This is a genomic window from Rhizobium azibense, assembly GCF_004342325.1.
Taxonomy (GTDB): Bacteria; Pseudomonadota; Alphaproteobacteria; order Rhizobiales; family Rhizobiaceae; genus Rhizobium; species Rhizobium etli_B.
In genome coordinates, this window is record NZ_SMBJ01000008.1 from 1 (window position 1) to 55,821 (window position 55,821).

At 60.5% G+C, this 55,821-nt stretch carries 56 protein-coding genes, 1 tRNA gene and 2 pseudogenes (1 of these 59 only partly in view); 29 read left to right on the forward strand and 30 right to left on the reverse strand.

All coding sequences use genetic code 11. The annotated features are described in order from the left end of the window. A partial coding sequence (locus tag EV130_RS19940) for a 4Fe-4S dicluster domain-containing protein (RefSeq protein ID WP_207900891.1) occupies window positions 1-564 on the forward strand: 564 nt, incomplete at its 5' end. A 74-nt stretch (window positions 565-638) separates the two neighbouring features. Here EV130_RS19940 and EV130_RS19945 read toward each other — a convergent pair. After that, window positions 639-1,541 carry a DMT family transporter gene (locus EV130_RS19945; RefSeq protein WP_132552073.1) on the reverse strand — a complete coding sequence of 301 codons (903 nt, stop codon included), beginning with the start codon at window positions 1,539-1,541 and terminating at the stop codon, window positions 639-641. Window positions 1,542-1,635: 94 nt separating this feature from the next. Between EV130_RS19945 and EV130_RS19950 the strand changes: the two genes are divergently transcribed. Further along, complete coding sequence (locus tag EV130_RS19950; RefSeq protein ID WP_420493368.1) at window positions 1,636-2,157, forward strand: Lrp/AsnC family transcriptional regulator; 522 nt, start codon at window positions 1,636-1,638, stop codon at window positions 2,155-2,157. 300 nt (window positions 2,158-2,457) lie between these two features. On the opposite strand, the gene mgtE is transcribed toward EV130_RS19950, so the two are convergent. Next, the gene (gene mgtE / locus EV130_RS19955; RefSeq protein WP_132552074.1) at window positions 2,458-3,834 is read right to left on the reverse strand and encodes a magnesium transporter; all 1,377 of its coding nucleotides are present in this window, start codon (window positions 3,832-3,834) and stop codon (window positions 2,458-2,460) included. A 269-nt stretch (window positions 3,835-4,103) separates the two neighbouring features. Beyond that, the gene (locus EV130_RS19960) at window positions 4,104-5,117 is read right to left on the reverse strand and encodes a zinc-binding alcohol dehydrogenase family protein (RefSeq protein ID WP_132661129.1); all 1,014 of its coding nucleotides are present in this window, start codon (window positions 5,115-5,117) and stop codon (window positions 4,104-4,106) included. A 104-nt stretch (window positions 5,118-5,221) separates the two neighbouring features. On the opposite strand from EV130_RS19960, the gene EV130_RS19965 reads away from it, so the two are divergent. After that, window positions 5,222-5,614, forward strand: coding sequence for a winged helix-turn-helix transcriptional regulator (locus EV130_RS19965; RefSeq protein WP_074060654.1), 393 nt, complete (start codon window positions 5,222-5,224; stop codon window positions 5,612-5,614). Here EV130_RS19965 and EV130_RS19970 read toward each other — a convergent pair. Then, window positions 5,585-6,802, reverse strand: coding sequence for an MFS transporter (locus tag EV130_RS19970; RefSeq protein ID WP_132661131.1), 1,218 nt, complete (start codon window positions 6,800-6,802; stop codon window positions 5,585-5,587). The genes EV130_RS19965 and EV130_RS19970 overlap by 30 nt on opposite strands. A 310-nt stretch (window positions 6,803-7,112) precedes the next feature. On the opposite strand from EV130_RS19970, the gene EV130_RS19975 reads away from it, so the two are divergent. Beyond that, window positions 7,113-8,057, forward strand: a complete 945-nt coding sequence (locus EV130_RS19975; protein ID WP_074060657.1) for a diacylglycerol/lipid kinase family protein — start codon at window positions 7,113-7,115, stop codon at window positions 8,055-8,057. Here the strand turns inward: EV130_RS19975 and EV130_RS19980 are convergent. Both EV130_RS19980 and EV130_RS19985 read right to left on the reverse strand, forming a co-directional pair. Continuing rightward, window positions 8,023-8,889, reverse strand: coding sequence for a nickel-binding protein (locus tag EV130_RS19980; protein WP_132552077.1), 867 nt, complete (start codon window positions 8,887-8,889; stop codon window positions 8,023-8,025). The genes EV130_RS19975 and EV130_RS19980 overlap by 35 nt on opposite strands. A 95-nt stretch (window positions 8,890-8,984) precedes the next feature. Next, complete coding sequence (locus EV130_RS19985) at window positions 8,985-10,340, reverse strand: glutamine synthetase family protein (RefSeq protein ID WP_074063096.1); 1,356 nt, start codon at window positions 10,338-10,340, stop codon at window positions 8,985-8,987. Between the two features lie 80 nt (window positions 10,341-10,420). On the opposite strand from EV130_RS19985, the gene EV130_RS19990 reads away from it, so the two are divergent. Then, window positions 10,421-11,788 (forward strand): aspartate aminotransferase family protein, encoded by a 1,368-nt coding sequence (locus EV130_RS19990; RefSeq protein WP_132552078.1) that lies wholly within the window; start codon window positions 10,421-10,423, stop codon window positions 11,786-11,788. Here the strand turns inward: EV130_RS19990 and EV130_RS19995 are convergent. Continuing rightward, window positions 11,785-13,293, reverse strand: coding sequence for a glycosyltransferase family 39 protein (locus EV130_RS19995; protein ID WP_132661134.1), 1,509 nt, complete (start codon window positions 13,291-13,293; stop codon window positions 11,785-11,787). The two genes, EV130_RS19990 and EV130_RS19995, sit on opposite strands and share 4 nt — an antisense overlap. A 125-nt stretch (window positions 13,294-13,418) precedes the next feature. Next, window positions 13,419-14,432 (reverse strand): glycosyltransferase family 2 protein, encoded by a 1,014-nt coding sequence (locus tag EV130_RS20000; protein ID WP_074060661.1) that lies wholly within the window; start codon window positions 14,430-14,432, stop codon window positions 13,419-13,421. Between the two features lie 74 nt (window positions 14,433-14,506). On the opposite strand from EV130_RS20000, the gene EV130_RS20005 reads away from it, so the two are divergent. Then, the gene (locus tag EV130_RS20005) at window positions 14,507-15,469 is read left to right on the forward strand and encodes a lysylphosphatidylglycerol synthase domain-containing protein (protein WP_132552080.1); all 963 of its coding nucleotides are present in this window, start codon (window positions 14,507-14,509) and stop codon (window positions 15,467-15,469) included. Here EV130_RS20005 and EV130_RS20010 read toward each other — a convergent pair. The 3 genes from EV130_RS20010 to EV130_RS20020 all read right to left on the reverse strand — a co-directional run bounded on the left by EV130_RS20010 (window position 15,437) and on the right by EV130_RS20020 (window position 17,636). Then, the gene (locus EV130_RS20010; protein WP_132552081.1) at window positions 15,437-16,681 is read right to left on the reverse strand and encodes an RNA polymerase sigma factor; all 1,245 of its coding nucleotides are present in this window, start codon (window positions 16,679-16,681) and stop codon (window positions 15,437-15,439) included. The genes EV130_RS20005 and EV130_RS20010 overlap by 33 nt on opposite strands. A gap of 233 nt (window positions 16,682-16,914) precedes the next feature. Then, window positions 16,915-17,274 carry a YciI family protein gene (locus tag EV130_RS20015; RefSeq protein ID WP_132552082.1) on the reverse strand — a complete coding sequence of 120 codons (360 nt, stop codon included), beginning with the start codon at window positions 17,272-17,274 and terminating at the stop codon, window positions 16,915-16,917. An 11-nt stretch (window positions 17,275-17,285) separates the two neighbouring features. Next, on the reverse strand, window positions 17,286-17,636 hold the full coding sequence (locus EV130_RS20020) for a YciI family protein (protein WP_132552083.1): 351 nt from the start codon (window positions 17,634-17,636) through the stop codon (window positions 17,286-17,288). A 154-nt stretch (window positions 17,637-17,790) separates the two neighbouring features. Here EV130_RS20020 and EV130_RS20025 point away from each other — a divergent pair, with 154 nt between their 5' ends. Beyond that, entirely contained in the window at window positions 17,791-18,009 is a 219-nt protein-coding gene (locus tag EV130_RS20025) for a hypothetical protein (protein WP_132552084.1), read from the forward strand. 6 nt (window positions 18,010-18,015) lie between these two features. Here EV130_RS20025 and EV130_RS20030 read toward each other — a convergent pair whose 3' ends face one another. Both EV130_RS20030 and EV130_RS20035 read right to left on the reverse strand, forming a co-directional pair. Next, window positions 18,016-19,521: an AMP nucleosidase gene (locus EV130_RS20030; protein ID WP_074060668.1), complete on the reverse strand. Its 1,506-nt coding sequence runs from the start codon at window positions 19,519-19,521 to the stop codon at window positions 18,016-18,018. Between the two features lie 62 nt (window positions 19,522-19,583). Continuing rightward, the gene (locus EV130_RS20035) at window positions 19,584-19,754 is read right to left on the reverse strand and encodes a hypothetical protein (RefSeq protein WP_165918550.1); all 171 of its coding nucleotides are present in this window, start codon (window positions 19,752-19,754) and stop codon (window positions 19,584-19,586) included. 164 nt (window positions 19,755-19,918) lie between these two features. On the opposite strand from EV130_RS20035, the gene EV130_RS20040 reads away from it, so the two are divergent. Continuing rightward, entirely contained in the window at window positions 19,919-20,620 is a 702-nt protein-coding gene (locus EV130_RS20040) for a glutathione S-transferase family protein (RefSeq protein WP_074060669.1), read from the forward strand. A gap of 421 nt (window positions 20,621-21,041) precedes the next feature. Here the strand turns inward: EV130_RS20040 and EV130_RS20045 are convergent, their stop codons facing one another. Continuing rightward, window positions 21,042-21,380, reverse strand: a complete 339-nt coding sequence (locus EV130_RS20045; protein WP_165918555.1) for a DUF2147 domain-containing protein — start codon at window positions 21,378-21,380, stop codon at window positions 21,042-21,044. Between the two features lie 441 nt (window positions 21,381-21,821). Here EV130_RS20045 and EV130_RS20050 point away from each other — a divergent pair, with 441 nt between their 5' ends. Then, window positions 21,822-22,088, forward strand: coding sequence for a sel1 repeat family protein (locus tag EV130_RS20050; RefSeq protein WP_074060670.1), 267 nt, complete (start codon window positions 21,822-21,824; stop codon window positions 22,086-22,088). Window positions 22,089-22,227: 139 nt separating this feature from the next. Here the strand turns inward: EV130_RS20050 and EV130_RS20055 are convergent, their stop codons facing one another. Both EV130_RS20055 and EV130_RS20060 read right to left on the reverse strand, forming a co-directional pair. Continuing rightward, window positions 22,228-23,340, reverse strand: coding sequence for a pyridoxal phosphate-dependent aminotransferase (locus tag EV130_RS20055; protein ID WP_132661139.1), 1,113 nt, complete (start codon window positions 23,338-23,340; stop codon window positions 22,228-22,230). A gap of 92 nt (window positions 23,341-23,432) precedes the next feature. Continuing rightward, on the reverse strand, window positions 23,433-23,840 hold the full coding sequence (locus EV130_RS20060; protein ID WP_074060671.1) for a pilus assembly protein PilZ: 408 nt from the start codon (window positions 23,838-23,840) through the stop codon (window positions 23,433-23,435). Between the two features lie 257 nt (window positions 23,841-24,097). Between EV130_RS20060 and EV130_RS20065 the strand changes: the two genes are divergently transcribed. Continuing rightward, window positions 24,098-24,544, forward strand: a complete 447-nt coding sequence (locus EV130_RS20065) for a baeRF12 domain-containing protein (RefSeq protein WP_022714615.1) — start codon at window positions 24,098-24,100, stop codon at window positions 24,542-24,544. Between the two features lie 43 nt (window positions 24,545-24,587). Here the strand turns inward: EV130_RS20065 and EV130_RS20070 are convergent, their stop codons facing one another. Beyond that, window positions 24,588-25,454: a LysR family transcriptional regulator gene (locus EV130_RS20070; protein ID WP_074060672.1), complete on the reverse strand. Its 867-nt coding sequence runs from the start codon at window positions 25,452-25,454 to the stop codon at window positions 24,588-24,590. Window positions 25,455-25,730: 276 nt separating this feature from the next. Beyond that, window positions 25,731-26,081 (reverse strand): hypothetical protein, encoded by a 351-nt coding sequence (locus tag EV130_RS20080; protein ID WP_074060674.1) that lies wholly within the window; start codon window positions 26,079-26,081, stop codon window positions 25,731-25,733. A gap of 340 nt (window positions 26,082-26,421) precedes the next feature. Here EV130_RS20080 and EV130_RS20085 point away from each other — a divergent pair, with 340 nt between their 5' ends. Further along, window positions 26,422-26,874: a glyoxalase superfamily protein gene (locus EV130_RS20085; protein WP_074063099.1), complete on the forward strand. Its 453-nt coding sequence runs from the start codon at window positions 26,422-26,424 to the stop codon at window positions 26,872-26,874. On the opposite strand, the gene EV130_RS32615 is transcribed toward EV130_RS20085, so the two are convergent. The 6 genes from EV130_RS32615 to EV130_RS20110 form a co-directional block, all read right to left on the reverse strand. After that, window positions 26,853-27,017, reverse strand: coding sequence for a hypothetical protein (locus EV130_RS32615; RefSeq protein ID WP_155774415.1), 165 nt, complete (start codon window positions 27,015-27,017; stop codon window positions 26,853-26,855). The genes EV130_RS20085 and EV130_RS32615 overlap by 22 nt on opposite strands. A gap of 77 nt (window positions 27,018-27,094) precedes the next feature. Next, window positions 27,095-27,892 carry a 5-deoxy-glucuronate isomerase gene (iolB, locus tag EV130_RS20090; protein ID WP_132552090.1) on the reverse strand — a complete coding sequence of 266 codons (798 nt, stop codon included), beginning with the start codon at window positions 27,890-27,892 and terminating at the stop codon, window positions 27,095-27,097. Between the two features lie 164 nt (window positions 27,893-28,056). Then, window positions 28,057-28,956, reverse strand: coding sequence for a myo-inosose-2 dehydratase (gene iolE, locus EV130_RS20095; RefSeq protein ID WP_132552224.1), 900 nt, complete (start codon window positions 28,954-28,956; stop codon window positions 28,057-28,059). Window positions 28,957-28,978: 22 nt separating this feature from the next. Next, window positions 28,979-30,823, reverse strand: a complete 1,845-nt coding sequence (gene iolD, locus EV130_RS20100) for a 3D-(3,5/4)-trihydroxycyclohexane-1,2-dione acylhydrolase (decyclizing) (RefSeq protein WP_132661141.1) — start codon at window positions 30,821-30,823, stop codon at window positions 28,979-28,981. A gap of 24 nt (window positions 30,824-30,847) precedes the next feature. After that, on the reverse strand, window positions 30,848-32,782 hold the full coding sequence (locus EV130_RS20105) for a bifunctional 5-dehydro-2-deoxygluconokinase/5-dehydro-2-deoxyphosphogluconate aldolase (RefSeq protein WP_132661144.1): 1,935 nt from the start codon (window positions 32,780-32,782) through the stop codon (window positions 30,848-30,850). A gap of 92 nt (window positions 32,783-32,874) precedes the next feature. Next, entirely contained in the window at window positions 32,875-33,747 is an 873-nt protein-coding gene (locus EV130_RS20110; protein WP_074060679.1) for a MurR/RpiR family transcriptional regulator, read from the reverse strand. 209 nt (window positions 33,748-33,956) lie between these two features. Between EV130_RS20110 and EV130_RS20115 the strand changes: the two genes are divergently transcribed. From EV130_RS20115 to EV130_RS20125, 3 genes are all read left to right on the forward strand, one after another. Beyond that, window positions 33,957-35,072 (forward strand): Gfo/Idh/MocA family protein, encoded by a 1,116-nt coding sequence (locus EV130_RS20115; protein ID WP_132661147.1) that lies wholly within the window; start codon window positions 33,957-33,959, stop codon window positions 35,070-35,072. An 85-nt stretch (window positions 35,073-35,157) separates the two neighbouring features. Further along, window positions 35,158-36,375 carry an NAD(P)/FAD-dependent oxidoreductase gene (locus tag EV130_RS20120; protein ID WP_132552094.1) on the forward strand — a complete coding sequence of 406 codons (1,218 nt, stop codon included), beginning with the start codon at window positions 35,158-35,160 and terminating at the stop codon, window positions 36,373-36,375. Window positions 36,376-36,457: 82 nt separating this feature from the next. After that, a tRNA-Ser gene (locus EV130_RS20125) sits at window positions 36,458-36,548 on the forward strand. A gap of 45 nt (window positions 36,549-36,593) precedes the next feature. Here EV130_RS20125 and EV130_RS20130 read toward each other — a convergent pair. Then, window positions 36,594-37,146: pseudogene (locus EV130_RS20130) on the reverse strand (integrase core domain-containing protein); the annotation flags it as partial. An 874-nt stretch (window positions 37,147-38,020) separates the two neighbouring features. On the opposite strand from EV130_RS20130, the gene EV130_RS20135 reads away from it, so the two are divergent. After that, a complete protein-coding gene (locus EV130_RS20135; protein WP_132552095.1) occupies window positions 38,021-39,076 on the forward strand; it encodes a porin in 1,056 nt (351 codons plus the stop codon). A 98-nt stretch (window positions 39,077-39,174) separates the two neighbouring features. On the opposite strand, the gene EV130_RS20140 is transcribed toward EV130_RS20135, so the two are convergent. Both EV130_RS20140 and EV130_RS20145 read right to left on the reverse strand, forming a co-directional pair. Beyond that, on the reverse strand, window positions 39,175-40,068 hold the full coding sequence (locus EV130_RS20140) for an alpha/beta fold hydrolase (RefSeq protein WP_132552096.1): 894 nt from the start codon (window positions 40,066-40,068) through the stop codon (window positions 39,175-39,177). A gap of 58 nt (window positions 40,069-40,126) precedes the next feature. Further along, window positions 40,127-42,202, reverse strand: a complete 2,076-nt coding sequence (locus EV130_RS20145) for a lytic transglycosylase domain-containing protein (protein WP_132661150.1) — start codon at window positions 42,200-42,202, stop codon at window positions 40,127-40,129. A gap of 215 nt (window positions 42,203-42,417) precedes the next feature. On the opposite strand from EV130_RS20145, the gene dapA reads away from it, so the two are divergent. The 3 genes from dapA (at window position 42,418) to EV130_RS20160 (ending at window position 44,314) form a co-directional block, all read left to right on the forward strand. Beyond that, entirely contained in the window at window positions 42,418-43,302 is an 885-nt protein-coding gene (gene dapA, locus EV130_RS20150; RefSeq protein WP_132552098.1) for a 4-hydroxy-tetrahydrodipicolinate synthase, read from the forward strand. A 112-nt stretch (window positions 43,303-43,414) separates the two neighbouring features. Continuing rightward, complete coding sequence (gene smpB / locus EV130_RS20155; protein ID WP_022714633.1) at window positions 43,415-43,894, forward strand: SsrA-binding protein SmpB; 480 nt, start codon at window positions 43,415-43,417, stop codon at window positions 43,892-43,894. Between the two features lie 3 nt (window positions 43,895-43,897). Then, window positions 43,898-44,314, forward strand: coding sequence for a DUF3830 family protein (locus tag EV130_RS20160; RefSeq protein ID WP_074060687.1), 417 nt, complete (start codon window positions 43,898-43,900; stop codon window positions 44,312-44,314). A 3-nt stretch (window positions 44,315-44,317) separates the two neighbouring features. Here the strand turns inward: EV130_RS20160 and EV130_RS20165 are convergent, their stop codons facing one another. Continuing rightward, window positions 44,318-44,899 carry a LabA-like NYN domain-containing protein gene (locus EV130_RS20165; protein ID WP_022714635.1) on the reverse strand — a complete coding sequence of 194 codons (582 nt, stop codon included), beginning with the start codon at window positions 44,897-44,899 and terminating at the stop codon, window positions 44,318-44,320. Window positions 44,900-45,194: 295 nt separating this feature from the next. Between EV130_RS20165 and rpoZ the strand changes: the two genes are divergently transcribed. From rpoZ to EV130_RS20220, 11 genes and pseudogenes are all read left to right on the forward strand, one after another. Continuing rightward, entirely contained in the window at window positions 45,195-45,599 is a 405-nt protein-coding gene (gene rpoZ / locus EV130_RS20170) for a DNA-directed RNA polymerase subunit omega (protein ID WP_022714636.1), read from the forward strand. A 120-nt stretch (window positions 45,600-45,719) separates the two neighbouring features. After that, a complete protein-coding gene (locus tag EV130_RS20175) occupies window positions 45,720-47,927 on the forward strand; it encodes a RelA/SpoT family protein (RefSeq protein WP_074060688.1) in 2,208 nt (735 codons plus the stop codon). A gap of 164 nt (window positions 47,928-48,091) precedes the next feature. Beyond that, window positions 48,092-48,241 (forward strand): DUF3563 family protein, encoded by a 150-nt coding sequence (locus EV130_RS20180; RefSeq protein WP_074060689.1) that lies wholly within the window; start codon window positions 48,092-48,094, stop codon window positions 48,239-48,241. Between the two features lie 149 nt (window positions 48,242-48,390). Further along, on the forward strand, window positions 48,391-48,981 hold the full coding sequence (locus EV130_RS20185) for a DUF2062 domain-containing protein (protein WP_074060690.1): 591 nt from the start codon (window positions 48,391-48,393) through the stop codon (window positions 48,979-48,981). Between the two features lie 25 nt (window positions 48,982-49,006). After that, on the forward strand, window positions 49,007-49,411 hold the full coding sequence (gene acpS / locus EV130_RS20190) for a holo-ACP synthase (RefSeq protein ID WP_074060691.1): 405 nt from the start codon (window positions 49,007-49,009) through the stop codon (window positions 49,409-49,411). 114 nt (window positions 49,412-49,525) lie between these two features. After that, entirely contained in the window at window positions 49,526-50,269 is a 744-nt protein-coding gene (gene lepB, locus EV130_RS20195) for a signal peptidase I (protein WP_074060692.1), read from the forward strand. Further along, window positions 50,266-50,985 carry a ribonuclease III gene (rnc, locus tag EV130_RS20200; RefSeq protein WP_074060693.1) on the forward strand — a complete coding sequence of 240 codons (720 nt, stop codon included), beginning with the start codon at window positions 50,266-50,268 and terminating at the stop codon, window positions 50,983-50,985. The genes lepB and rnc overlap by 4 nt, the downstream gene beginning before the upstream one ends. Before the next feature lie 7 nt (window positions 50,986-50,992). Beyond that, a complete protein-coding gene (gene era / locus EV130_RS20205) occupies window positions 50,993-51,934 on the forward strand; it encodes a GTPase Era (RefSeq protein WP_074060694.1) in 942 nt (313 codons plus the stop codon). Window positions 51,935-52,176: 242 nt separating this feature from the next. Continuing rightward, a pseudogene (locus tag EV130_RS20210) lies at window positions 52,177-52,602 on the forward strand (response regulator); the annotation flags it as partial. 54 nt (window positions 52,603-52,656) lie between these two features. After that, window positions 52,657-53,436, forward strand: a complete 780-nt coding sequence (recO, locus tag EV130_RS20215; RefSeq protein WP_132552101.1) for a DNA repair protein RecO — start codon at window positions 52,657-52,659, stop codon at window positions 53,434-53,436. Window positions 53,437-53,534: 98 nt separating this feature from the next. Next, complete coding sequence (locus EV130_RS20220; RefSeq protein WP_132552102.1) at window positions 53,535-54,530, forward strand: aldo/keto reductase; 996 nt, start codon at window positions 53,535-53,537, stop codon at window positions 54,528-54,530. Here EV130_RS20220 and EV130_RS20225 read toward each other — a convergent pair. Beyond that, window positions 54,527-55,378 carry an MOSC domain-containing protein gene (locus tag EV130_RS20225; protein WP_074060697.1) on the reverse strand — a complete coding sequence of 284 codons (852 nt, stop codon included), beginning with the start codon at window positions 55,376-55,378 and terminating at the stop codon, window positions 54,527-54,529. The two genes, EV130_RS20220 and EV130_RS20225, sit on opposite strands and share 4 nt — an antisense overlap. Before the next feature lie 9 nt (window positions 55,379-55,387). Beyond that, window positions 55,388-55,821, reverse strand: the 3' portion of a protein-coding gene (locus EV130_RS20230; protein ID WP_132661153.1) for an HD domain-containing protein. 211 nt of this gene lie beyond the right edge of the window; 434 of the gene's 645 nt are visible here — the last part of the coding sequence; its start codon lies off the right edge, out of view; its stop codon occupies window positions 55,388-55,390.

The window sequence follows — 55,821 nt, forward strand, 5'->3', positions numbered from 1 at the left end:
GAAGTGATCGAGATCGAAAACGGCTGGCGCCGAAGCGATATCGGCAAGGACCTGAAGCGCGTCCGCAACGTCAAGCCGCTGTGGTCGAAGTTCGGCACGGCGCTCGGCGTGGCGCTTGGCGGCCTCGACATGTGGACGAACACGCTGTTCGGCTTTTCCGTCTTCGGCACGCTCGGCCACGGCAAGACGGATGCGCAGTCGCTGGAGCCGGCCGCAAAGCATAAGCCGATCGCCTATCCGAAGCCCGATGGAGTCCTGACCTTCGACCGGCTGTCCTCGGTGTTCCTGTCGAACACCAATCACGAGGAGGACCAGCCGGTGCATCTGCAGGTGAAAGACATGGCGCTGCAGAAGTCGTCCGAGCACGATATCTTTGCCGGACCGTCGGCGCGCTACTGTCCGGCCGGGGTCTATGAATGGGTAGAGAAGGACGGCAAGGACACCTTCGTCATCAACGCCCAGAACTGCGTCCACTGCAAGACCTGCGACATCAAGGACCCGAACCAGAACATCAACTGGGTGCCGCCGCAGGGCGGCGAGGGGCCGGTCTACCCGAATATGTGAGGTCGAGCAGGCTCGATTTTCAAAACACAGGGAGCCCCGGCAAGGCCGCCGGGCTCCGTGTGTCTGGGTCTTGTTCAGCGCCGGGCGGCGATCCCCGTCGACAACGCTACGCCCGTTCCCGTGATGACAGCGGCTGCGATTTCTGCCAGGCCGATTTCCTCGCCCAGCAAGATTGCCCCGCCAATCGTTGCCAACACCGGCGTGATCGCCGTAAAGGCAGCTGCCTGCGTGCTGCCCAGCGTTCTGACGGCAGTGCCGTAGGCAAGCATCGCGACAAGCCCGGACAGGATGCCCTGGCTCAGGACCTGCAGTCCCAGATCCTCGGCGCTTGCCCGGGCCAGCGAGGTGCCGAAGCCGGCGGCAAGGCCTGCAATGATCAGGAACGACCAGACGGCGATCAGGGCGCTCGCCTGAATGGCGGTGAGCCCGCTGCGGCGGAAGGCGTGCGTATAGCTTGCCCAAAGAACGGCGCCCGCCGGCAAAAGCACGAAGCTCGTCCACGGCAGCGATGCATCCCCCAGGCTTTGTACAAGCAGGACGAGCACGCCGCCGACGATCGCGGTGAGGCCGAGCGCGCGGGTAATGTCCGGCCGCTCCCCGAAGACGAATATGCCTATGAGTGCCGTCGCAAGCGGCATGGAGCCGCCGAGCAGGATGCCCGAGGAACCTGCCGGGGTCGCATGGATGGCAAGCGTGGTGACGAGAAAGAAGACTGCACCTGCGCCGGCCACCATCAATGCCAGCAGATGTAGCCGAACGCCCTTCGGCAGCAGGCCGGTCTTGAGCCAAACGGGCGAAAGGGCAAGCGCAGGAATTCCGTAGCGGATGAGTCCGATATCGATCGCGCCAAGCGGCGTTGCTGCGCTGTGGCGGGTCGCAAGAAGCCACGTCGCCCAGATGAGCACGGTGATGGTTGCGCCCGCATAACCGGTGAAGAGGGATGGGGACTTCTCGTTGGTGATGCCAAAGCTGGTCATCGGTCTGTCCTTTCTTGTCAGGGGTGGTGTCCGACCAAGAAAAGGATAGGCCCGATGGTCAGGGCATGTCCTTGCTATCTGTAGCGTCAAAAACATGCTACCAGCAATTATCTGCCAACAATCAAGGCTCAAGTTAGGAATTATGCCGAATCTCGATAAATTCGATCTGGCCATCCTCGAATGCCTGCAGGAGGATGCACGCGCCACCAACGTCGAAATCGCCGAAAGGGTGAATCTCTCGCCATCGCCTTGCCTGCGGCGGATCCGCAACCTCGAGAAGGCCGGTGTGATCCGAGGCTACCGCGCCGATATCGACCGGAAGGAGGTAGGGCTGGGGCTGACGGTGCTGGTCGAATTCAAGGTGGCCCATCACAGCCGTGAGAATTCTGAAGCCCAGCAGGCGGCTCTTCTTGCGATCCCTGAGATCGTATCCTGTTTCCTGATTTCTGGAAGCGCGGATTTTCTGGCAGAAGTCGTGGTGGAGGACCTTGCTGCCTACGAACGGCTTCTCACCGATACGTTTCTGAGGCTGCCGAACGTCAGCGACATCCGCTCGAACTTCGCCATCCGCAGCATGAAGACCAACGGGCCCTTGAAGCTGCCGAAGGGGAAGTAGATCTGCACGCCCGCCAGGTCAGCCGGTGAAGCAGATGGAGGCAAAATGCGAGCGAGCCTTGATTTTGGCGAAAGGCTCGTCCTCGATTTTCTCATTCCTGTCGTTGTCAGGACAATCCAGCCATGGCGCGTCCGACTGCCTCATCCCTGTGGCAACCACAGGGATGAGGGATCAACAGCACGGGACAAGGTAGTGCATGCCGACCGTAGCCTTGGTCGATTTCCTTCGGCGCTCGACCCTCATCGGCTCTGAGGACGAGCCACCGGCCATTCTGCGCCAGAAAAGAAGGGGATGGCCTGGCTAGAGCAACGTTCCGCTGAGGATGAGCAGGGCGACGGAGAAGTAGATCACCAGGCCGGTCACGTCGACCAGTGTCGCGACGAACGGTGCCGAGGCGCTGGCGGGGTCCAGGCGAAGCCTTTGCAGCAGGAACGGCAGCATCGAGCCGCAGAGCGAGCCGAACGTGACGATGCCGACCAGCGCGGCGAAGACGGTGGCGCCGACGAGCAGCCAATGTTCGCCGTAGTCGTAGAGGCCGATTTTCTGCCACAGGACGATGCGGCCGAAGCCGACGAGCCCGAGGATGGCGCCAAGCATGATACCGGTCGGCAGCTCGCGCAAGAGCACGCGCCACCAGTGCGAAAGCTTGAGCTCGCCGAGCGCCAGGGCACGGATGATGAGCGACGTCGCCTGCGACCCCGAATTGCCGCCCGAGCTCATGATGAGAGGGACGAAGAGCGTCAGCACGATCGCCTTCTCCAACTCCCCTTCGAAATACTGCATGGCGCTTGCCGTCAGCATCTCGCCGAGGAAAAGGGCCGAAAGCCAACCGGCCCGTTTACGGATCATGCCGGCAAAACCGATCTTCATGTAAGGCTTGCCGAGGGCTTCCATGCCGCCGAACTTCTGGGCGTCCTCGGTCGTGTCTGCGATCATCGTGTCGATGACGTCATCGACGGTGACGATGCCGAGCATGTGGCCGTCGTCGCTGACGACCGGCAGGGCCAAAAGATTGTGCTTGCGGATCAGCCGGGCGACGTCCTCCTGCGTCATCAGCGGATCGCAGCAAACGACGCCGCCCTTCTGGGCCACGGAAAGAACCGATGCCTGCGGTTCGCCGGTGATCAGGCGGCGCAGTGTCACGACATCGCTCAGCCGTTGCGTTGCCGTGTCGAGGATGTAGATCGCATAGACCGTCTCGCGCGAGCGTTCGACCTGGCGAACATGGTCGAGCGTCTCGGCAACGGTCCAGGCGTCCGGAACGCTCACGAACTCGGTCGTCATGATGCTGCCGGCCGTGCGCGGCGGATAGCCCATCAGGTGCTTGACGGCGAGCGCCGTCGCGCGATCGAGCTTTGCGAAAAGAGTGGCGCGGGAATCCTCGTCCAATTCATGGAAGAGATCGGCGACGCGATCGTTTGCCGTGGCATTGAGCAGCCGAGCGGCATGCTCGAGCGGCATCTCGGCAAGGATTGCGGCAGCGTTGTGCAGCTCCGGCCTGCCGAGAATGCGGACGGCCTTGTGCTGCGGAAGCGTGGCGAGGATGGCCGCTGCCTCCGGGATGTCGAGTATGTTGAGACGCTCGACGCGCTCTGCGGTGGTGACCACTGCGAGACGGTCGTTGGCAAAGAAGCGGGCAGCATGGTCTGTCCGCAGGGGGAAGCGATTGATGTTCACTGGCTCGCCTTTCCGTCGATCCGCCGCAGCGTCCGGCGGGCGAGCCCGACAGGGGTCGGTCAGCGCACGGCGGCCGCGTACGGCAAGGGCAATCGACTGCTACTGTCGCTTGACATCGGGTTGATGGCTCCGTTGATATCCGCGGAAAAAGCGCTGTCATCCGCGTGCCGTAAGACCTGCTCCTCCGATTGACAAAAGTCAAGCGGCGGTGGTTTGCGAGCACAATACCGCGTCCGAGTGCGGCAATATGCGCGGAATATCGGTGCCCCTCAGAAGCCGGCCAGCACGGCCTTGCCCTTCATCCTGCCGCTCTCGATCATCGAATGCGCCTTTCTCAAATTGGCAGCATTGATCGCGCCGACGGTCTGGCTGAGTGTCGTGCGGATTTTGCCGGCATCCACAAGCTCCGCCACCTTGTTGAGGAGGTTGTGCTGCTCGATCATATCGGGCGTCGAAAAGAGCGCCCGTGTGAACATCAGCTCCCAATGCACTGAAACGGCCTTGCGTTTGAAGGGCACGACGTCGAGGAACGTCGGATCGTCGATCAGCGCGAAACGGCCCTGCGGTGCGATTGCCTCGACGATGTCGGCGATATGGCTGTCGGTGTTGGTTGTCGAGAAGATGAAGCCCGGAGCTCCGATGCCGAGAGCTGCGACCTGCGGGGCGATCGGCTTGGAGTGATCGACGACGTGGTGCGCGCCAAGTTCCTTCACCCAGACCTGTGTCTCGGGACGGGAGGCGGTTGCGATGACCGTCAGATCGGTCAGCGCGCGGGCAATCTGGATGGCGATCGAGCCGACGCCGCCGGCACCGCCGATGACGAGGAGCGCGCGAGCAGCACCCGGGACCGCGTCGCGAACCTTCAATCGATCGAACAGTGCTTCATAGGCTGTGATCGAAGTCAGCGGCAGTGCGGCGGCGGCCGCGAAACCTAGGCTTTTCGGCTTGCGGCCAACGATGCGCTCGTCGACGAGATGGAATTCCGCGTTCGTGCCCGGGCGATTGATGGCACCGGCGTAATACACTTCGTCTCCGGGCCTAAAGAGCGTGACGTCCGGACCCACGGCCTTGACGATGCCAGCTGCATCCCAGCCAAGAACCTTCACTTCATCTGCCGGCGGTGCCGAATGTGCCCGCACTTTCACATCGACCGGATTGACGGAAACGGCCTTGACCTCGACGAGCAGGTCATGCCCGATCGCCTCCGGAACCGGCAGGTCGACATCGATCAGCGAGGTTTCGGCGGAAATAGGCTGCGGGATCTTGTAGGCGACGGCGCGCATTGGAAAACTCCCATGTTCGTTGCACGGAGGCTAGATGCGCCTTATGTCCAACGACTGCAAGAATGCACCAATTCTGTACGTAGTACCAAAAAGGATACTGTAAAATGTCGTTGCCCCGCGCGAAGCTGACCAAGAATTTCCCCGGCTGTCCGGTCGAGGCGACGCTGAGCCATCTTGATGGAAAATGGAAAGGTGTCATCCTGTTCCACCTCATGGACGGAACGTTGCGCTTCAACGAATTGCGCCGGAAGCTGCCAGCGGTGACGCAGCGCATGCTGACCAAGCAGCTGCGGGAACTGGAACAATCCGGCCTGGTTTCGCGCACGGTCTATCCAGTCGTGCCGCCGCGTGTGGAATATGCGCTGACGCCGCTTGGCGAAACGCTGAAGCCGATCATCCGCGCATTGGCGGCCTGGGGCGAAGAATATGTCTTCTGCCGTCCGCAAGGCCACGAACTGCGCGATCCTTCATGCGCGCCGGCTGCGCTCCAGGCGTAGCGAGGCGGCGTAGACGAGCAGGCCGAACAAGGACAGCACGGCGCCGACATAGCCCGTTGCCGCAAAGCCGTAGCCCCAGGCGATCACAAGGCCACCGAGCCAGGCGCCGAGTGCGTTTGCGATGTTGAAGGCAGAGTGGTTTGAGGCGGCGGCAAGCGTTTGCGCATCGGCGGCGACGTCCATCAGCCGCGTCTGCAGCGCAGGACCGGCCGCAAAGCCGCAGCCAACGAGGAACACGCAGATCGCCAGCATAAGGGGGCTTGATGCCGTCAGCGAAAACAGCGTCAGCACGACGATGTTGAAGACCAGCGAGCCGCCGATCGTCCCCATGATCGATTTGTCGGCAAGCCGTGAGCCGACGATGTTGCCGGCATTCATGCCGACGCCGAAGAGGACCATCATGACGGCAACCATGCTTTCCGGCAGCATTGCGACCTTCATGGTCGTACCGGCGATATAGCTGAACATCGCGAACATGCCGCCATAGCCGACGGCTGCGATGGCGAGCGTCAGGAGGACCTGCGGACGCTTGAAGGCGCCAAGCTCGCGCAGGAAGCCGGCACCGTCCGCGACCTGGTCGCGCGGCACGTAGTACCAGATGAGCGCCACGGCCACGAGGCCGATGACGCCGACGCAGGTGAAGGCGACGCGCCAGTCGAGCGACTGGCCGAAGACCGTCGCAAGTGGTGTGCCAAGGACGGTTGCGATCGTCAGACCCAGCATCACCCGGCCGACAGCTCGTGCCCGCTTGTGCACCGGCACCATCGAAGCAGCGACAATCGCGGCGACGCCGAAATAGGCACCGTGCGGCAGGCCGGTGATGAAGCGCATCACGGTGAAGCTCTCGAAGGTCGGGGCCAGTGCGCTCAAGATATTGCCGACTGCAAAAATGCCCATCAACAGCAGGAGCAGTGAGCGTCGTGTCGCCTTGGCGGCGAGGACTGCGATCACGGGTGCGCCGATGACGACGCCGAGCGCATAAGCGCTGATGACGTAACCCGCCTGCGGGGTGGTAACCGAAAACGTGTCCGCCACGTTCGGCAGCAGGCCCATGATGGCGAATTCTCCGGTGCCGATGCCGAAGCCGCCGCAGGCCAGCGCCAGCTGCACCAGGGCGATCGCCAGCGGGGAGGGGGCTTCGCCAGCCGGACTGGAATCGATGGAATGGTCTACGGCGATCTGGCTCACGCGAGCTCCTGAGGCATGTCAGTAGGGAGGCCATCCGGAGAGCGGGCGCTGAGGATGTCGGCCGTTTCTTTGGCGGGAGACGGAGAACAGGTTGTCTCCATCATTGAAATCATCGGGGATCGTGCCATCAGCGTCGAGTGCGTTTTTTGCAGTGCAGCGTCCTGCTATGTGCATACGTGCATTGCAATATTCAGGCCGGCCGGCTCGCTGCCAGGACGGTCGCCTGCATGGCGCGCTTGAAAACGAAGTGGGTCCAACCATCTTAAGGAGCACTGACTGAGACGCCACGACCCGAGGAACGGCACCCCTGATGAAGCTTGTAGGTTTTTTCAACAGAGACGGCGGTATTTTCCGTACCACCGATATGGAGGCCTACGAAAAGCGGGCAGAAGCGACCTTCCGGGAAGCGGGACATGATTTCGAGGCCATCGTCTTTTCCGGCAAGGAGATCGTTCCGGCGATGGAGCGGGCCGCCCGGCGCGACGATATCGACGGTATCGTGGCGGGCGGCGGTGACGGCACGATATCGGCAGCGGCCTCGATCGCCTGGAAGAACGGGGTCGCCCTCGGTGTCGTACCGGCCGGAACCATGAACCTGTTTGCCCGCTCGCTGAAAGTGCCGCTTGATATCTGGCAGGCGCTGGATGTGTTGGCTACCGGCGAGGTCGATCATGTCGACATTGCAAGCGCCAACGGCCGGCCCTTTATCCACCAGTTCTCGGCAGGACTTCATGCGCGCATGGTGCGATACCGCAACTCCTTCAGCTATCGCTCCCGTTTCGGCAAGATGCGCGCCAGCCTCCGCGCAGCCTTCGGCGTCGTGCTCAACCCGCCGGAATTCGAGGTCGAGTTCCAGGCGCTCGGCGTGCGCGAGACGCGCCGCGTATCGGCCGTTTCGGTTTCCAACAATCCCTTCGGCGAGAACGCGCTTCTTTATGCCGATGACCTGCGCAGCGGCGAGCTTGGCTTCTACACTGCAAAACCGCTGAAGCCGATCGGCGTCGCCCGTCTTGCCGTCGACATGCTGCGCGGCAAGGTCCGCGAAAATGCCGATGTGATGGTCATGCATCCGGCCGAAGTGCATCTGCATTTCCCGAAGCTGAGGGCAAAGGCCAATTGCGTCATGGACGGCGAGCTTCTGCCGCTCGAACGCGACATTGCCATCAAGCTGCATCCAGAAGAGCTGAAGGTGCTGGTCAAGCAGGGCCTTGCCGCGCAGGTCAATGAGGCCGAGCGGCGGGAGCCTGCTGCTTAGTCTGCCGCTTCACGCCAGCATCGGCCCATTCGCATCGGAATGCCAATACGGGCTTTGCAAATCCTTTCAAACGCCGGCGCGTTGCATGAGTAAAGAGATCAGCGGTGCCGTACTCCCGGAAAATATTCTCCGACACGAGGATATGGTCGGCGGAGGCGGCCGAGCACAAGCGCGCTGCAAGTTGCACGGTGGAGCCGAACAGGTCGTCGCTGTCCTCGACGGGCTCGCCGCAGTCCACTCCGATGCGAACATGGATCGGCTCAGGGTTTCCGCGGTTGTAACGTTTGAATTCCTGCTGGATCGTCCTTGCGCAATCGACGGCTGCCGCTGTCGAGGCGAATGTCGCCATGATGCCGTCGCCGGTGTGCTTCACCTCGCGGCCTGAACAGTGGCTGAGACATCTGTGCACGATCGAATCATGTGCCCTGACCAGTTCGGTCGCCATGCGGTCGCCAAGCCGCGATGTCATCGCGGTCGAGCCGACGATGTCGGTGAACAGGATGGCCCGGTGGCCGGAATCCATCTCGCCTGAGGCTTGTCCAGGCGCCGGCTCGGGATCGTGAATTCGGCCAAGAAACGCCTCGACCGCCGACAACGCGACCTCGACAACCTCGCCGGCGACGAAGCCATGCGCTTCGCGGTGCACGCATTGGGCTGTTTCCGCGTCGGGCGCGTCCATGAGGCAAAAGGCTGTCCCGCGCCGCTGGTCGAACCAGTAGGTGAGGAACTTAACGCCATACCGGTCCTGAATCTCCAGGTCTCTGCGATGCGCCTCGGCAACGTCGGCGGCCGTCGTTCCTGTAAGTTCATGCCGGTCCATGAAGATAGCCATTTGCGCGATCCTTTCGGAAACCTCCGCTTCTTGGAAGTTTCATTCTACGACTTGGATACCGCCGGGTCCACCTTTGACATGGCCGCCGGCAGGCCCTAGACGCGCGGCAGATATGTCCGATAGTCGAAGTCGGAGACCGTGCGCAGATAGGTGATGGCTTCCTTGTATTTGGTGTCGCCGTAGAGCTTCTGATAGCGCTCGCCGAAGATATCGGCGATGAAGGACGATGCGCGAAAGTTTTCCACGGCCGAAAGGAAATCATGCGTCAGCCGCGCCGAGTTTTTGGGCACATGCGACGGCGTTGTCTCCTCGCCGGGATCGAGATCGGCGTCGAGGCCAAGCAGCATGCCGCCGAGGATGGCGGCCAGAAGCAGGTAAGGATTGGCATCTGCACCGGCGACGCGATGCTCGATGCGCGCTGCCGGCCCGTTCTTGTCCGGGATGCGGATCGCCGTGCCGCGATGGCCGCTGCCCCAGGTGAGGTCGATGGGGGCAAAGGACCCAGGCTGGAAGCGGCGGTAGGAATTGGCGAAAGGCGCAAAGATCAGCTGCGCCTCGCGCATCGTGTTCAGCATTCCGGCGCACACGGATTTCAGCCGCTTCGGCTCGCCGCCCCCGGCATCGAGAATGTTGCGGCCCTGCCCGTCGATGACGCTCGCATGCACATGCAGGCCGGAACCGGCATGTTCGGAATAGGGCTTGGCCATGCAGGTCGATTTGAGGCCGTGCTTGCGGGCGGCCTGCTCGGCGATGCGCTTCAGGTAAATGCAGTCGTCGGCGGCGGCCAAGGCATCCGGCCGGTGCAGCAGGTTGATTTCGAACTGGCCGGGACCGAATTCGGCCGACGTCGCCTCAAGAGGCAGGTTCTGCGCCTTGGCATAGGCGCGCACCGTCTGCAGGTAAGCGCCTAGCGCATCGACGGCGCTCATGTCGTAAAGCTGGAAACCGTTCGGCTCTCCGCGATAGGTCAGGCTTTTGGGCGGCGAGGGACGGCCGGTATCGCGCCAGTCCTGTTCCATCACGTAAAATTCGAGTTCCGTGGCGACGACCGGCGTGAGGCCGCGCATTTCGTAGCGCCTCAGCACCGCCGCCAGGATCGCTCGCGGATCCATGAAGCTCGGGCTGCCGTCGAATTCGTGCATCGTCGCCAGCACCTGCATGGAGCCTTCCGGCGCCACCCAGGGCATCGGCGCCAGGCTGCGCATATCGGCGATGCACTTTCCGTCCGGATCGCCGATCGTCAGCGACAGGGCGGTGATGTCGTCATTGTCGTTGCCCCAGATATCGAGCGACTGCGTCGAGGAGGGGAGACGCACCTCGCCTTCCCAGATTTTCTTCTGGGCATCCAGCGGGATCTGCTTGCCCCGCAAATCCCCATTCATGCCGACCAGCAGGATCTCGATCCCCGGTTCGCCTGTCGCAGCTTTGCCGTTTGTGATGTCAGCCGTCATCTTGAAAATCCCCTCGGACAGGGCCAAGGTCGTAGCTCATTGAGACGGACCTTTCAATCTTCGCAGGTGTTTTGCAAATCATGTCCGATACTTACCAGCGCTCAAATCTCGCCGCCATCGATGCCGCCCATCATCTACATCCCTTCTCCGACATGAAGAAGCTGAATGCCGACGGCACGCGCATCATTCAGCGCGGCGAGGGTGTCTACATCTGGGATACGCACGGCAAGAAGTATCTGGACGGTTTTGCCGGGCTCTGGTGCGTCAATATCGGCTACGCCCGCAGGGAAATCACAGATGCCGTCGCGCGGCAGATGAACGAGCTGCCCTACTACAATACCTTCTTCGGCACCACGAGCACGCCGACGACGCTGCTTGCGGAAAAGGTGACTGCTCATGCCGGCCCGCGCTTCAACCATGTCTTCTTCACCAGCTCCGGCTCAGAGGCCAACGATACCTGGTTGCGCATGGCGCGCGTCTATTGGAGTGCAGTCGACAAGCCTTCGAAGAGGATCGTGATCGCCCGCAAGAACGGCTATCACGGTTCGACGGTTGCCGGTGCCAGCCTCGGCGGCATGAAATACATGCACGAGCAGGGCGACCTGCCGATCCCCGGAATCGTCCATATCGGCCAGCCCTACTGGTACGGCGAGGGCGGCAACCTCTCGCCTTGCGAATTCGGCCTTAAGGTGGCGCTCGAACTGGAGGCGAAGATCGACGAGCTCGGCGAGGAAAATGTCGCCGCTTTCGTCGCGGAGCCGGTGCAGGGTGCAGCGGGCGTTATCATCCCGCCCCAGACCTATTGGCCGGAGATAGACCGCATCTGCAAGGCGCGCAACATCCTGCTCGTTGCCGACGAAGTCATCTGCGGCTTTGGCCGTCTCGGCGAATGGTTCGGCCATCAGCATTTCGGCGTTGAGCCAGATCTGGCGCCGATCGCCAAGGGCCTCTCATCGGGCTACCTGCCGATCGGCGGCGTGTTGGTCAGCGGCCGCATCGCCGACGTGCTGATCAACGAGGTCGGCGACTTCAACCACGGCTTCACCTATTCCGGCCATCCCGTCTGCGCTGCGGCGGCTTTGGAGAACTTGCGCATCATCGAGGACGAAAAGCTGGTCGAGCGCGTCCGCAATGACATCGGGCCTTATTTTGGCAAAGCCTGGGGCGCTCTCGGCGACCATGATCTCGTCGGCGAAGCAGTGAGCATCGGCCTGATGGGTGGGCTGCAGCTCACTGCGGAAAAGAAGACCCGCACGCGCTTCGAAAAGCCCGACGCGGTCGGAGCACTCGTGCGCAACCATGCGCTCGGAAACGGCCTCGTGCTGCGGGCCACCGGCGACCGGATGCTGGCCTCCCCGCCACTTGTCATCAGCCATGATGAGGTGGACGAAATGGCTCGGATCGCAAAGATCGCTCTGGATGCGGCCTGGAAGGAACTGAAAAACTAGTCCGCAGGCGCGACCCACGCGTAGCCAAAACGATAGGAATCGCCATTGCGAGCGTAGTAATACGGAACCTCGATCGTCGAAACCTTAGGCGCGATGCTGCCGAGCTCCGGCATCGATTTCAGCCACTCGGCGGCTCTGGCGGGCAGGGCATTGCCTTGGGAAGTTGTAAGCGGCCAGACTACGAGCAGCGGGCGCTGCTTCGAGATCGAGACCACAGGCTTGAACCCCGGATAGTCGGTAGAAATCACGGTCGCCGGAAGAAGGTCCTTCCGCAAATTCCCCGCAAGCAGGCTGCCTTCCGCCAGTATGGCGGCAGGCTCGCCCTGTTGCCGGAGCGCTGCGGCGAGTTGAGCGTAGGGCACGTTCAATCGCTCGTAATCGCCGTTCAAAGTGGCAGCCGCGATGCGTCCGAAGAGAACGCTTGGAACGGTGATCATGATGATCGCGACGATCGGCATGAAGCGGCGCAAAGGATCTGAAACCGCAACTTTCGATGCCTCGACCTTGAGACAAAGATAAAGCGGGAAGATGAAGAAGAGCGGCACCAGCCAGCGATCCTTGATATGGGCTGCTCCGCCGAAGATGACGAGAAGCAGGATGCCAAGGGTGGAAAAAAGCATGATGCGCTCAAGGAGCTGCGTCCACTGGGACCTGCCGGAAAGGGCCGAGGCAAACGGCTTGCCGAAGGCGATCGCAAAGACGAGCAATGTGACCGCGCAAAAGCCGATCACTGCAAGAACGAGCATGCCTGAACCCGTGGCGACCTGAGAAACGTAGCTCGCATTGCCGCCGTCGGTCAGCTTTTTCAGTGTCCGGGCCGTTGCAAAGCCGAGATTGTCCTTCAGCCAAAAGAGATGCGGCAGTACGATGACGAGAGCGGTGATTATGGTCAGGGCCATGCGCCGGTCGAAGACGCGTTTGCGCATCTGCGGATCCATCAGCGCCGCCAAGAGCGCCGAAGCGGGCAGAAGGGCGAAATTGTATTTGGACAGCAGGCCGATGCCGATGCCGATGCCGGTCACGAGATATGAGAGCACATCCGGCTTCTTGAGCGATCGGACAAATCCATAGAGGAAGACGCAGCCCGAGAAGAACACCGCGACCGTATGCGTCAGGTCGCGCTGCATTTCGAATGCAACCTGCGGAAGCGTCAGGAGCCCGAGCGTTGCGATCATCGCCAGCACGCTGTCCTTCAGGATCATCCGTGCTGTCAGGCCGTAAATTACGTAGGATGTGAAAAGAAGCGCATTCTTGACGACGGCAAGCGAAAGCAGCGAGACACCGCTGATCGAAAAGGCGGCATATTGCAGCCAGTTGTAGAAAGGCGGCTGCGGGCCATAACCGGCGGCAAGCCATTGCGAGCGGAAGGCCTGCTCGGCTTCGTCGAGCCCGAGCGTCGGCGGCATCGCCACGCGAACGGCAATCTGTAGGAGAAAATATGCGGCGAGCACCGCGAAAATCCACCGCATGTCGACGTTGCGGGCCTTTTGCGTGTCCTCGTTCATTTCATTTCCGTTTAGGCCAGAGATAGCCGAGCGCAAAGGTGTTACCGCTCTTGCAAAAGTGGTGCGGGAGCGTCAGCGAGCCGTTGGCGTCCGGTTCGATGGCGCATCGAGTTGCCCTTCGCCTCTCAAGTGTCGCTTCCATCGAAGATCTGCCGCACGATGTAATTCGGAGAAGCGTCGTCGCGATAGTAGGTGCGGGCAATCATCTCCGCCAGAATGCCAGTCGTGATCAACTGCACGGACGACAGCAGCAGCACGACGCCGACCATGAGCATCGGGCGGGTGCCGATATCGTTGCCGAGAATGAACTTGTCGAAGAACAGGTAAAGCAGGATCAGCGTTGCGAGTGCTCCCAGTCCGAGGCCGAGCGATCCGAAGAAATGGCCGGGCCGGGCCTTGTAGCGCATGAAGAACATCACCGACAGCAGGTCGAGGATAACCCGGAAGGTCCGCGAGATGCCGTATTTCGACTGGCCATGCTGGCGGGCATGGTGCGTGACGGCCATTTCGCCGATACGTGAGCTCGGGACGACGCCGGCGACCCAGGCGGGGATGAAGCGGTGCATTTCGCCCATCAGCTTTACCTGCTTGATGATCGAGGCGCGATAGATCTTCAGGCTGCAGCCATAGTCGTGGAGCTTGACGCCGGTGATACGGCCGATCAGATAGTTGGCGCACCATGAGGGAATCTTGCGCAGCAGCAGGCCGTCCTTGCGGTTCTTGCGCCAGCCGACCAGGAGATCGAGTTCACGGCGCTCGAGTTCGGAAATCATCGAAGGAATGTCCTTCGGATCATTCTGCAGGTCGCCGTCCATCGTCGCAATCAGCCGGCCCTTTGCCGTATCGATGCCTGCCTGCATCGCAGCGGTTTGGCCGAAGTTGCGCTGCAACTCGACGATCCTGAGCGCCAGGCCCTCACGCCCTAGATACTTGCGGGCATTGACGAGGGTGGCATCCGTGCTGCCGTCATCGACCAGGATAAGCTCCCACCGGTAGGGATAGGCGACCATCGCGTCGCATATCCGTTCGACAAGCGTGCCGACGCTTTCTTCCTCGTTGAAGACCGGCACCACAAGCGAAAGTTCGAGCGACTGCGTTAGATCATTTGCGCTTTGCAGCGACTCTGACGTTGTCTGCAACTGTTATTGCTCCTAAAAGGCCGTGACGGCCAGTCGAGCGGCGTTTTGGCCACTGAAGTCAGGAAGCCTAGTACATGAACTCTCCGGCTGGCGCCAGTCGACAATCCTGGTTCGGGCGCAATCGAATGACACTGCTGACGATCGTCATCGTCGCAGCCTATGCGCTTTTCATCGAGTGGTTCTGGGGATGGTCGGCCATCATCGCCCAATGGGCGGCCGTCGGCGTTATGCCGATCCTCGTTGCTCTTGCATTGTTGACCAGTACCTATTTCCTGCGGACATGGCGCATTCTCGATTACTTCCCACGCGAGACGGCGGGCAGGTTCGGCACGCTTTTCCGCGTGACGCAGGTTCATAACCTGCTCAACATCATGCTGCCGTTGCGCACCGGAGAGACGAGTTTTCCGGTTCTCATGCGCGCGGAATTCGGCATTCCGCTGACGCGTGCAACCTCCGCTCTCCTTGTCATGCGTCTCCTCGATCTGCATGCGCTGCTTGCCGCAGCCGGCATCGGATTTGCGGCAGCCGCTCCGGATGCCGTTCTGGCCTGGCTTTTGTGGACCGCATTCCTGCTTTTGCCGATCACCGCTTTCCTGGTCCGCAAGCCTTTGCTTCGCTTCGGCTTGCGGATCTTTCCCGCTAAGGCGCAGGGCTTCCTGACGGAAATCGACAACGGCCTGCCCGCAGATGCCACAGCCTTCGGGCGAGCCTGGGCCATGACGGCGGTGAACTGGTTGGTGAAGGTCGTCGTGCTCGTCTGGGCGCTCAGCCTCATGGGCGTTTCGCCGCTCACGGCCAGTTTCGGCGGCGCGCTTGGAGGCGAGCTTTCGTCGGTTCTTCCGGTCCATGCGCCAGGCGGGGTCGGCACCTATCCCGCGGGCATCACCGCAGGCGCCGTTGCATTGGGTGCACCGGGCGGAAAGGCGGCGCTTGCGGCCCTGGCGCAGGCGAGCGTCAATGCACATCTGTTGATCATCGTCTCTGCCTTGACGGGAACCGCAATCTCACTGCCCTTCGGGCGGCGCCGTCAGCTGTGATATCCTCTTGCGCAGGAAAGCCAGCTCTGGCCCTTGCTGACAAAGGGACAGCGCGCGTTCATAGGCGGTGATCGCCTCTGCCTTGCGGTCGAGCTGGCGCAGGAAATCGGCGCGTGCGGCATGCGCAAGGTGATAGCTGCCGAGCTTGCCCGATGCCAGAATGCAGTCGATGATCTCGAGGCCCCTTTGTGGTCCTTCCGACATTGCGATCGCCACTGCGCGGTTGAGTTCGACGATCGGCGAGGGTTGGGCCGTCATCAGCAGGTCGTAATAGGCAGCGATGCGCGGCCAATCCGTTGCCTCCGGCGTTCTGGCCCTGGCATGTTCGGCGGCAATGGCGGCCTGGACAGTGTAGAGGCCCACCTCGCCAGGTTCCATCGCCCGCCGCAGCAGGTCCATACCTTCTTCTATCTTCCCGCGGTCCCAGGTCGATCGATCCTGTTCTGCAATGAGGACGAGGCTGCGGTCGTCTGCGCGCCGAGCCAGCCCGCGGGAATCCTGCAGCAGCATCAGCGCCAGCAGGCCCTCGACATCGGGATGTGGCAGCAAGTCGGCCACCAGCCGCGCCAGCCGGATCGCCTCGGCAGTCAGGTCGGCCCGGACCACTTCCGTGCCCCAAGAGGCCGAATAGCCTTCGTTGAAGACGAGATAGATGACGTGTAGCACGCGCTCGAGGCGCTGCGGCAGTTCGTCGAGGTCGGGAACTTCGTAAGGGATGCGATCTGAACGTATCTTGCTCTTCGCCCGCACGATCCGCTGTGCGACGGTCGGGGTAGGAACGAGGAATGCATGGGCGATTTCCTCGGTCGTCAGGCCACAGACTTCGCGCAGCGCCAATGCCATCTGGGCCTCGCATGGAATGGCCGGATGGCAGCAGGTGAAGATCAGTCGCAGCATGTCGTCGCCGACAAGCTCCATGTTGCCGATCTCCGCAGCGTCGGCCTCGCCATACAGGCTGTCTTCGATGTCCTTCAGGGACGCATCGAAGCGCGAGCGCCGCCGGATACGGTCGATTGCCTTGTGGCGCCCGGTGGAAACGAGCCATGAAAAAGGATTGCCGGGAACACCGTCGCGCGGCCATGCGCGCGCGGCTGACGCAAAAGCGTCGTGCAGGGCCTCCTCAGCCTGGTCGAAATCGCCGAGCAGGCGGATGAGAGTTGCCAGCACCCGTCTCGATTGGGCCCGGTAGATGTCCTCGATCAGTTGCTCCAAATGCTACTCCGGTAAAGTGAGTATCCGCGCCGGCCGCAGTTTATGGCGCCGACGCGTGCGGCAATCTCCTGGACGCTGCGGAGTCCGTTGCTTGACACGTAGGAAACCCCCAAGATGCTTCTTGGTTCGACATGAGCCCCATCGGTCGCCTGCCGTCGTTGTTGCGGAACTGCAGCTGAAATGCGCTCTGGCGAGTTCGCCGGTCTCTTTCGGCGAAAACATGCCGCATCGAACTAATCTTCATCCTTGATGGAATAGGCAGGACGGATCTCGACAGAGGCGTATTTCAGGATCGGGAAAGTCGAAACGATCGATTTCGCTTCCTCCATGTCCGTGGCTTCGAGCAATACGAAACCGCCGAGGTGCTCCTTGATTTCTGCGAAAGGACCATCGGTCGCAACCGTCGTGCCCTTGCGGATGCGCAGAGTGACTGCCGAGGCGGGCTCGCGCAGCGCAAGCGCTTCCTGAAGAAAACCGCGATCGTGCCAGAGATCGTCACTGACGATGCATTCTTTAGTCAGCGCCTCCCACTCTTCCTGCGGGACCAGCTTGCTTTTTTCGGTATCGAACCAGACCTGGCAAAGAAACTTCATGGCGTGCTTCCTCAGTCGAACGTGTGGACAGGATGAATTTCAATGCTGCCGAACTTTGCCAGTCGAATACCAGCTGGGATACGGATCGCGTCGCTGAGGTCATTGGCCTCGATCAGGCTGAGGCCGCCGATCTGTTCCTTCGTCTCAACATAGGGGCGATCGGTCACCGACACCTTTCCATTGCGCACATGGCTGGTCACCGCACTCTTCTGCGATTGCAGAGGCTCGGCGCGGATCATGTGGCCGCATGCGACGAGGTCCCCTTCATAACCAGGCAAATCCCTGTCGAGGCTCGTCTTCTCCTCTTTCCTCATGCGCTCGAGCGCGGATGGCCCAAACCACCCCTGACACAGATATTTCATCGCTTGCCTCCTGCTGGCTGCCTCTCACGGCATGTTGACGAAGAGACTAGGCGGAAATCGACAGCAAAGAAAAAAATCTTTCCTTCACCCGGCCTGTCGAAATCGTCGGCGTGCATTCGACAAAGCTCCATCGACAAATGAAGGAGTGAAGGACATGGGAGTTCTGGAAATGGCCATTGCAAGTCTCATCTGGGCGCGCCACAGGCAGGAGTCCCGCGATGAGCTTTACGAGACGGATACTGGCCAGATCCTTGGGCGGATGATGGTTGCCTTTGCGGTGTTTGCCGTGGTCATCGCAGGACTGGAGATTGCGGCCGCAAGCCCTGGCGCCCCGCAAATGATTGCGGATCGCACGGTGGCAGAAGTGAAGTGAAGCGGATTACTGGAAGGCAGTCTCGAAGAAGCTGCGCAGCTTGCGTGAATGCAGTGCCTCCGGCGGCATGGCCGCAAGCTTCTGGATGGCGCGGATGCCGATCTGCAGGTGCTGGTTGACCTGTGTTCGATAAAAGGCGGTCGCCATGCCCGGCAGTTTCAGCTCGCCATGCAGCGGCTTGTCGGAAACGCAAAGAAGTGTGCCGTAGGGCACGCGGAAGCGAAAGCCGTTGGCCGCGATCGTTGCCGATTCCATGTCGAGCGCGATGGCTCGCGCCTGGGAGAGCCGCTTCACAGGGCCGCGCTGGTCGCGCAATTCCCAGTTGCGGTTGTCGATCGTGCCGACGGTGCCGGTGCGCATGATGCGCTTGAGCTCAAAGCCTTCGTAACCGGTGATTTCGGCGACAGCTGCCTCCAGCGCCACCTGCACTTCGGCAAGCGCGGGGATCGGCACCCAGACCGGCAGGTCGTCGTCGAGGACATGATCCTCGCGCATATAGGCGTGCGCCAGGACATAGTCACCGAGGCGCTGGCTGTTGCGCAAGCCGGCGCAGTGACCAAGCATCAGCCAGGCATGTGGGCGCAGAACGGCCACGTGGTCGGTGATCGTCTTGGCGTTGGAGGGGCCGACGCCGATATTGATCATGGTGATGCCGGCATGGCCCTTTTTCTTCAGGTGATAGGCAGGCATCTGCGGCAAGCGGGGGGCCGTGGCATCGGTTTCGGGCTGGCACGATCCGGCATGGGTGATGATGTTGCCTGGCTCGACGAAGGCCGTATAGCCGTCTTCGCCGCCGCCTTTGGCTATCGTCTCGCGCGCCCAGGAGCAGAATTCGTCCATGTAGAACTGGTAGTTCGTGAAAAGCACGAAGTTCTGGAAGTGCTGCGCGCTCGTTGCCGTGTAATGGGCAAGGCGGGCGAGCGAATAATCCATGCGCTGGGCCGTAAAGGCCGCAAGCGGCGAAGGCTCGCCCGGCGCCGGGATATATTCGCCGTTGGCGATCTCGTCGTCGGTCGTATTGAGGTCCGGCGTGTCGAAGAGGTCGCGCATCGGGATGTCGATGAAGGTCGAGGCCGACGCCTCGACATGGGCGCCTTCGCCGAAGGCGAAATGCAGCGGGATCGGCGTCGAGGATTCGGACACGACGATCGGAACGTTATGACTTCTCATCAAGAGCGCCAGCTGTTCCTTCAGGTAGTGACGGAAAAGCTTCGGCCGGGTGACGGTCGTCGTATAAACACCCGGCGCCGTCACATGCCCGTAGGAGAGGCGGGAGTCGACATGGCCGAAGCTGGTCGTCTCGATGCTGACCTGAGGGTAGAAGGCGCGGTAGCGCGAGGAAATCGGCGCGCCCTTGGCAAGCTTCGAAAAACTGTCGATCAGGAAGGCGGTATTGCGTTCGTAAAGCGCAGTCAGCGCATCGACGGCCTGCGCTGGATCGTCGAAGCTTTGCGGTTCAAAGGCAGGTGGCGAGGAAATATCAAGAGGTAATGGAGAGATTCGTTTGCTCATGGCGCATTATAGGTTGCCCTTTTTAACAAGCAAGCGACGCACCTTCGGCCCGCGTCAGAAATTCAGCGGACACTCGTACAGAAGGGGCTGGTCACGTTGAGGCAGGTGTAGTTCGCACCGAAATGCGATTGTGCTCCGCCCCCGCCACCGCGCACGACCGCTGCCGAGAATGTGATCGCGAAAACCGCCGCGAACAGCGTGATGACGGTGAAGCGTCTTGCGAGAATAAGCACGTCAATGTTCCTTGGGGCCGATATGCGTCTTATCGTTGAGACAAGTCTTGCCACACGCCGGCTGAACGGGTGCTGAGGTTCCGGTTCATTTGGCGTTCACAATGGTTGACGACTTGAAGGCGCCGCTTGGCAACTTATGTGTCTAGTCCCGCAAAGGAGATTTCATGACCGCACCGATTGAACTTTATTATTGGCCGACCCCGAACGGCTTTAAGATCAGCATCATGCTCGAGGAGCTGGGCGTCCCCTACGAGGTGAAGTACGTCAATATCGGCAAGGGCGAGCAGTTTGCGCCCGACTTCCTGAAAATCGCGCCGAACAACCGCATGCCGGCGATCATCGATCCGGACGGCCCCGGCGGCGCGCCGATCTCCGTCTTCGAATCGGGTGCCATTCTCCAATACCTCGGCCGCAAATACGGCAAGTTCTATCCTCAGGACGAGCGCACGCGCGTGCAGGTGGAAGAATGGCTGTTCTGGCAGGTCGGCGGCCTCGGTCCGATGGCAGGCCAGGCGCACCATTTCCGCAGCTATGCGCCGGAAAAGATCGAATACGGCATCAACCGCTACACGAACGAAGTCAACCGCCTCTACGGCGTGATGAACAGGCGGCTGGAAGGCCGGGGCTACTTCGCCGGCGACTATTCGATCGCCGACATGGCCTGCATCGGCTGGGTGATCCCCTACGAGCGGCAGGGACAGGACCTCAATGATTTTCCGAACCTCAAGGCTTGGTTCGAGCGCATGCATCAGCGCCCGGCGGTTCTAAGGGGCATCGAGGTCGGCAAGCAAGAGCGCGAACGCCAGACGAATCTCGCCGAGGACAAGGAAGCGCAGAAGGTTCTCTTCGGCCAGCGCGCCCGCTGAAGGCGGCACCTCGGAACATGGCTGGAATGTCGAATTAAAAAAGAGGTCGCCCGAAACACGTTGTTGGGGCGTCCTTCCTTGTTCGAGAAGCTTCAGCGGTGAGTTTGCAGATTTTGCTTGTGGCTGAGAGCCGGTCAGAAGGCCGGAACGACCCAGCAAGCCATCGTGAAGTCAATTGATGCCGCCGATCGACAGGAAGGAAGACTGCTCTTGCCGAAATTGCCGATGATCGGTCGTCATTCAGTAAGATGGCGGTCATCGTGTTGCGGGCGCATTGTTCAGTCGGCGTCGCTTAATGGAGTGCAGCACGTGGGCCTCGCAACACGCTGCAGCCGCATTGCTGGCATGTTCATCGGTTTTTGCATTCAGGCACGCTTTCGGTCGCTGAGGCCGGGCAGCAATTGCCCAACTGCTTTTGATTTCAAAGCCGCGTCCAGGTCTGCGACTTGCACAGCACCTTAAGCACGCAGCCTTTCATCTTCAGCGAATTGCCGGAGAGGCTTCCCGAGCCGCTGTAGGTCTTGTCGCTTTTAGGGTCGGTGATCTCACCGTCATAGGTGGCGCCGGTGCCGGCAAGCGTGCCGATCTTCTTGCCCGCGAATTTGCCGGTTTTCAGCGTCACGCAATAGCTGCTGCCGCAAGGAGCGATTTGGGCGGTTTCGCCCGAGGCGGTCTTCCAGGTGCCGACGATCGGCTCCTGAGCGCAAGCAAGGCTGGCTGAAAGCGTCGCGGCGCCGGCGAGAACAAGTATGCGGATCACCATTTCCTCCCTGATGTCTTGAGCGCGGCGAAAATAACTTACGCGGACGTAAAGGTAAACAGCCGGCAATCGTGAAATTTTGCCGATTTCCAAGGCCCTTCGTCGCCGAATTGTTTCCAGCTCGCTTCTTGCCGACTGTTTTCGTGGTGAACGAAGGGTTGATTTTCAAAAATGAATCTTTCGTAAAATTGTACGGAAAGTCCTTAATGCGCAGGGACTCGGATGTTTAACGAAAACCCAATTTTACCAAGCGTTTGGACTTTGTTTGTCTCAAATTAATCATGCATTTTAGGCGTTTTTTGAAAGCGGAGCGGCATAGTGGAGCCATCAAACGAGCGGGGCAAACTCGCCGGACCGAAGGGACCCAAAGCTGCAATAGACGGCAGGGCCTGGAAGGTAAAACAGGGCAAGTCGAAAATAGACTGAACAGGGATTAAACCGATGGCACGCTTTGAAATGCACAATGCTGAAATGGCCACCATGGGTGGCGACAACAACGCCGATATCTTCTGCGAAATGGGCCTCATGTATGCAACAGGCCGCGGCTGCGACATCGATCTCGTCGCTGCGCACAAGTGGTTGAACATCGCCGCGATCAAGGGCAACGACCGCGCTGCCGAGCTTCGCGCCGATGTCGCCGCCACGATGGACAAGATGCAGCTCGCCGCGGCACTCCGCGCCGCCCGTGAATGGATGACGATCCACTGAGACCGTCTTCGGCGCGAGGGCGCAAGGAAAAAAACAACAACCTCAAAAGAGGGGACGGGCGGAGCGCTTTGGACGGCGCCCGGGCCAGGGAGAACGAAAACCGCGACCGGCAGGAACAAGGCCGGCGCGGTTTTTCCATTTAGTCCAGCAAGCGGAGAACCCGGGGCAGGGCTTCCTCCAAGCGTGCCATATCCCGCTCCGGTCCGACGCTGACGCGGATGCAGCGGTCGAGTGGCGCCACGCCCGGCATGCGGATGAAGACGCCGTGCTGCATCAGCCCGTCGACGATTGAGCGGGCATGGGCACCGTCGCGTCCGGCGTCGATTGCGACGAAGTTCGTGGCTGATGGAAGCGGCGAAAGCTGGTTGGCGCGGGCGATTGATGCGATGCGCTCGCGCGCAGCATGGATATTGCCGACAACCTGAGCAAGATAGGCCTGATCCTTGAGCGCGGCGAGTGCCGCCACCGTCGCCAGCCGGTTCATGCCGAAGTGGTTCCTGATCTTGTCGAAGGCCAGCGCCGTGCCGGGCGTCGAGATGGCATAGCCGACGCGAGCCCCGGCCAGACCATAGGCCTTCGAGAAGGTACGGGTGCGCACGACGTTCGGAAGGCCGATCAGCGCCTCGATCGAGGGAAGTGAACCGCCAGGGCCGGTTTCGCTATAGGCCTCGTCGAGCACCATAAGGCAGGTTTCCGGAAGGGCGCGGGCGAAGGCGACGATGCTGTCCGCATCCCACCAGCTTCCCATTGGATTGTCCGGATTGGCGAAGTAAACGAGCGGGGCGTTTTCGCGCTTTACCGCATCGAGCAGGCCGGGGAGATCCTCGCGATCGTCGATGTAGGGCACTGTCACCAGCCGTCCACCGAAGCCCGCGACATGGAAATTGAAGGTTGGATAGCCACCGAGCGACGTGACGACCGGCATTCCCGGTTCGATCACCATGCGAACGATCTGGCCGAGGAGTTCGTCGATGCCGCCGCCGAGCGCGATATTGGCTGCCGTGACGCCAAGATGGGCAGCCAGCGCCTCGCGGAGATCGAAGTTTTCCGGATCGTTATATTTCCAGATATCGCCCGCCTGCTCGCGCATGGCGGCAAGCACGGAGGGCGCGGGGCCGAAGCCGTTTTCATTGGCGCCGATGCGGGCCTCGACCTTGAGACCGCGCTTTCGCTCGATGGCTTCGGGACCGACAAAGGGAACGGTGGAAGGAAGGGCGCTGACAAGCGGCGTGAAGCGCGAGAAGGCGGACATCGAAATGCAGGTTCCCGGGATGATGAAAAATCGCGCCAACAATAGGCACTGCCATCCGCAAGGCAAGGAAGATTATTCTATCGCCTGCTGGCTTACGGCCTGCTTTGGATGCGCGGTGCGCGATATGCCTCGATCGCTTCGAGATTGCCAGCCATGAAGTCGGCGCGCACGACGCGCCGAAGCACTTCGGGGTCCAGCGTGTTGATGAAGCGGACACCGATGCGCTCGTTGTTGCGATAAACCTCCGCGCAGCCGATGCGATATGCAAGGCCCAGAATATTGAGATAGTAGTGTTTCGGCAGCCCGGCCGCCGAGGAGACGACGAAAGTGGCACCGCCGCGGGAAATATCCAAGATCTCGGCGCTTCGAAGCGAGATGCCGGTCAGGCAAGGGCGCACGGCGACGATGCGGGCCGGGCGCCGCACGTTGAACTGTTCCCAGCGGACGTCGTAAACTTCCGATCTGACCGTCGCAAGGTGGGTTCCTCGGAGCATGGACATGACGCGGCCCTCCCTGGGCCAAGCTCGTGCTGGCCCTGTTGTCGCACAACGTCACATGAATGTTTTTCGCATTCGTCAAACGGATCGGGACAATTTTAACAAAGGCCGATTTTGTTTTGTGCGCAAAGGGCAGTTCCGGTATCGCATTACCCTTGCGAATCGATTTATCCGTGGACCCTCCGAACTCTTTCAATTACTGTACGTTTTGCCTCTGTCGATGAAGCATTCGCTTCGAATTTCATTAAGAGGAAACGAAAATGGCTGACATCAAAGTGCCGTGGGAATCATGGGTCGTGGTCTGTGATGGTGCGAAGGCTTTGATCATGCGCAACGCAGGCAATGCGCTTCTCATGAACCTGCAGGTGCATGAAACGCTGAGCCAACCCAGCGAGCCCACCCGCGAACTCGGCACCGATAAGCCTGGACGGGCCCATGCTCCGGACGGCACGAGCGGCAGCGCCATGGAGCAAACAGATTGGCAGGAGCAGGCGGAGGCCGATTTTTTGAGGCGGATCGCCGCGAAGTTGGACAAGCTGGTCCGTGAACGAAACGGTAGCCGCATCATTCTGGTTGCACCACCCAAGGCGCTCGGTACCTTGAGACCGAACCTGAGCGCCGAAGCGCAGGCAGCCATTTCCGCGGAAGTCCCCAAGGATTATACCAACATGCCGGTCGATGAAATCGAGCGCCGCCTGGCTGCCTGATCATTTTCCGGAAGAGGAGCGCGGGCAAAGGCTCGCGCTTTTTTCATCCACCGCTCTTTCGTCCTGCAAACAAATCTTCGTTCTCACCCAAAAGCGCGGCAAGTCTGTCGATGACCGTGCGAACTTCCGCACGCTGGCGCTCGTCGTCATGGGCCGTGATCCACATGTCGTAGGTGAGCGGCTCGATGATCGGTCCGGCGCGCGTAAGGCCGGGCTCAGCATCGCCTATGAAACATGGCAGCACGCCGCGGCCGGCACCGCCCCTAATCAGGTGAAAGAGCATATGCGGCGTGTTCGTCCAGCCGGTGATCCAATGGTCTAACTGCTCGAAGGTCCATTTGTCCGCCGGTGTGATCGCGATGTCGGTGCCCAGGGATATCCAGTTGCGGTTGTCATTGTCGAAGCTTGCCGCCTGGTAAGCCGCGTGCGCCACCGTTACCGAACGCCGGATCGCGATATTGCCGTTTTCGGGACGGCTGCGCCTTATGGCAATGTGCGCTTCCCGATAGGTGAAATCGACGCCCGCGTCGCAGGTCTTGTAGCACATGCGGAATGGGTCTTTCGGCGTCCAGATTCTTGCCAAGTGATCGGCGATGAAACGCGACGTCCAGCTGTCGGCGGCCGTCGAAACGATCGGCAGTGTGAGCACTTCGCCGCGCCAGTCGGAGATCGACTGCGCGGCCTCCTGCATCAGGCGCACGCGCTCCAAAAGCGCCGTGCCGTCCTTTGCCAGCAGATAGCCGGTTGGCCCGCGTGTGAAGAGCGCCCGGCCCGTTGCGCGCTCGAGCGCCAGCATGCGCCGGCCGATCGTGGGCGCGCTGAGGCCGGTCTTTGACGCAGCCGCCGACAGTCCGCCGGCGGTCGCGACATGGAAGAAGAGTTGAAGATCGTCCCAGTTCGCGTCTTTCATTTTTGAAAACCCCCTTTCTTCCGCAGGCTCTACATTCGGCTGCGGCGAAGGCCTAGTTCGAGCGCTCCAACAAATAGATGGAGAACCCGACAATGCTTCTCAACTGGGTAGTTATTTGCAACGAGCTGGAAACAAGAAACAGGAGCCGCCGCCGCGATCCACTGGCAGACCCGCTCGACGGGCCGGACTGGGAGGGCCTGCGTTGGCTCCTGCCGCTGATCGTGTGGTTTGGCGCGCGCGACAGTGCCCGCGCGCCCGGCGGCACGGCACGGCGCGTCAGACGTCCGCTTCGAAGCTCAGGCGCAGCACATGGTGCAGGAATTCAGCATTGATCAGCATGTTGAAGCTGATCGTCACCAGATCGCCTTCACGCTTGACCACCGTCGAGCCGATCTCGTCGCGGATGCCGAGGATTTCTAGGAAGAAGTGGTTCGGAACCTCGACCATCCGGCTCACTTCGAGGACGGCGCCGGCGAGATTGATGGTGCGGATCAGGCAGCGGACCTGTGTGCCGGTGCTGAGGTGATGGCCGACGAAAATGATCTTGCCGGGTCGGTCGAGCGAGAAATCCCGGTAGGATTTCTCCCGCTCGTTAGTGTCGTCGTTGAGGTGCGTCTGAAAGGCCATCATCAGCCTCCGCTCGTTTCACGATTGAAAGGTAACGCATGAATGCTGACAGGTACTGAACGGGATCAATTGCATTTGAGGCTTATGCGTAGCTGGACGCAAAAAGCCCCTGATATCGGAAAATGGCGCGCGAGCCGGGCGGTCCATTCCGGGGCAATCTTGACAAAGCGGGCCGCCTGGCGGATATCAGGGCCGGTTTCGAGGCGCCGGCCGCTCGCGGGTGAAAATCCACGGTGAAGTCCTCGAAGTTCGTCGCAGCCAAATCGGTGCATGCTGACTGACGGCAATGCGAGCTCCCCTTTGCAGTCAAAATGGCATGCCTTCCGAAAAGGCTCAGCACATGACGACCGATCTTACCATCGATGAACTGAAGGCGCAGGCAAAGCGGCTTCGCCAGGCGATCGAAACGCGCGGTACTGCGATTTCGCACAGTGCCGCACTCGAACTCGTTGCCCGGCAACTTGGCGTGCGCGACTGGAATACGCTTTCGGCTCTGGCAACAAAGCCCAACGCGGATCGCGTTTCTGCGCTGTGTGTCGGCTCGCAGGTGCGCGGCCGCTACCTGAACCAGCCGTTTGTCGGCAAGGTTCTGGCACTTGCAGAGACCGGCGGCGGGTTTCACAAGATCACCATCCATTTCAATGAACCGGTGGATGTCGTGACCTTCGAGAGCTTCTCTGCGTTCAGGCAGCGCATCAATGCGCAGATCGACACGAACGGCATCTCGCCCCGCAAGACATCGAACGGACAGCCGCATCTGATACTCGACATCTATCCGCGGCAGAAGTCCTGACCTTGGTTCTTGATCGTCGCTGCGGTTGCAGCGGCGTCGGCCTCCTTCAGCGCCGCGGCATGCGCCATCCAGCCCGCTGCTGCGATGAGGGTTGCAAGCCGCGATGGCTGCAGCGAGGAACGGAGCCGCCCGGACGGGCGCATATCCTCCATCCTTTCTGATGAAGTCAGCAAACCACCGGCTCTTCTTTCGCACAGTCAGATCATTTAGCGAGGCAGCGCTACGCCTTCAGCAGCCATTCGTGCTCGGGCGCATTGTGGAACTTCCAGATGCGCTTCGGACCGGCCATGACGTTGAGATAGTAAAGGTCGTAGCCGTGGCAGGCAGCACAGGGGTGGTAGCCCTTCGGAACCAGGGTCACGTCGCCGTCTTCCAGCACCATCACCTCGTCCAGCGATCGGTCGTCGGTATAGACGCGCTGGAAGCCGAAGCCTTGCGGCGGGTTCAGGCGGTGGTAATAGGTCTCTTCGAGGAAGCTTTCGTTCGGCAGGTTGTCCTGGTCGTGCTTGTGCGGCGGATAGGAAGAGGTATGACCGCCCGGCGTGATGACTTCGACGACCAGCAAAGAATGCGCCGAACTGTCGTTCTCCGGCATGATGTTGTTGACGTAGCGGACATTCGTGCCCTTGCCGCGCGTGAGCGCGGGATGCGTGCCCGGCGGAATGGCCTTCGCCTCGTAGGTGCCGCCGCCCGGTGCCGAGCAGACGGCGAGTTCCAGATCGGTCTCGGCCGTCACCGACCAGGTCGATTCCATCGGGATATAAAGCGCATGCGGGCTGCCCTCGAATGGGCTCATGCGTTCGCCGAGCGTCCCGAAATCCTTTGTGCCGGCCTTCGCCTTGCCCTTGCCACTCACCCAGACGAGGCAGACCTCGCGGTCGGCGGTCTCGCCGGATGCAGTTTCGCCCGGCTTCAGCCGGTGGAGGTCGAAGCCCACATAGGTCCAGCCGGCATTCTCCGGCGTGACATGGGTGACGCAGCCGTTCGTGCCGTTCGGCTTGACCTTGAGATTGGGCATGGTGGTTTCTCCTTGTAAGCTCAGGGCAGGGGCCCTCATCCGGCTGTCGCCACATTCTCGCCTAAGGGCTGAATCGATATGCCGCGCCGCAGCGTTGTTCTCTCTCCCCGGTGGGAAGAGTGCCAGAAGGGCAAATGAGCGGGAGCGTGGCTCCGGCTATCCAATCAACCCTTGTCCAATCCAGCTTCCTTCGCAAGACTCTTCAGTGCCTTCAGCCCCATCGACTGATACTCGAACGGATTGCGCTTGAGCGGGTCCTGCTCGGCTTCGATAACCAGCCAGCCCTCGTAACCGTGTTCGGCGGCGACCTTGAGGACCGGTAGGAAATCGACGCCGCCCTCCTTGTCGCCGGGAACCGTAAAGACGCCGCGGCGCACGCCTTCGAGGAAGGAGAGTTTGTCAGCCTCGACCTGGTTGCGGATTACCGGGCGAACGTTCTTCGCGTGGATATGGCGCACGCGATGCATGTACTTCTTGGCGACTTCCACCGGATCTGTGCCGCCGAACCAGGCGTGTCCCGTGTCGAGCAGCAGCTTCGTTGCCGGGCCGGTATTTTCCATCAGCTTGTCGATCTCGGCACCTGTCTGCACGACCGTGCCCATATGGTGATGATAGACGAGATCGATGCCCTGAGCAGCACAATATTGGGCGATTGCCTCTATATCGGCGCCGAACTTCTCCCACTGATCGTCGGCGAGAACCGGCTTGTCGACAAGAGCCTTGCTGTCGTTGCCGTGGATGGCGTTCGACGTTTCGCAGACGATGCACACTTTGCAATCATTGGCCTTGAGCATGTCGAGATGCGGCTGGATCGCTTGTCTTTCGTCCTCAACGCCGTGGTCGAGGAGGTTCAGCGAGTGCCAGCCGGATACGAATACGAGTTTGTGCGCGGCGAGCACTCTTTTCAGTTCGTGGCCGTCGGACGGCATCTTGTGGCCCTTCTCGATGCCATCGAATCCGATCTTCTCGCAATCGCTGAGGCAGTCCTCGAGCGTCAAATGGGCGCCGATCGTGCGGTCGTCGTCATTGCTCCAGGCGATGGGGTTGGTCCCGTAGCGGATCATCATTGTCTCCGGATATCGTGATTTAGCGTTGATGCTTGCGCGCTTCGACATAGCTCTTGCGCGCCTTGTTGACCTGTTCGCGCGGGCTCACCTCGGGAACGGCGACATCCCACCAGTGACCGCCGGCTTGTGTCGTGATCAGCGGGTCGGTATCGATGACGAAGACCGAGGTACGGTCGTTCTCCTTCGAATCGGCAATCGCCCTCTCCAGTTCGGCAATCGAAGAAACCTTGACCGCGATGGCGCCCATGCTCTCGGCATGCGCCCGAAAGTCGATCTCCGGCGTTACCTGGTGGTAGGAGTCCTTCAGCAGGTTGTTGAAGTTCGCACCGCCCGTTTCCATCTGTAGGCGGTTGATGCAGCCGTAGCCGCGATTGTCGAGCAGGACCACGTTCACCTTGACGCCCATCATCACCGAGGTTGCGAGCTCGGAGTTCAGCATCATGTAGGAGCCGTCACCGACGAGGACGAAAACCTCCTTGTCCGGGTTCGCCATCTTTGCGCCGAGTCCGCCGGCGATTTCGTAGCCCATGCAGGAGAAGCCGTATTCCATGTGGTAGCTGCCAGGGGCTGTTGCCGGCCACAGCTTGTGCATCTCGCCCGGCAGGCCGCCAGCGGCGCAAAGACCGATCGCCTTTTCCAGTTCGATCGAGCGTGTCACCGCGCCGATCACTTGCGCATCCGAGGGGAGGGCGACGTTGCTGGAAGCCATCGCCTTGTTGGCGGCATCCATCCAGACGTTCTTTTCCTGCATTGCTCTTTGCGCGAGTGCCGCCGGTGCCTTCCAGCCGCCAAGCCCTTTCGACAGCGCTTTCAGGCCTTCGCGGGCGTCGGCGACAAGCGGCTGAGCGTCATGCTTGTAGGCATCGTAGGCGGCGATGTTGAGGCCAAGCATCTTCAGCTTGTCGTTCTTGAACAGCGCCCAGGAGCCGGTCGTGAAGTCCTGGCAGCGCGTGCCGACGGCGATGATGAGGTCGGTTTCTTCGGCAATGGCGTTGGCAGCCGAAGTGCCCGTGACGCCGACGGAGCCGAGCGCCAGAGGGTGGCGCTCGTCGATCGAGGATTTGCCGGCCTGGCTGACGACGACGGGAATGCCGTGGGCCTCGGCGAAGGCTTCAAGTTCCTGCGTCGCCTGGGAATAGAGAACGCCCCCGCCGGAGATGATCACCGGCCTTTCGGCTGATTTGACGAGCGTGATCGCAGAGGCAAGTTCATCGGCGTCCGGCTGCGGACGGCGGATCGTCCAGACCTTTTCTTCGAAGAGGCTCTCCGGATAGTCGAAGGCTTCCGCCTGGACGTCCTGGCAGAGCGAGAGCGTAACCGGGCCGCAATCCAGCGGATCGGTCAAGACCTGCATGGCGCGCTTCAGCGCTGTGATGATCTGCTCGGGGCGGGTAATGCGGTCGAAATAGCGCGAGACCGCGCGAAAGGCATCGTTGGCCGATACCGTGCCGTCGCCCCAGTCCTCGATCTGCTGCAGCACCGGATCTGGCGCGCGGTTGGCGAAGACATCGCCCGGCAGGAAGAGCACCGGGATGCGGTTGACATGTGCGACACCGGCCGCCGTCACCATATTCAGTGCGCCGGGGCCGATCGAAGTCGTGCATGCCATGAACCGCTGGCGGAAGCTTGCCTTTGCATAGGCGATCGCCGCGTGCGCCATGCCCTGTTCGTTATGGGCGCGATAGGTCGGCAGCTCGCCGCGCACCTGATAGAGCGCTTCGCCGATGCCGGCGACATTGCCATGGCCGAAGATCGCCCAAACGCCACCGAAGATCGGCACCTTTTTGCCGTCGACGACGCTCATCTGCTTCTTCAGGAAATGCGCAACAGCCTGCGCCATCGTCAATCGGATCGTCTTGCCCATCGGGCACCTCCCAAATGCTCTTAATTAATGCAGGCCGCGGGTTTTCAACCAGGCCTCGGTCAGTCGGCGGAAGCGTCCGGCCATATCGGCGATCGCTTCCTCGTCATCCATGTTGCCGGAGAGCCAGGCGCGCGCTGCGTCGGCAAATATGGTGCGCCCGACGGCAAAGCCTTTTACCGAGGGGGCGGCAAGCGTTGCCTCGAAGCCCTTCACGAGCTCTTCGGCCGGCGCCTCCAGCCCGAGCAGCACGATACCGCGGCACCACGGATCGTTCCTGGCGATCACGGCGTCGATCTTCCTCCAGGCAGACGTCGAAGCCTGCGGCTCCAGCTTCCACCAGTCCGGCTTGATACCGAGCGCGTAAAGCTCTTCCATCGCCGTCGAGATCGTGTCGTCGCCCAGCGGGCCATTCTTGCTGGCGATGATTTCCACCAGCAGTTCGCGGCCGACCTTGCGGGCAGCCTCAAAGAGTGTGCGCAGCTTCTCCTGCTGCTCGCCCTTTAGATCAGCCGCATCGTCTGGATGATAAAAGCACAGGCACTTGATGCAGTGGTCGAGCGGCCATTCGACAAGCTGCGAGCCGATATCCTGGCTGAACTCGAAGCGCAGTGGCTTGGAACCTGGCAATTCGACCGGCCGGCCGATCCAGGAAAAATTCTTGCTCGCCGCATCGAAGAAGGCGTCACGGCCGAACCGCTCGTCGATCAGCATACCGTAGCCGTCGCGGCCGCCGGCAACGCGCGCTGCCGCTTCGACGGCCAACCGCTTGAAGGCGACGATCTTCTTGTAGTCGACGCCCAACTCGTCGCAAACGCTGGTGAGTTGCGACCGATGGTCGATCGCAAGTGCCATCAGCAGCGGAATATCGCCCTTTCGAGTCGAAGCCCAGTGAATGTGGTTGATCGCCTCGTCCTTGCGTAGCGCACGGTGCTCGCTACCGTTCTTCAGGAAGAAATCGAGCTCTGCCCAGGTTGGATATTCCGGCGAGCAGAGCAGGCGGGAGACGGCGAAGGCACCGCATGCGTTGGCCCAGGTGGCGCAGGTCTTCAGCGGCTCGTCCTTCAGCCAGCCGCGCAGGAAACCGGACATGAAGGCGTCGCCGGCGCCGAGCACGTTGAAGACCTCGATGGGGAAGCCCTGGCCGATGATGCCTGTTTCCAGATCGTCGGCAATCGGTCCGTCGTAGACGATGCAGCCCATCGCGCCACGCTTCAGCACGATCGTTGCCGGCGAGAGGCGGCGGATTTCCTTGAGCGCGCCGAGCACGTCATCCGCGCCGGAGGCGATCAGGATTTCCTCCTCTGTGCCGACAATGAGGTCGCAATCGGGCAGCGTCTCCTTCATCTTGGAAGAGACGCGGTCGGACTTCACATAGCGCTCGAAGCCTTCGGCATGGCCGGCAAGTCCCCAGAGATTCGGCCGGTAGTCGATGTCGAAGATCACCTTGCGGCCATTCGCCTTGGCGATCCGGATCGCCTTTCGCTGCGCAGCCTCGGTGTTCGGTCGCGAGAAATGTGTGCCGGAAACGAGAACGGCGCGTGACGACCGGATGAAATCCTCGTCGATATCGCCTTCGTCGAGCGCCATGTCGGCGCAGTCCGAGCGATAGAAGATCATCGGCGAAACGCCCTCGGCCTCCACCGCAAGCAAAACGAGTGCCGTCAGCCGCTCGATGTCTGTCCGGATACCCTTAGTCTCCACACCTTCGCGCGCTGACTGCTCGATGATGAAGCGGCCCATCTGTTCGTTGCCGACGCGGGTGATCAGGGCGGACTTGAGGCCGAGGCGCGCCGTGCCGATGGCGATATTGGCCGGGCAGCCGCCGACGGATTTGGCGAACGATCCGATGTCTTCCAGCCGCGAACCGATCTGCTGGCCGTAAAGATCGACGGAAGAGCGGCCGATGGTGATTACATCAAGATACGGCTCGGGCTGCAGACCCGGATTGAATTGTGCCATGATGTCCTCCCGCTAGATTACTGCAGGACCCTGCCGCCTGCTGATTTTGAATAATGAAACATCGGTTCCGAGTTTTTGTCAATTCGGAATGTTTATTCCATTTTTTCTTTTGCGGTTTTGGGATGGTGAAGTTTGCGCCGGCGCTCGGCGATCGCCACCGGCAGCGCCATGACCAGCGCCATGGAGGCCGAGAGCGAGCGGAAGCCGGCAAAGTCAGCTTCGGCAACCTCAAACCAGCAGGCGGCGCGGGCCGCAAGCGGCGAGAAAGCCGAATCGGTGATCGCCACGACCGGCACGCCGCGGTCGGCCAACCCTTCGGCCTGGCTGAGGCTGTCGGCAGCATAGGGCGAAAAGCTGGCGGCGATCGCCGCATCCTTCGGCGTTGCGAATTGCACCATCTCCGGATCGACCCCATTCGGCGAAGCGACGATCTGGTGGCGGATCCCGAGTTTCGAAAGGGCATAGGCCATGTGTGCCGTGAGCGGATAGGAGCGGCGTTTCGCTATAAGATATATGGTGTCGGCCGCCGCCAGGATGTCGACGGCCCTGGTGAAGGTTTCCGTCTCGACGCTCGCCGCCATGCGGTTGATCGATTGGATAGCTGCGGCGATGAAACCGGAAAGCAGGTTGGCATCTTCGTCACCTTCGGATTGCTCCAGCGTGACGAGGCGCTCCTCGTAGCTCAGCGTCCGGTCCCGCAGCCGCTCGCGGAAAATACTTTGGAGATCGGAGAAGCCCTCATAGCCGAGGTGGCGCGCGAGCCGCACCAGCGTCGACGGCTGGACGTGCGAAGCCGCCGCGATGCTCGCCGTCGTGCCGAAGGCGATCTCGTCGGGATGGCCGAGCGCAAAGGCGGCGACCTGGGCCAGCCGCTTCGGCATGCTTGCCTTGCGTTCTATGATCGTGCTGCGCAGGCTTTCGAAATCGCGAGGCACGCGCACAAGTCTCTTGGTGTCGTTATCCATGCGGGCGGTCCATCGGATGAAACAAATATTCCATATTTGAAAAGCATAAATGATTTCGCTTTTCGATCCTAACTGTTTTTAATCCACTGGAATCGAAGGTTTTTGAACATGTTCGACGTCAACTGACGCAAATGAGGCGGTCGTATCGTCTTGTCAAAACGGTCCAGATATTCCAAAAATCATGACGGACATGGAGGAGAGGACGGAAAATGAAGCCACTCGGCATCGGTTTGATCGGCACCGGATATATGGGCAAGTGCCACGCGCTGGCCTGGAATGCGGTGAAGACCGTCTTTGGTGACGTCGAGCGTCCAAGGCTCGTGCATCTCGCCGAAGCCAACGCAGACCTGGCGAATTCGCGCGCCGCCGAATTCGGTTTCGAAAAGGCGACGGCCGACTGGAAAGTGCTGATCGCCGACCCGGAAATCGATGTCGTCTCGGTTACCACACCCAACCAGTTCCATGCCGAAATGGCGATTGCGGCGCTCGAGGCCGGAAAACATGTGTGGTGCGAAAAGCCAATGGCTCCCGCCTATGCCGATGCCGAGCACATGGTGAAAACGGCGAGGGCTTCCGGCAAGGTGGCCGTTCTCGGATACAACTATATCCAGAACCCGGTCATGCGGCACATCAAGACGCTGATCGGCGAGGGTGCGATCGGCGCCGTCAACCACATCCGCGTCGAGATGGATGAGGATTTCATGGCCGATCCGGACGGCCTCTTCTATTGGAAGAGCGAATTGTCTTCCGGTTACGGCGCGCTTGACGACTTCGCCGTGCATCCGCTCTCGCTGCTGTGGTATCTCTTCGGTCACGTCGAAGCGGTTATTGCCGACATGGTGAAACCTTATGCCGACCGCCCGCTCAAGGAAGGCGGTCGCCGTGCGGTCGAAAATCACGATGGCGCAAACGTGCTGATGCGTCTTGGCGGCGGCATCTCCGCCGTACTGATGGCAAACCGTGCCGCCTGGGGGCGCAAGGGCCGCATCGCAATGCAGATTTTTGGATCGAAAGGATCGATCGCCTATGATCAGGAACGCATGAACGAATTCGAGCTCTATCGGGCCGAAGGCCGCAGCACGGAGCAGGGCTTCCGCAAGATCCTCGCAGCGCCCGCCCACCGGCCTTACGACCGCTTCATTCCAGCCCCCGGCCATGGCCTTGGCTTCAACGACCTGAAGATCATCGAATGCCGCGAGCTGATCGGCGCCATTTCCGGTCAGCCGTCGTCCTTGGTCACGTTCGAAGACGGTCTCAGGATAGAGAGGTCGGTGCATGCCATGGCACAGTCCTTCCACGAGCGCCGCTGGATCGAGATCGGCTGACGGGCAAGATCGCTTCCTGTTGACGGCGCCAAGGGCGGGGGCTACGTCTCGCCTTCATAACAACACTGCTTCTGGGAGTGGGATCGTGACGGACAGACTGGTAATCATCGGTGCGGGGCAGGCAGGCTTTGCGATGGCCGCAAAGCTGCGCGCGCTGCACGACACCCGCCCAATCACCATTATCGGGGCCGAGGACGTTCTGCCTTACCAGCGGCCGCCGCTTTCGAAGAAATACCTGCTCGGCGAGATGACCTTCGACCGCCTGCTGTTCCGCCCCGAGCACTGGTACCCGGACAATAATGTCGAAATCCGCCTCGCGACCTGGGTCGAGCAGATCGACCGCGACAAGAAGCAGGTCGCATTGCAGGACGGTTCGATCCTTGACTACGGCACGCTGGCGCTGACAACGGGTTCGACGCCGCGCAGGCTGCCGGCAGCCGTCGGCGGCGACCTTGACGGCGTCTATGTCGCCCGCGACAAGCGCGATGCGGATCTTCTCGCCGATGAGATGCGGCCCGGCCGGCGCGTCCTTATTATAGGCGGCGGTTATATCGGTCTCGAAGCGGCAGCCGTTGCGCGCTACCGCGGCCTCGAAGTGACCGTCATCGAAATGGCCGACCGCATTCTCCAGCGCGTTGCCGCCAAGGAAACCGCCGACATCATCCGCGCGATCCACGAGAGCCATGATGTCGTGATCCGCGAAAGGACCGGGCTTAAGCGTCTCGTCGGCAGGGATGGGCATGTTTGCGGCGCTGAACTCTCTGACGGCTCGATGATCGAGATCGATTTCGCCGTCGTCGGCATCGGCGTCGTGCCGAACGACCAACTGGCAAAGGAAGCCGGTCTTGACGTTGCCAACGGCATTCTCGTCAACGAATTCGCCCGCACTTCCGACCCCTCGATCTTTGCCGCCGGCGATTGCGCCGTACAACCCTGGCAGGATGGGCAGATAAGGCTCGAGTCGGTGCAGAATGCCGTCGACCAGGCTGAAGCCGCCGCTGCGGTCATCGCTGGCGGTCTTTCACCCTATGACCCGAAGCCGTGGTTCTGGTCCGATCAGTATGACGTGAAGCTGCAGATCGCCGGCTTCAACCTCGGCTACGACGAAACCCTTCTGCGCCCCGGCACCCGCGAAGGCGCGCATTCCATCTGGTATTTCAGGAGCGGCCAGTTCATCGCCGTCGACGCGATCAATGATGCAAAGGCCTATGTGACGGGCAAGAAGCTGCTGGAAACAGGAATCAATCCCGACAAGGCCGTGCTGGCAGACGCGGCGGCCGATCTCAAGCAGTTGCTGGCTTGAGATCACGGCATTGTTTTCTCCCGGGTGGAAGCTGAAAAAGCGCTTGCTTCACCTGCGGAATGACTCTATCAGGGCTCCCACCGGAGAGGTGGCCGAGTGGTCGAAGGCGCTCCCCTGCTAAGGGAGTATACGTCAAAAGCGTATCGAGGGTTCGAATCCCTTCCTCTCCGCCACCAAGCAATTGTGTCCATACCGAAGACATAGGTAACAGAACGTACCTAACACATGGGTGACAACCTCGTGCCGAACGGGTTGTCGATGGTTTGCAAAGTCCTCTGTTCCAGGTCGATATATCCCAGATCATAGTGCATGAAGCTGACGAGCCAAATGCCGTCGTCGACTTCCTTGATTCCAAGCTTCTGTCCGGCCAGTACGGTGGAGATGTTGATCTTCTTGCGATAGATGCAGAGGCGGCCGCAATTGGTGACGAGCGCCTCCCTATCGTGGAAGGGATAGTCGATCTCCGGCAGGCCCCGATAGGGGCGTGACGATGCGACAAAGAGATCTGCCGGCACCTTCATGTCCAACGCCTCGTGCGGCCGCTCCTCATTGAATTCGCTGACGAATGCATCAAAGCGGGCCTGCTGCTGCAGAGTGTTCCTGCCAGGTGGCCTCGTCGCCTCCTTCTTCAGCGTCAGGTGCATGCGCTGATGGGCTCCTGCGGGATTGCCGAGCCTCAGCCGCCACACCGACAGTTTTAGACAGATTGTGGAGCCCGTTTGGGCTGGCGAAAGGCAAGCCGTTGTCGCTGCGCATCGCCGCCGGCAAACCAGGGCATCCAGCCGAGCATGAGCCGCGTCGATAATCCTACGATGATGCGAAGGCCAAAAAATCCATGAGGACCCTGAAGCAGGAGGAGGTGGATGGTCAGGCGTATCGCGGCCTGGACCATGAACGGACCAGGATCGGCGAATTCTCCGAGGCGGTCTGCAACAGGCAGCGCCTGGCCCTCGACTATCTCGCGCCGGAGCTTACGGAACCGGTCTCATCAACTAGGGCCAGAGACACCAAATGCAATTCACAGCCGGGATAACTGTTACTGACTGCTGTCTCACCAAAGGGCGGGGCCTATCAAGTGTCCTTCAGAAAACGTCACCCATCTCAGGTCGGGCAGAAAAATCTCGAAAATCGGTTCGGTCTGCTCTTGGCCAAAACGCGTCCCGTGTAATCGAATCTCTCCGGGCCAGAATCGCCTGAGGAGAATCAATCCTCATCCGAAAGTGATTCCTGCAGAGGGGCATCGTCCATTCGGGTGTTCCTTCATCCACGGCCGCACTGCGGGGCCGTCATAAAGTCCGCCGAATCTGGCTGGAAGTTGGTATCAATGCGGCACAGGATGGGTCGCGCAATAGGCGCGAGGCGGTGCTAAACCCCTGCAAAACCGGCAGTTTCTTAACAAACCATAAAGAAATGCGGCGGCGTCTGCCCAACTTGTGGCCTTTCAGCAACAGGACGCCGGTAAGGCTGATGCAAATACCACAAAGGAGTAAGTTGGTGATTGCGTGACAGGCGCGGTCTTGTATTTTCAACCTCGGAAGCGAGGGCGGTTGATCGTCCGACTTCTTGAAACATGGGGATGGGGCAGGGAACGCTGCTCAAGGCGAAAAATCCCAGACCCGATCGAAACTTTGAATTGGAGGTCACTATGAACATCAAGAGCCTTCTTCTCGGCTCCGCTGCTGCTCTCGCAGTAGTTTCCGGTGCTCAGGCCGCTGACGCTATCGTCGCTGCTGAGCCGGAACCGGTTGAATACGTTCGCGTCTGCGACGCTTACGGCACCGGCTACTTCTACATCCCGGGCACGGAAACCTGCCTGAAGATCGAAGGCTACATCCGCTTCCAGGTTGATTGGTCTGCTGGTGACATCGCTGACAACGGCGGCGGTGAAGACTGGTCGGCCCGTACCCGCGGTCAGGTTGCCTTCACGGCGAAGAGCGACACTGAATACGGTCCGCTCACCGGCGTTATCGTTTACCAGGCGAACTTCCGCCCGAACGGTGTTGCCAACAGCCAGGACGATCAGAACGACACGGTAATCGACGAAGCCTACATCGATATCGCAGGCTTCCGCGTTGGTAAGTTCGTCAACTGGTGGGATAACGACTTCTCCGGTGAAACGGAAGTCATCAACAACAACACCAACTTCAACGCGATCCGTTACCAGTACGACTCTGGCGACTTCTACGCCGGTATCGCTGTTGAAGAGCTGACCCGTACCGGTCTGGGTAACGACAACGGTGGCAACAACGTCGGTATCGACGCTGCTGTCGGCGGCAAGTTCGGCGCCATCAGCTGGGAACTTCTCGCTGGCTACGACCTCGACCGCGCCGACGGTGCTGTCCGCGGCATCATCTACGCAGACATCGGCCCGGGCACCTTCGGTCTCGCCGGCGTATATGCCAGCGGCCCGAGCGACTACTACGACAACGGCGAATGGGCGATCGCTGCTCAGTACGCTGTCAAGGCAACTGACAAGTTCACCATCACCCCGGCTGTTCAGTACACCGACAACATCGACATCGACGCCGATGAAGATTTCGACGGTGGCAGCGAATGGCGCGCTGGCGTTACGCTCGACTATGAAATCGTCGAGAACCTGACGACGAAGGTGACCGTTAACTACATCAGCCAGGACCACGACAACGGCGATGAAGACGAAGACGGCGTAACGGGCTTCTTCCGCCTGCAGCGTTCGTTCTAATCTAGTCTGATCTGACTTCGGTCAAATCGTGAAGCCCGGCTTTCGAGCCGGGCTTTTGCTTTGCAGGTGTCTGCTTCCGGCGGTACCGGGACGGACCTTTAGAGGTCGCGGAAAAAGCGACGGAGTACCTGCGCCACATCCTGGAGATGCAGCAGTGGCGCATGTCCTTGACGTTTTGCCGTGAACTGCCGTGCTGCCGGGTGCCGCCGCAGCATCTCTTCGACCGTTGCCTTTGACAGCAGTTTTGAATTCTCGCCGCGGATGACGAGCAGCGGTATGTCCGCCATTGCGTCGAACTGCTTCCAAAGATCCGGCAGCAGCGTGCTGAAATCGGCAGCGATCACTGCCTCGGCGATGGCCGGATCGATATCCGCGACCAATCCATCATCAGTCTTGCGATAGATCGCATGGGCCATGGCGCGCCAATCGTCGACGGAAAGAGCAGGAAATTCCGCCTCGTGCAGTTCGCGAAGCAATCCGGCCGCATCGTCCCAGTCACGCGGCTTTCGCGGATTCGCGAGATAGGCTTGAATATGGCGAAGCCCCTCCGGTTCGAGCACCGGGCCGACATCGTTGAGCACGACGGATGCCAGCAGTTCCGGCTTCATTTCGGCGATGAGATGCAGGAGAAGCCCGCCACGTGAGGTTCCGATGAAGGCGGCTTGCGTGATGTTGAAGGCGGCGCAGGCGGTCAGAACGTCGTTTGCTTCCACGCCGAGATTGTAATTCTGCTTGCTGTGGTCCCACGCCGAGCGGCCTCGTCCCCGATAGTCGATCGCAATCACGCGTCTGGGGCGCTCCCGGTCCTTCGAAAGGATCAGCGCAAGCTGATGAAAATCGCGGGAATTGCGTGTCAGGCCGGGCAGGCAGATCACCGGCGCGGCGCCGGATGCGGAGGGATTTCCGGCCCCATAATCACGGGCGTAGAGCTTGAGCCCGTCGACCGACTGGTATGTCTTGTCCTCGAAGCCTTCAGTGGTGTTCAAAAACATTGCGATTTCCCAGTTGCGGTCAGGAAATCTAGCCTGCTTCAGCGTCAAAGCAAATCGCTCAGGATGACGATCGCCCGCCGATCAGGTCGCGCTCGATATCCGGCGCCTGCCCGAGCCTTGCCTTGTAGACCTCGTAATTCTCCATCACGCGCTGGACATAGTTGCGTGTTTCCGGAAAGGGGATGCGCTCGATCCAGTCGACGATTTCATTGATGGATTTGCCGCGCGGGTCGCCGTAGCGGCTGATCCATTCGGGCACGCGCTTCGGCCCGGCATTGTAAGCGATAAAGGTCAAGATGTAGGAGCCGCCGAAGGCGTTGATCTGTTCGCCGAGATAATGCGCGCCGAGCGTGGCATTGTAGCCGGCGTCGCCTGTCAGCTTGTCGGCCGAATAGGTGATGTTGTGGCGCTTGGCGACTGCCTTGGCGGTCCCGGGCAAGAGTTGCAGTAGGCCACGGGCGTTTGCGGACGAGACGGCGGCGGGGTTGAAAGCGCTTTCCTGCCTTGCGATGGCATAGGCGAGCGCTTTGCCCGAGCCGGAGATATTCGCGTTCGAGGGAATGACGCCGACAGGAAAGGCCAGCGCCGCGACGTCCATCCCGCGCCCATAGGCGATCTTGCCGACCTGCAGCGACAGGTGATGGTTGCCGGAGCCTTCCGCCTGCGCCGCCAGGATGGCAAGTTCGCCGGCGCTTTGAAGCTGCTCGGCGAGCGCCAGGTAAAGACTTGCCGCACGCCAGCCATGACCCGCAGCCTCAAGGCGCGAAATCGCCTGAACGGCTTCGCGTGACTGCAGGCTCTGCCGGTCTTTGCTTGTGGGCGACGGATAGGAGACATTGAGTGTCTTTCGCCCCAGCCGCTCTGCTGCGAGCTGACCGTAGAAAGTACTCGGGAAGTTTGCTGCTTTTGCGTAGAATTCGCCGGACTTGCCCGCCCCACCGGCTTCTGCGGCACGGCCCAGCCAATACCAGGCCCGCGAAACGGAAATCGGACCGTTCGAAACCTGAAGAATCTTGCGGAAATGCGCTTCGGCCGTCGCCGGATCCTGCAGCCCGCGCAACGCATACCAGCCGGCATGGAATTCGGCTTCGACAATATCTGCCGGGTTCGTCGCGACGTGATTTTCGACCACGCGGTAGGCGGCCTTGAATTGGCCCTGGTCGACAAGACCGCGGCTGACGATGCGCTGCTCGTTCCACCATTCGCCGGAATTCACCAGTTCATCGCGCGCTGAAGGTACTTGCGCCAGAAGCTTGGCGGCTTCGGCATATTTGTCCTGCTTGCGCAAATATTCGATGCGGGCAAAAAGATAGCCCGGATCATTCGACCATTTGCCATCGACTGCATTCAGGAGTGCCCCGGCATTGGCCGCCTTGCTCGCAACAGCCGACCACGCCTTGTAGAGGGACTGCGCCTGGCCCATCTCACCAAAGCGCTTGGCCTGCGCCGTCCGGCCCCGATACATCAGATATTCCATGCGCGCCTTGTGGTCGGCGGCGCCGAGAAGTGCTGAGAACTCCGAGAGCACCTTGTCTTCGGTCTCCGTGTCGAGTGCTTCGCTGCGCCAGATCTTGCGGATATGTTTTGCCGCCTGTGTCTGTCTGCCGGCAGAGACCAGCGCTCGAGAAAGGATCATTGCGCCGGGGGTCGTTTCCGGTGCGGTGTCGCCGAAAGCCGCGAGAATCGCAGCCGGGTCCGGATTTTCGTCGTAGAGCGCCCGCTCGGAATAAGCGCGCAGCTTGGAAAGTCCCGGCCAGCCTTTGAGTTCCTGAGCCGCGCCTGCAATTTCATAGGAAGGCACGCCCTTGATGCCGGAAACGGCGATCGCCCATGTCAGGACATGCCGGTCGAGCGTGCCATTGCCCATGCCGTTGCGGATCGAGATGGCCTGCTGTGGATTCTTGCTGGAAAGCGCGTCTAGCCCAGCCTTCAGGTTTGCGCTCACGGGCGCGACCGTCGTGCTGCGCGGGATGGCGCCGGTCATGATCGACTCAGGTGCCGAGGTTTGCGGCACAAAGCCGATTGGCTTCAGCTCCGCTACCGGAGTGCGCCCGTCAGGCAGCGGCGAGGCGGCGCTGCTCCACGCGGCGGCCGCAAGACCGAAGGTGGAGAAGATCAACACAGCTCTTTTCATCCGGTATACTCGCCAGGAAAATATGCCTCGAGTTTCGCCACAGGCCTCTTAATGAAACCTTACCGAAACCAGTAAAATTCGTTCACATTTGATGTCGGAATTTGCCCTAAACCGATCCATGCGCGCTTGTCGCGGCGATTTCGCCGCTTTATGGTGCGCAACCTATATTCAAGGAATGCGGCTGAAGCGTGGATATCGGCCGTGAGGAGTTGCGCATGTTCAAGGGATCCATTCCCGCCCTCGTCACCCCCTTCACTGATGCCGGACTGGTTGATGAAGCGTCCTTCGCTTCCCATGTGGACTGGCAGATCACGGAAGGCAGCAGTGGTCTCGTCCCTGTCGGCACGACGGGCGAGTCACCGACGCTGTCGCATGGCGAGCACAAACGTGTCGTGGAAATCTGCATCGAAGCGGCGGCCGGGCGGGTACCGGTCATGGCAGGCGCCGGCTCGAACAATACGCGCGAGGCGATCGAGCTTGCCCAGCATGCCGAAAAGGCGGGCGCAGATGCCGTGCTCGTCGTAACGCCCTATTACAACAAGCCGACCCAGAAGGGTCTGATCGCGCATTTTTCGGCCATCGCCGAGGCCGTCAGGATACCGATCTACATCTACAACATTCCCGGCCGCTCGGTGATCGACATGACGCCGGAAACGATGGGCGCGCTTGCCAAGGCGCATTCCAACATCGTCGGCGTCAAGGATGCAACCGGCAAGATCGAGCGCGTTTCCGAACAGCGTATCACCTGCGGCAAGGATTTCCGCCAGCTCTCGGGCGAGGACGCAACGGCACTCGGCTTCAACGCCCATGGAGGCGTTGGCTGCATTTCGGTAACGGCCAATGTCGCGCCGCGTCTCTGTGCCGAATTCCAGGCGGCAACGCTTGCCGGTGACTACAACAAGGCGCTCGAATATCAGGACCGCCTGATGCCGCTGCACAAGGCAATCTTCCTGGAGCCCGGCCTCTGCGGCGCGAAATACGGCCTTTCCAGGCTCGAACGCATGAGGCGCAACGTGCGCTCGCCGCTGCTCTCCACACTGGAGCCGGCGACAGAAGCGGCAATCGATGCCGCGATGCGTCATGCCGGGCTGCTGAACTGAGCGGAGCTGGAAGTCGGGGCTGCGTCCGCCTTCACAAGTTTCGGCTGTTCTCCTACATATGGGCGTAATGAGGGCGCGTGGTTTTGCGCGCCCGCAAGGATTGGATTGAGTCATGGCCCCCAAAGGCAGCCAGCGTATCGTGAAGAAGGTCGTGGCCGAAAACCGCAAGGCCCGCTTCAACTACGAAATCATCGATACATATGAGGCCGGGCTCGTTCTGATGGGCACCGAAGTCAAGTCCTTGCGCGAGGGCAAGGCCAATATCGCTGAATCCTATGCTTCGGATGAAGGCGGCGAGATTTGGCTCATTAATTCCTACCTGCCGGAATATCTGCAGGCCAACCGCTTCAACCACGAGCCGCGCCGCCGCCGCAAGCTGCTCTTGTCGAGCCGCGAGATCAACAGACTGCGTGCCGGCATCAATCGCGAAGGCATGACGCTGATCCCGTTGAAAATCTATTTCAACGACCGCGGCCGGGCGAAGATGGAACTGGCGCTGGCCAAGGGCAAGAAGCTGCACGACAAGCGCGAGTCTGAGAAGGAGCGCGATTGGAACAGGCAGAAGAGCCGCCTGCTGAAGGACAATGGTTAAGCGATGCGAAGGCTGAAGATTTCCGTAGCGTCGCAAGTCTTCGTGGCGAAGCTGGAGGTGGAAAAGGCTCCGAGAACCTGCGCGGCGTTCACGTCGCTGCTGCCCTTTCGAAATCAGACCATCCATTCGCGATGGAGCGGAGAGGCGATCTGGGTACCACTCGGCGATCATCAGTTCGGAGTGGATTTCGAAAATCACACCTGCCATCCGTCGCGCGGCGATATCCTGCTTTATCCGGGCGGGTACAGCGAGACAGAACTGCTCTTTGCCTATGGCAGCTCCTCATTTGCGAGCAAGATGGGCGCTCTTGCCGGCAATCATTTCCTGACGGTCGTCGAAGGCCGCGAACAGCTCGATGACATGGGCAAACTGGTACTGTGGAAAGGCGCCCAGCCGATACTGTTTGAGGCTTTGGATTGAGAATTACTCCTCGAAGTCGCTCGCCGGGGCGATCTCGACGGGCTTCTGCGGGCGTTCGGACGGGTCGCGGCCGATCTCGCTTTTCAGCGACAGCAGATCGATGAAGTGATCCGCTTGGCGGCGCAGGTCGTCGGCGATCATCGGCGGCTGCGTCGCCATCGTGGAGATGATCGACACCTTACGGCCCTTGCGCTGAAGGGCTTCCACCAGGGTGGTAAAATCTCCGTCGCCGGAAAAGATGACGAGGTGGTCGACGGTTTCGGATTGCTCCATGGCGTCGATCGCCAGTTCGATGTCCATGTTGCCCTTGATCTTCCGGCGGCCCATGGAGTCGGTGAATTCCTTGGCAGGCTTGGTGACGACCTTGTATCCGTTGTAGTCGAGCCAGTCGATCAGCGGACGGATGGAGGAATATTCCTGATCCTCGATCAGCGCGGTGTAATAGTAAGCGCGCAGCAAGTATCCGCGTTTCTGAAACGCTTTCAATAGTTTGCGATAATCGATATCAAAGCCGAGACTCTTGGATGCAGCGTAGAGGTTGGCGCCGTCTATGAAGAGTGCAATCTTTTCGCGTGGGTCGAACATCGCTTGCCAATCCAATTAGAGTAATCCAAATCTTCTTCGGTCAAAATTCCATAAAAACAATGGCTTAACTAGCGAAGAAAGAATAATTCTTAATTTATGAATTATTCATATAAAGGAGATTTAGGGCACGATTCGGCATATTCCAAGCAACTAACGGTGGAATTGTCACATTCGCTCGAAAATTTTAGCAGGTCGGCCCATAAACGGCGGGGCCGCGCACGAAAAACTTGAATTCGCCTGCTTTTAATTGTATCGGGCGTTCTAATCCCGAAATCACGACCGTAAAGGACAGGCAATGGCCCGTGTCACAGTTGAAGATTGCATCGACAAAGTTGAGAACCGCTTCGAGCTGGTTCTGCTTGCCAGCCACCGCGCCCGGCTGATTTCCCAGGGTGCCTCGATCACCATCGATCGCGACAACGACAAGAACCCCGTCGTGGCGCTGCGCGAAATCGCCGATGAAACGCTGTCTCCCGACGATCTGAAGGAAGACCTCATCCACTCGCTGCAGAAGCATGTCGAAGTCGACGAGCCCGAACCGGATCCGGCAAGCCTCATTGCCGCTGGTGGCGTTGCGGCTGCGGAAGGCGAGGAGCAGGACGATCAGCCCGAGACGATCACTTTCGACCAGATGTCGGAAGAAGAGCTTTTGGCGGGTATCGAAGGTCTCGTGCCTCCGGAAAAGAGCGACGACTACTGATACGTCGCGAGACGATTACCAATCGTCAATCTTGCGCCTTTATTGCTAAGGCATATTATTACCAGTGCGTGCGCCAATCGGTGATTGGCGCGCTTTTGTTTTTATTGGAGTAGTCCCGGGATGATGCGGCAGTACGAGCTCGTGGAGCGGGTGCAAAAATACAAGCCCGACGCCAATGAAGCTCTGCTGAACAAAGCCTATGTCTATGCCATGCAGAAGCACGGACAGCAGAAGCGTGCCAGCGGTGATCCCTATATCTCCCATCCGCTCGAAGTCGCCGCGATTCTGACAGACATGCATCTCGACGAGTCGACGATTGCCGTTGCTCTGCTGCATGATACGATCGAGGATACGACGGCGACACGCGCCGAGATCGACGAGCTCTTCGGCGAGGATATCGGTCGGCTGGTCGAGGGCCTGACGAAGATCAAAAAGCTCGATCTCGTCACCAAGAAGGCCAAGCAGGCGGAGAACCTGCGCAAGCTGCTGCTTGCGATCTCCGACGATGTGCGCGTGCTGCTCGTCAAGCTGGCCGACCGCCTGCACAATATGCGAACGCTCGACCACATGTCGGCGGACAAGCGTGCCCGCATCTCCGAGGAGACGATGGAAATCTATGCGCCGCTTGCGGGGCGCATGGGTATGCAGGACATGCGCGATGAGCTGGAGGAGCTTTCCTTTCGCCACATCAACCCGGAGGCTTACGAAACCGTCACGAAGCGTCTGCAGGAGCTCTCGCAGCGTAACGAAGGCTTGGTCAAGAAGATCGAAACGGAACTTCGCGATCTCCTGGTGGCCAACGGCTTGACGACAGCCAAGGTCAAGGGGCGCCAGAAGAAGCCGTATTCGGTTTTCCGCAAGATGCAGTCGAAGTCGCTTTCCTTCGAGCAGCTTTCGGATGTCTATGGCTTTCGCATCCTCGTCGAGGACGTTCCGGCCTGCTATCGCGCGCTCGGCATCGTTCATATGCGCTGGCGCGTCGTGCCTGGCCGCTTCAAGGACTACATCTCAACGCCAAAGCAGAACGACTACCGCTCGCTGCACACGACGATCGTCGGCCCCTCCAGCCAGCGCATCGAGCTGCAGATCCGCACCAAGCGCATGCATGAGATCGCCGAGTACGGCATTGCCGCGCATGCCCTTTACAAGGACGGCGCGACCAATACCGAGGGCGATATTCTCTCGCGCGAATCCAATGCCTATTCATGGCTGCGCCATACGATTGAGGCGCTGGCCGAAGGCGATAGCCCCGAGGAATTCCTCGAACACACCAAGCTTGAGCTGTTCCAGGACCAGGTCTTCTGCTTCACGCCGAAGGGCAAGCTGATCGCCTTGCCGCGTGGCGCAACCCCGATCGATTTTGCTTACGCCGTTCACACCAATATCGGCGACACGACGGTTGGTGCCAAGATCAACGGCCGCATAATGCCGCTGGTAACAAGACTTGCAAACGGCGACGAGGTCGAGATCATCCGCTCAGGCGTACAGGTTCCGCCAGCTGCGTGGGAGGAGATCGTCGTCACCGGCAAGGCGCGTGCCGCAATCCGCCGCGCAACGCGCCTGGCGATCCGCAAGCAATATGCAGGCCTCGGCCATCGCATTCTGGAGCGCACCTTCGAGCGGGCGGGGAAGATATTCTCCCGGGACGCGATGAAGCCGGCGCTGCACCGCCTGGGCCAGAAGGACGTCGAAGACGCAATTGCCGCCGTCGGCCGGGGCGAGATGTCCTCGCTTGATGTTTTGCGCGCTGTCTATCCTGACCATCAGGATGAGCGCGTCACCGTCAAGCCGAGCGGCGATGACGGCTGGTTCAACGTCCGCAGCGCCTCGGGGATGATCTTTAAGGTCCCAGACAAGAACAAGGCGGAGACGGACGCCGATATGGGACCGATCCGCGGCATTTCCGGCAACATCGCCGTGCAGTTCGCGCCCGCAGGCGCCGTGCCCGGCGATCGCATCGTAGGCATCATGGAGAAGGGGAAGGGCATCACCATCTACCCGATCCAGTCGTCGGCGCTGCAACGTTTCGATGATCAGCCCGATCGCTGGATCGATGTGCGCTGGGACCTGGACGAGGCCAACAAGTCGCGCTTCATGGCGCGCGTGCTCATCAATGCATTGAACGAGCCGGGCACGCTGGCCAAGGTTGCGCAATCGGTTGCAGGCCTTGACGTAAATATCCGTTCCTTGAACACGGTTCGCGTCGCCGCCGACTTCACCGAAATGGCGGTCGATGTCGAAGTATGGGATCTCCGCCAGCTCAACCAGCTGCTTGCGCAACTGAAGGATCTGGATTGTATCGCGACGGTGCGGCGCCTTTACGACTGAGGCGTCTGCACATTTTATAACCTCTTTGTTGCGGAATACGCGTGCCGAAAAGGCAAGGCATGCGCAGCTTGCATGGCTGTGCCTATATTAGAGCGTTGGTAATTGTGCACTGCAGCACCTATCTTCTGGTCGTCAGAGAATGAACAAAAGAAAGAGCCAACGCTATGTTTAGTCCGATCAAGAAAATCGCCCGCGCCCTTCGCGTCCCGAGCCTACAGGAACGTGAAATGGCATACCTCAACGGTTCGTATGACCGTATCGATCTTGAATATCGTCAGCGTCAGGTTGACCGTGGCCTGTTCCGTGGCCGTTGATTGCGGCTCGATACTTCCAAGGATGTGAAAGGGCGCCAAGCATGAGGTGCGCCCTTCGGTGACGAACTTTGACGGCGGCTTTGGCGCGCGCGCCCCGAGAGTCTTTACTGCTCTTGTCATGGCAAGATGCGCTGTCCTAAATAGCCGCCATGCTGTTTCGCCGTAGAAAACCTGCAGGATTTCGTGAAAGGACGCGGGAGTTGTTCTGGCCCCGCAAGGGTTTTCTGCGTCCGCTGCGCTATCTGAAGATGCGCATCCTGCGCCTGACGGCTTCACCGCATGCCGTGGCAATGGGTGTTGCAGCGGGCGTTTTCGTATCCTGGACGCCGTTCATCGGCGTGCATTTCATCATGGCTTTCGTGCTTGCCTATTTCCTCTCCGGAAACATGGTTGCGGCAGCGCTCGGCACGGCGGCCTTCGGCAATCCCCTCACATATCCGTTCATCTGGGCGGCCACCTGGGAGATCGGTCATCTGCTGCTCAGGCGCCAAAATGCAATGGCCGGGCAGTCCGTCGATCTGATGGAGCTTTTTCACAAGCTCCGTTTCAACGAGCTCTGGAAACCGGTGCTCGAGCCAATGCTGGTCGGTGCCATTCCTCCGGCCGCCATTACCTCCGTTGTGCTTTATATCCTGACGTTCTACACCGTGAAGGGCTTTCAAGTCCGCCGCCGCGAGAGGCTGATGGAGCGGGCGCGCCTTCACCTTGCCCATCCCGCGCGGGATACTCCGACGGTATGATTTCGTTTCGACAGAGAGGCATCGCATGATCATCGGCATTGGCAGCGACCTGATCGACATCCGCCGTGTCGAAAAGTCGCTCGAGCGCTTCGGCGAGCGCTTCACCCACCGTTGCTTCACCGAGATCGAGCGGGCGCGCTCCGACCGCCGCGCCAACCGCGCCGAATCCTATGCCAAGCGTTTCGCCGCCAAGGAAGCCTGTTCGAAGGCGCTCGGCACGGGCATGGCGCAGGGCGTTTTTTGGAAGGATCTGGGTGTCGTCAACCTGCCGAGCGGCAAGCCGACGATGCAATTGACGGGGGGCGCCGCTGTCGTGCTTCAGTCCATGCTGCCTGCCGGACACAAGGCGATGGTACATTTGACGATCACCGATGATTACCCGCTTGCCCAGGCGTTCGTGATCATTGAAGCGCTGCCGGAAAGCCTGTGAGGAGCGGCGTGTCGTCGCTTTTCATGTTCGCGGCATTGCCGCCACCGGCCGAAGCCGCTAGAGAGAAGCAAACAGAGATTGCGCCGCTGCGGCGCCTTTAAGGAACAAGACTGCGTGTCCGAAAAAGCCGATACTAAGCCGAACGCCCTTTGGGAAAATATTAAAGTCATTATTCAGGCATTGTTGCTGGCGATGGTGATCCGGACGGTCTTCTTCCAGCCGTTCACGATTCCATCCGGCTCGATGATGCCGACCCTGCTCGTGGGCGACTACATCTTCGTCAACAAGTTCGCTTACGGCTATTCGAAATATTCGCTGCCTTTTTCGCCAGATCTCTTCAGCGGCCGCATCTTCGGCTCCGAGCCGAATCGCGGCGATATCGTCGTCTTCCGCTTCCCGCCGAACCCGGATATCGACTACATCAAGCGCGTCGTCGGCCTGCCGGGCGACCATGTCCAGGTCACGGATGGCGTGCTCCATATCAATGGCAAGCCGGTTCCGAAGGTGGCGGACGGCGCCTTCACCTCCGATTACAAGCTCGATCCGGGCGAAGACGTGCCGGTATTCCGCGAAACGCTCGACAATGGCAAGACCTACGACACGCTCGACCAGTCGCCCGTCTCGCGCGGCGACAACACCCAGGATTTCGTCGTGCCGGAGGGCCATTACTTCATGATGGGCGATAACCGCGACAATTCTCTCGACAGCCGTTTTGACGTCGGCTTCGTTCCGGCGGAAAACCTCGTCGGCCGCGCCAGCGTCATCTTCTTCTCGCTCGGCAACGACACGTCGTTCCGCGAAATCTGGAAATGGCCGACCAACATGCGGTGGGACCGCCTCTTCAAGGTTGTTGAATGAGCAAAGTGCAGACGCTTTCGGCGGCGGACCGGACGAGGCTTGAAGCCTTGATCGGCCACGAGTTCGCCGGCAAGGAGCGCCTGGACCGGGCTTTGACGCATGCGAGCGCCCGCACGCAGAAAGGCGCCAACTACGAACGTCTGGAGTTCCTGGGCGACCGTGTGCTGGGCCTGTGCATCGCCGAACTTCTGTTTCGCACTTTCGGGACGGCCGGGGAGGGCGAGCTGTCGGTGCGCCTGAACCAGTTGGTCAGCGCCGAAACCTGCGCGGAAGTGGCCGACGAACTGGGCCTGCACCTGTTTGTCCGTACAGGCGCTGACGTCAAGAAGCTCACCGGCAAGCGCATGATGAACGTGCGCGCCGATGTCGTTGAAAGCCTGATCGCGGCACTCTATCTCGACGGCGGTCTTGAAGTCGCCCGCCGCTTCATCCTGAATTACTGGGAAAAGCGGGCGACCCGCGCCGACGGCGCAAAGCGCGACGCCAAGACCGAACTGCAGGAATGGGCGCACGCGAAATTCGGCGTCACGCCGCAATATCGGGTTGAAGAACGCACCGGGCCGGATCATGATCCGCGCTTCACGGTGACGGTTGAAGTCGTCGGCGTGAAGCCGGAAACGGGCGTTGAGCGCTCGAAACGTGCGGCCGAACAGATCGCCGCAGCAAAGATGCTGGAACGCGAAGGCATTTGGCAGAAAACCTCTGCCGGAAATTGACGGGACAATGACGAACGAAAACGATATGGCGCATGAAGTCGCCGCTGAAACCAATGGCGAAACGCATTCCGGCTTCGTCGCCCTGATCGGCCCGACCAATGCCGGGAAATCGACCTTGGTAAACCGCCTTGTCGGTGCCAAGGTGTCGATTGTCAGCCATAAGGTGCAGACGACGCGTGCCATTGTCCGCGGCATCGCCATTCATGGCAATGCGCAGATCGTCTTCATGGACACGCCCGGAATCTTCAAGCCGCGCCGCAGGCTGGACCGGGCCATGGTGACGTCGGCCTGGGGCGGTGCCAAGGATGCCGATCTCATCATGCTGCTGATCGACAGCGAGCGCGGCCTGCGCGGCGACGCGGAGGCGATCCTTCAAGGCCTCAAGGAGGTGCGGCAGCCGAAGATTCTGCTGCTCAACAAGATCGACCGCGTCAAGCGTGAAGACTTGCTGGCGCTGGCCGCCGCGGCGAACGAGAAGATCGCTTTCGAGCAGACCTTCATGATCTCGGCAGAGAACGGCTCGGGCTGCGACGACGTCATGGATTATCTCGCCAAGACGCTGCCCGAGGGCCCCTGGTATTATCCGGAGGATCAGATCTCTGATCTGCCGATGCGCCAGCTCGCTGCCGAGATTACCCGCGAAAAGCTCTTCCTGCGACTGCACCAGGAGCTTCCCTATTCCTCCCATGTCGAAACGGAAAAGTGGGAAGAGCGCAATGACGGTTCGGTCCGTATCGAGCAGGTGATCTACGTCGAACGCGACAGCCAGAAGAAGATCACGCTTGGCAAGGGCGGCGAGACGATCAAGGCGATCTCCTCGGCATCCCGCAAGGAGCTCGCCGAAATCCTCGAGCAGCCGGTGCACCTCTTCCTCTTCGTCAAGGTTCGCGAGAACTGGGGCGATGACCCGGAGCGGTTCCGGGAAATGGGACTCGACTTTCCGCGCTGACCGATTGAAAAAGACCGGCTGGAATGGGGCTTGGCGACACCAGGCGGCCGCTCATAAAATTTATGCGGCCACGTCTTTTTTGAATGCAAAATGCTCAAACAGAAAATAAGGTCGGTGATGCCACTTTTCATCCGATTTTGTCTCTTATCGACAGAATCGGAAAAAGCGGCTCACTCAGGTCGCATGGCTTATAGCCCGCTAACCGGGCATAAGGGGGTACCAGAGGTAGAGATGCGGGTTAAGCAGGCGGTGTGCGCCGTAAACGGCGTTCAGCGAAGGGCGCGGAGATCATGAACGCAAGCCGTGTTCTGATCCTTGAAGACAGTCTCATCATCGCGATGGAGGCGGAAGATATGCTCCGCGCCGTCGGCGTGGAGACCATCGATATCGCAGGCGACCTCGATCAGGCGATGGATGCCGTGAAATCAAAAAGCTATGATTTCGCGCTGCTCGACGTCAATCTCGGCGAGGCGATGAGCTTCGGTTTTGCGCGGCATCTGAATGATATAGGCATCCCTTTCGGCTTCGTCAGCGGCTATTCCGATACGCGAGACTTCCCGCCGGACCTCCAGGATGTGCCGCTTCTCGTAAAGCCCTTTGATGAAGGTGCGATGCGCGAATTCCTCGAGAAGCTCTTTCCGACTGCCGAATTGGACCCGGCTCCATGACATAAGGCCGTGCTTGCTTTAGGATCAATTCGGCAAGCCCGAGGTTCGTTCGCCATGCAGTGGCAGGATCATGCAATCATTCTTGGCCTCAAGCGCCACGGCGAGACCAGCGTCATTGCCGAAGTGATGACGCGTGCTCGCGGCCGGCATCTCGGCATGGTGCGTTCCGGCCGTTCGCGCGCGATGCAGCCGGTGCTGCAGCCGGGCAACGAGGTGGATGTCATCTGGCGCGCGCGCCTCGACGAGCATCTCGGCGAATTCCGCATCGAGCCGCTGCGGTTGCGCGCAGCACAGCTCATGGAAACAGCCACCGCCGTCTATGGCGTGCAGGCAATGGGCGCTCTTTTGCGGCTTTTGCCGGAGCGCGACCCGCATCCCCATCTTTACGATGCGCTCGAAGTCATCCTCGACAATCTCCACAATCCGGCGGATGCCGGTGAACTTTTCGTCCGTTTCGAGCTTGCCGTCCTCAACGACCTCGGCTTCGGCCTTGACCTTGACGAATGCGCTGCAACCGGCGCGCGGACCGACCTTGCCTTTGTCTCGCCGAAATCCGGCCGGGCGGTGAGCCGGACAGCCGGGATCCCCTGGGCGGACAAGATGTTCGTGCTTCCGGCCTTTCTGCGCGCCGACGGCAATGATGCCGCAGACTTCGACGGTCTGAGCGCGGCCTTTCGCCTGACGGGCTTTTTCTTGCATCGCCACGTCTACGAGCCGCGCGGCATCGAGGCGACGGCCGCCCGCGATGGCTTCATTCAGGCAGCCCTGAAGGCACTCAAATCGAGTTCGTCTCCCACGGCCGTTCCTGCCGCGCCGGACGAGCGCTCGGCCTAAGGGTTGTCTTTCACTGCTGAAAAACATGCTGCGGAATTGGAGGTTTATCCGTTCCGGCGTCCTGCCTATGTCTGCTCATGTTGCTTTGGAGGACTTTCATGCTGACGAAGACAGATAATGCGACAATGATCAAGCTCTGGAATGGCGGCGAAATCCCGAGGCTCGGCATGGGCTGCTGGGCGATCGGCGGGCCGTTCTTCTCAGGTGATGTGCCACTCGGCTGGGGGGAGGTCGACGACGACGAGTCGATCGAGGCCATACATTGCGCCGTCGATCTCGGAATCCGCTTTTTCGACACGGCTTCGAACTATGGCGCCGGGCATTCGGAAGAAATCGTTGGCCACGCGATTGGCAATCGAGACAATATCATTATTGCCACGAAATTCGGCTTTGCCACCGACGAGAAGACGAAGCAGGCAACTGGCGCCTTTGCCGATCCGGCCTTCATCCGCCAATCGGCGGAAACGTCGCTGCGCCGGCTGAAGCGCGAGCGGCTCGATCTCCTGCAGTTCCACCTGAACGATTTTCCGCTGGAAGCGTCGGACGAAGTTTTTGATGTACTCGAGGCTTTGAAGGGCGAAGGTAAGATTGACGCCTTCGGTTGGAGCACGGACTTCCCCGATCGCGCTGCCCGTCATGCAGGTCGCAAGGGATTCGTATCCGTACAGCACACAATGAATGTCTTCGAGCCGGTGCCGGCCATGGTCGATGTGATAGAGATGAACGGCCTTTTGTCGATCAACCGCGGGCCGCTGGCGATGGGGCTCTTGAGCGGCAAATTCACGCCGGAGACGACGGTCGGCGTCAAGGATGTCCGCGCCTCGAGCCTCGACTGGATGGTTTATTTCAAGGATGGACGCATCGCGCCGCAATTCGCAGCCCGCCTGGAAGCCGTCCGCGACCTTTTGACCACGGGCGGCCGCACGCTGACGCAAGGCGCTCTTGCATGGTTATGGGCACGCTCGCCACGCACGCTGCCCATTCCCGGCTTCCGCACAGTCGCCCAGGTCGAGGAAAACGCCGGCGCTTTGGAAAAGGGACCGCTGTCACGGGACCTGATGGCACGGATCGATGCGGCGCTCGCGGGCCGTTAACCCGACGCGCGCACCTTGAAAGCCCAGCCTTCCGGCCGTTCCTCGATGATGGTGACAGCATCGCCGATGGCGATCCGGCCGGAGCCGCGCGGTACGGCATTCCAGCCGAAAATCGGGCCGGGCACGCGGCGGTCTGCCGACATGCGGATGCGGCTCATGGCGACCATCGGGTTTGGCACATCGCGAGAGCCCGTCACCTGGTCCTGCGTCGTCATGATGCAGCGCGAGCAGGGTTTCACCAGATCGAAACGGATTGCGCCGATCTCGATTGCCGCCCAGCGGTCCTCCAGCCAGGCTTCGTCCGTATCGATAACGATGTTCGGCCGAAAGCGCTCCATGCCGACGCTGCCCTGCTCAAGCGAGGCGAGGTTGGCGTTGAGCGCTTTCAGCGAACCGGTCGTCGTCACCAGGATCTGATAGCCGTCAGCGAATGTCATGGGAGTCTCACCGCCTGCCCATTCGGGATTGGCGATGCGCTGTGCCTGGCTATCGAAGAAGACCAGTCTCACCTCCCGTCCGAGCCATTGGGAAAGCCGAGCATTGCTTTCGTCGTCGGCAACTGCGGCGTTCACCAGGGATTTCCAGACGACGACGTCCATGCGGCGCTCCGGCTGCGGGACGGCGATATCCGGCTTGCCCGTCATCACCAGCCGAAAAGTCTCCGGCTCGGGTCGGACTTCGATCCGTGCGAGTGCCGGCAATTCGCGTTGCGTGATGAAATGACCGTCAGGATCCGTCACCATCGCGCGCCGGTCGCCGGAAAGGCCGAATGCATCGACCGCCGAGAAAGGGATGGCAATGGCGCGAGCGCTCTTGAGCGGATAGATGAAAAGATCGCTGACGCGCATTTCGTTCTCCTAGATCTCGTCCATGAATGCTGTGAGAAAGTCGCGCAGACGCTTGTCGCGTTCGGCGGCAAGGGCGCGCCCCGCCGCCGTCTGGAATCCGTCGGCAAGTTTGAACAGCTTTGTCTGGAAATGGTCAATGGCATAACGCCGATCGTCGAGGGGGCGTCGTTCGGCAGCCGGATCGAATGGATCATAAAGGCCAGACGCCATGCGACCGCCGATATAAAAACAGCGCGCCGCGCCCACCATGCCGATTGCATCGAGGCGGTCGGCGTCCTGCAATATTTTCGCTTCCAGGGTTTCGGGCGTGATGTTGGCAGAAAAGCTGTGGGTGGTGATCGCATGCGCGACGGCCGCGATCTCATCTGCCGCCCAGCCCAGTCTCTCCAGGATGCCGGATGCCTTCTGTGCCGCGAGTGTCGAAGCTTTGGACCGCAACGGGG

Coding starts and splice junctions, on each gene's coding strand:
- EV130_RS19945 (WP_132552073.1), bottom strand. CDS start 1,541: ATGACCAGCTTTGGCATCACCAACGAGAAGTCCCCATCCCTCTTCACC.
- EV130_RS19950 (WP_420493368.1), top strand. CDS start 1,636: ATGCTACCAGCAATTATCTGCCAACAATCAAGGCTCAAGTTAGGAATT.
- EV130_RS19960 (WP_132661129.1), bottom strand. CDS start 5,117: ATGCGCGCCGTCGCCTACAAGATCCCGCAGCCTATTTCCGCCGAAACC.
- EV130_RS19965 (WP_074060654.1), top strand. CDS start 5,222: ATGTCGTTGCCCCGCGCGAAGCTGACCAAGAATTTCCCCGGCTGTCCG.
- EV130_RS19975 (WP_074060657.1), top strand. CDS start 7,113: ATGAAGCTTGTAGGTTTTTTCAACAGAGACGGCGGTATTTTCCGTACC.
- EV130_RS19980 (WP_132552077.1), bottom strand. CDS start 8,889: ATGGCTATCTTCATGGACCGGCATGAACTTACAGGAACGACGGCCGCC.
- EV130_RS19985 (WP_074063096.1), bottom strand. CDS start 10,340: ATGACGGCTGACATCACAAACGGCAAAGCTGCGACAGGCGAACCGGGG.
- EV130_RS19990 (WP_132552078.1), top strand. CDS start 10,421: ATGTCCGATACTTACCAGCGCTCAAATCTCGCCGCCATCGATGCCGCC.
- EV130_RS19995 (WP_132661134.1), bottom strand. CDS start 13,293: ATGAACGAGGACACGCAAAAGGCCCGCAACGTCGACATGCGGTGGATT.
- EV130_RS20005 (WP_132552080.1), top strand. CDS start 14,507: ATGAACTCTCCGGCTGGCGCCAGTCGACAATCCTGGTTCGGGCGCAAT.
- EV130_RS20015 (WP_132552082.1), bottom strand. CDS start 17,274: ATGAAGTTTCTTTGCCAGGTCTGGTTCGATACCGAAAAAAGCAAGCTG.
- EV130_RS20020 (WP_132552083.1), bottom strand. CDS start 17,636: ATGAAATATCTGTGTCAGGGGTGGTTTGGGCCATCCGCGCTCGAGCGC.
- EV130_RS20025 (WP_132552084.1), top strand. CDS start 17,791: ATGGGAGTTCTGGAAATGGCCATTGCAAGTCTCATCTGGGCGCGCCAC.
- EV130_RS20030 (WP_074060668.1), bottom strand. CDS start 19,521: ATGAGCAAACGAATCTCTCCATTACCTCTTGATATTTCCTCGCCACCT.
- EV130_RS20040 (WP_074060669.1), top strand. CDS start 19,919: ATGACCGCACCGATTGAACTTTATTATTGGCCGACCCCGAACGGCTTT.
- EV130_RS20050 (WP_074060670.1), top strand. CDS start 21,822: ATGGCACGCTTTGAAATGCACAATGCTGAAATGGCCACCATGGGTGGC.
- EV130_RS20055 (WP_132661139.1), bottom strand. CDS start 23,340: ATGTCCGCCTTCTCGCGCTTCACGCCGCTTGTCAGCGCCCTTCCTTCC.
- EV130_RS20060 (WP_074060671.1), bottom strand. CDS start 23,840: ATGTCCATGCTCCGAGGAACCCACCTTGCGACGGTCAGATCGGAAGTT.
- EV130_RS20065 (WP_022714615.1), top strand. CDS start 24,098: ATGGCTGACATCAAAGTGCCGTGGGAATCATGGGTCGTGGTCTGTGAT.
- EV130_RS20070 (WP_074060672.1), bottom strand. CDS start 25,454: ATGAAAGACGCGAACTGGGACGATCTTCAACTCTTCTTCCATGTCGCG.
- EV130_RS20080 (WP_074060674.1), bottom strand. CDS start 26,081: ATGGCCTTTCAGACGCACCTCAACGACGACACTAACGAGCGGGAGAAA.
- EV130_RS20085 (WP_074063099.1), top strand. CDS start 26,422: ATGACGACCGATCTTACCATCGATGAACTGAAGGCGCAGGCAAAGCGG.
- EV130_RS32615 (WP_155774415.1), bottom strand. CDS start 27,017: ATGCGCCCGTCCGGGCGGCTCCGTTCCTCGCTGCAGCCATCGCGGCTT.
- iolB (WP_132552090.1), bottom strand. CDS start 27,892: ATGCCCAATCTCAAGGTCAAGCCGAACGGCACGAACGGCTGCGTCACC.
- iolE (WP_132552224.1), bottom strand. CDS start 28,956: ATGATCCGCTACGGGACCAACCCCATCGCCTGGAGCAATGACGACGAC.
- iolD (WP_132661141.1), bottom strand. CDS start 30,823: ATGGGCAAGACGATCCGATTGACGATGGCGCAGGCTGTTGCGCATTTC.
- EV130_RS20105 (WP_132661144.1), bottom strand. CDS start 32,782: ATGGCACAATTCAATCCGGGTCTGCAGCCCGAGCCGTATCTTGATGTA.
- EV130_RS20110 (WP_074060679.1), bottom strand. CDS start 33,747: ATGGATAACGACACCAAGAGACTTGTGCGCGTGCCTCGCGATTTCGAA.
- EV130_RS20115 (WP_132661147.1), top strand. CDS start 33,957: ATGAAGCCACTCGGCATCGGTTTGATCGGCACCGGATATATGGGCAAG.
- EV130_RS20135 (WP_132552095.1), top strand. CDS start 38,021: ATGAACATCAAGAGCCTTCTTCTCGGCTCCGCTGCTGCTCTCGCAGTA.
- EV130_RS20140 (WP_132552096.1), bottom strand. CDS start 40,068: ATGTTTTTGAACACCACTGAAGGCTTCGAGGACAAGACATACCAGTCG.
- EV130_RS20145 (WP_132661150.1), bottom strand. CDS start 42,202: ATGAAAAGAGCTGTGTTGATCTTCTCCACCTTCGGTCTTGCGGCCGCC.
- dapA (WP_132552098.1), top strand. CDS start 42,418: ATGTTCAAGGGATCCATTCCCGCCCTCGTCACCCCCTTCACTGATGCC.
- smpB (WP_022714633.1), top strand. CDS start 43,415: ATGGCCCCCAAAGGCAGCCAGCGTATCGTGAAGAAGGTCGTGGCCGAA.
- EV130_RS20160 (WP_074060687.1), top strand. CDS start 43,898: ATGCGAAGGCTGAAGATTTCCGTAGCGTCGCAAGTCTTCGTGGCGAAG.
- EV130_RS20165 (WP_022714635.1), bottom strand. CDS start 44,899: ATGTTCGACCCACGCGAAAAGATTGCACTCTTCATAGACGGCGCCAAC.
- rpoZ (WP_022714636.1), top strand. CDS start 45,195: ATGGCCCGTGTCACAGTTGAAGATTGCATCGACAAAGTTGAGAACCGC.
- EV130_RS20175 (WP_074060688.1), top strand. CDS start 45,720: ATGATGCGGCAGTACGAGCTCGTGGAGCGGGTGCAAAAATACAAGCCC.
- EV130_RS20180 (WP_074060689.1), top strand. CDS start 48,092: ATGTTTAGTCCGATCAAGAAAATCGCCCGCGCCCTTCGCGTCCCGAGC.
- EV130_RS20185 (WP_074060690.1), top strand. CDS start 48,391: ATGCTGTTTCGCCGTAGAAAACCTGCAGGATTTCGTGAAAGGACGCGG.
- acpS (WP_074060691.1), top strand. CDS start 49,007: ATGATCATCGGCATTGGCAGCGACCTGATCGACATCCGCCGTGTCGAA.
- rnc (WP_074060693.1), top strand. CDS start 50,266: ATGAGCAAAGTGCAGACGCTTTCGGCGGCGGACCGGACGAGGCTTGAA.
- era (WP_074060694.1), top strand. CDS start 50,993: ATGACGAACGAAAACGATATGGCGCATGAAGTCGCCGCTGAAACCAAT.
- recO (WP_132552101.1), top strand. CDS start 52,657: ATGCAGTGGCAGGATCATGCAATCATTCTTGGCCTCAAGCGCCACGGC.
- EV130_RS20220 (WP_132552102.1), top strand. CDS start 53,535: ATGCTGACGAAGACAGATAATGCGACAATGATCAAGCTCTGGAATGGC.
- EV130_RS20225 (WP_074060697.1), bottom strand. CDS start 55,378: ATGCGCGTCAGCGATCTTTTCATCTATCCGCTCAAGAGCGCTCGCGCC.